The sequence below is a fragment of the Flavobacterium sp. 3HN19-14 genome (assembly GCF_051373205.1).
Taxonomy (GTDB): domain Bacteria; phylum Bacteroidota; class Bacteroidia; order Flavobacteriales; family Flavobacteriaceae; genus Flavobacterium.
In genome coordinates this window covers 749,731-807,401 of record NZ_JBPPZT010000001.1, presented here as the reverse complement: position 1 = coordinate 807,401, position 57,671 = coordinate 749,731, and the positions used below count along the sequence as shown (strand labels likewise).

Here is a 57,671-nt window from a genome sequence, read left to right as displayed (position 1 = left end):
AATAGCATTCGAAACCGACGAACTCGCCATAGAAAAAACCCAACTAATAGAACAAAGAAAAACCCTAATCTACATCACTTTAGGAATAATTTTATTAGGTGTCCTAATCTTCGTTATTCGCTTTCAGGCCGCTAAAAACCGCGAACTCAAACTCGTTCAGGAACAGCAAAAAGCCAATGAGGAAATTTACCAGCTCATGCTCAACCAGCAGAACAAAATCGAAGAAGTGCGCCAGTCAGAAAGAAACGCATCGCACAGGAACTGCACGACGGCGTACTCGGAAAATTATTCGGCACACGCATGAATTTAGGCGTCCTAAACCGCAAGCGAGATGAAGAAGCTGAAGCTGAACGCGATGTTTACATCGACGAACTTAAAACCCTCGAGCAGGAAATTCGTGAAATTTCGCACGATCTGAATTCTGAGAAAACAGCCGTTTTTAATAACTTTCTATTGATGGTCAACAATTTCATTGAAACACAACGCAAAGTGTGTAAGGCAGAAATCAGTTTTTCCGTCGATGAATCGATTGTTTGGAACCAAGTAGAAAATATGGCCAAAATTAATTTGTACCGTATTTTACAAGAGGCTTTCCAAAACATTAACAAACACGCCAATGCCAAACGCGTCAATGTTGCCTTTAAAGAAATCGACGGCCAAATCAAACTAACGGTCGAAGACAATGGCGTCGGATTCATTTACGCCCGCAAGAAAAAAGGCATCGGAATGCTCAATATGAAAGCCAGAATTACCGATTCAAACGGCACCATGCAGGTAGAAACTGAACCTGGCGAAGGCACCATATTGAAATTTGAATTACCTTTATCCAAAACATAACAACAAATTATACTATAAAACAAACCCCAAAACACCCCCAAATGAAAAAAACAATCCAGGTATTGATGGTCGATGACCATCCGTTTATCCTACAAGCGTACCGCAACACCCTTGACCGCTACAAGCCCGAGGAGTATGACATTCCGTCTGTGAATGCCGATTCCGGAAAAACCGGCTACGAGGCAATCGTCAACAGTCCGTATGATTTTGATGTTGCTTTTCTCGACATCAGTATTCCAAATTATCCTGAAAACAACATAGAATCCGGAATCGATCTTGCCTTGCTTTTGCGCGAAAGAATGCCCAATTGCAAAATCGTCCTGTTGACCATGCATACCGAAAAACTGAAATTTAAATATTTTGCAGATGCCATTAACCCGGACGGACTCGTAGTTAAAAACGACCTGACTTTTGAAGAAATGCTGCTCGCTTTCGAAAAAATCATTTCCAACGAAAGGTATTTCAGCGAAACGGTTTTGAAAATGATCAACGAAGAAGCAACATAGCAATTTCATAAATCCCAAAAAAAGAAAATTCCAAATTCCAACTGAAAAGTCACCATGCGTTCAAATTGGAATTTGGAATTTATTTGTTTTTTGGAATTCGATTTTTGGGATTTTATTCCTCCATCGCATCCCAGCCTCTTGCCCTTAGCTGTATCTTAGTATTGGCGCGTGTCACCAAATGAATGCCTTCACTTTCCTGTGTCATGTGTCCGATAACCGTAAAATTCGGATTTCCTTTTATCTTATCGAAATCCTCCATCTTCACAGTGAATAGCAACTCATAATCCTCGCCGCCATTAATAGCAACTGTTGTACTGTCAAGGTTGAATTCCTCACAGGCGCTGATCAGTTGCGGATCAATCGGCAATTTGTCTTCGTATAAATTACAACCGACATTTGACTGCTTGCACAAATGAAGGATTTCTGAAGAAAGTCCGTCAGAAATATCAATCATCGATGTTGGCTTCACTTCAAGCGCATGCAATAAAGTGCGCACATCTTTCCTTGCCTCAGGTTTCAATTGCCTTTCAATCAAATAAGTATAGGCGTCTAAATCTGGTTGCGAATTCGGGTTAACCAAAAAAACCTGCTTTTCACGTTCAAGCACTTGCAATCCCATATATGCTGCGCCGATATCGCCTGTTACAATAAGTAAATCGTTCTCTTTTGCCCCGTCTCTGTAAACAATTTCATTCGCATCGGCCTCACCAATCGCAGTAATGCTGATGATGAGTCCTTTTTGGGAAGAAGTCGTATCGCCGCCAATTACATCAACCTTATATTCATTCGCGGCAAGTGTAATTCCGGCGAATAATTCTTCCAATGCTTCGAGCGGAAAACGATTCGAAACCGCCACAGAAACCGTAATCTGCGTGGCTTTGGCATTCATCGCACAAATGTCAGACACATTTACAACAACTGATTTGTATCCCAAATGTTTCAAAGGCATATAAGCCAAATCGAAATGCACGCCTTCAATCAATAAATCAGTCGAAACGATAACTTTTTTATCTTTAAAATCCAGAATCGCGGCGTCATCGCCAATGCCTTTTAAAGTTGAAGGCTGGATGTTTCCGAAATTTTTGGTCAGGTGATTTATGAGTCCGAATTCGCCTAACTGGGCAATCGACGTGCGTTGCGGTGTTTTGTCTTCGATCATTTTTTTAGTTTCAAAGGGGCAAAGGTACAAAGTTGCAGAGGTTTTTGTGTTAGGATTTTGATAAGTTTGTGCGTGACGTTATTTGCCACAAAGGTGCGAAGACGCAAAGGCATTAAGTTTTTCCGAAGGTTTCAATAAAAAAACTCCGGTAAATTAATACCAGAGTTTGTAATATTTCTTAGCGACTTTATGTCTTAACGCCTTCGTGGTGAAAAACTAACTAGTCGTTAAGCTTCAAAACCGCCATAAAAGCCTCTTGAGGAATCTCAACATTCCCCACCTGACGCATTCTCTTCTTTCCTTTTTTCTGCTTTTCCAAAAGTTTACGCTTACGCGAAATATCACCACCGTAACATTTGGCGGTAACGTCTTTTCTCAACGCTTTCACGGTTTCACGCGCGATGATTTTTGCACCGATCGCCGCCTGAATCGGAATATCAAATTGCTGGCGCGGAATCAGTTCCTTCAGCTTTTCCGTCATTTTCTTGCCAATATGATACGCATTGTCCGCGTGGATCAACGCCGATAACGCATCAACCGGATTCGCATTCAACAACACATCAACTTTCACCAAATTCGATGTCCTCATTCCTATCGGCGAATAATCAAACGATGCATATCCTTTAGAAACAGTCTTCAAACGGTCGTAAAAATCAAAAACGATTTCCGCCAAAGGCATATCAAAATTAAGCTCAACGCGTTCAGTCGTCAGATAAGTCTGGTTCGTAATGATGCCGCGTTTTTCAATACACAATGACATTACATTCCCGACATAATCAGATTTCGTAATAATGGTCGCTTTGATGTAAGGCTCTTCAACACGATCCAGGCGCGAAGGTTCCGGCAAATCTGACGGGTTGTTCACCACAGTCGCCTTATCCGGATCTTTCTTGGTATACGCCATATACGAAACGTTTGGAACGGTCGTAATCACGGTCATATCAAACTCGCGCTCCAGCCTTTCCTGGATGATTTCCATATGCAGCATTCCCAAAAACCCGCAACGGAAACCAAATCCCAAAGCCGCAGAACTTTCTGCCTGGAAAACCAGTGAAGCATCGTTCAACTGCAGTTTTTCCATCGAGTTGCGCAATTCTTCGTAATCTTCGGTATCAACAGGATAAATTCCTGCAAAAACCATCGGCTTCACATCTTCAAAACCCGTAATCATATTGGTAGTCGGCGTTTTCGCATCGGTCAGCGTATCGCCCACTTTTACTTCTTTCGCTTCTTTGATTCCGGAAATTAAGTAACCTACATCTCCGGCAGAAATCACCTGCTTCGGCACTTGGTTCAATTTCAAAGTCCCGATTTCATCTGCAAAATATTCATTGCCGGTCGCCATAAATTTAATCTTCTGGCCTTTCCTGATTTCGCCGTTTTTTACACGAAAAATAACCTCAATCCCGCGAAACGGATTGTAAACCGAATCAAAAATCAATGCCTGCAATGGTTCTTCAGGATCACCTTTCGGGGCAGGAATCTTTTCGATAATCGCCGCCAAAATGTTCTCCACGCCAAAACCGGTTTTCCCCGAAGCGTGAATAATATCTTCCAGTTTGCATCCCAGAAGATCAATAATATCGTCGCTTACTTCCTCCGGATTAGCACTCGGCAAATCGACTTTATTCAAAACCGGAATGATTTCCAGATCATTTTCCAAAGCCAGGTAAAGGTTCGAAATCGTCTGTGCCTGAATGCTCTGCGCCGCATCAACAATCAAAAGCGCACCTTCGCAAGCGGCAATCGAACGCGAAACTTCATACGAAAAATCGACGTGTCCCGGCGTATCAATCAGGTTCAGGATATAATCTTCGCCTTTATATTTATATTCCATCTGGATCGCGTGGCTCTTAATCGTAATCCCGCGCTCCCTTTCAAGATCCATGTTGTCAAGCAGTTGCGCCTTTTCTTCACGCGCCGTAACGGTTTGCGTCGCGCCCAGAAGGCGGTCGGCGAGCGTACTTTTTCCGTGGTCGATGTGGGCGATAATGCAAAAATTCCTGATATGTTTCATCTTTTTCTTATACTTTTTTATGGGGCGTTTCCCTGCGGGCCGGGCTTTCGGCTCAATCTTTTTGCTTGGAACTTCTCTGCTTCACTTCAACTTCCGTAAAAAACAAAAAGCATACCGCCTCACCCGAGGCCGTCAAGGCCGAACTGACCGTAAGGTAATCCCTAACGCTCAGTGCTATAAACCACATTAGGTTCAATCGGCAAATATAGTGGTTTCCATCCGAAGATAAAAGGGAAATCCAAAACGAAAAAAACGCCTCCGGACGAATCCGAAAGCGCTTTCCAGTTGTAATTAAATTGAGTTGTTGTTATTTATGGCGACCGGTTTGATTTTGCTCGGCATCCCAATCGGTTGTGCTGTCTTTGTGGTCGCGGTTATCGGTACTGTTGATTTCGTCCGGATTTCTGGACTCGGTACTCATGATATCGCGTTCGCCGACTTCGTGTTTGCGGTTGTTTTTTTCCTGAAGGTCAATCGTTCCTTCATCGACCTGAGAAATATCGCCTTCGATGTGGTCATCAAACGCGGTGTAAGTGTCGTCATGCTTTGCGATGTTGCGGTTGACAGTATTATTTTCAGCTGCCTTGTCAATTTTTCCGGGATGCTTAAAATCTACCTCGTTCGAATCAATATTACGTGGTTCCGCTTCGTTATTAGCATCTTTTCGATGTTGGTCATTTGCACTCATAGGAAATACATTTTCTATTCAAATTTACTTCATCTGTAACTGGAATTCTTTACAGTTTTTTGGCAATTTGTTGCATTATTCATTGGGGTCATTAGGTTCGGCGGTATTTGGCAGGACAGCAACTTTCCGTTCTTTTTCAAGCTGCTCCACATAGACCGCATAATCTGCCGGTTCGATTCGTGCACCGGTAAATTCTGCGTAAACCCTTGTAAATTCTGCCCCGAAATATAAAATCGCTGCCGTATAATATACCCACACTAAAATAATAATCAACGAACCTGCCGCGCCATAAGCTGTAGCCGTGCCGCCCAATTCGATGTATAATCCAATAAGGTAACGGCCAGCATGAAAAGGCAGGCTGTGAAAAAAGCACCAACCCTTACATCTTTCCATGTAATCTTTGCATCTGGCAATACTTTAAAAATCACGCCAAACAACAATGTTATTACGCTAAATCCGATAATGATGTTCAATGCATGGAAAAGGATAATTGTCACATCTGGAAAATAACCCTTGAGCCAGTCACTAAAAGCTGTGAGCAGTCCGTTTACCATCAACGAGACAATCAATAAAAACCCCAAACCTACAATCAATGATGAGGAAAGCAACCTGTCTTTCAACAATTTTACCCAACCTCTTTTGGTTTGGCTTTTACACGCCAGATAATATTAATTGAATCCTGAATCTCTCCGAAAACCGTTGTTGCACCGATAATTAACGTTACTGCACCGATTATAACCGCCGTATTGGTCTTTCCCGAAAGCTCCATATTTTTAATAATGTCCTGAATTTGCGCAGCAGCGCTGTTTCCGATAAGGCCATTGATTTCGGAAAATACATGTCCCTGAATCGCATCCCTTCCAAAGAAAACACCGGCTAGCGAAATCATCAACAGCAATAATGGCGCTAATGAGAAAATCGTATAATAAGAGAGTGAGGCGCTGAATTTGAGCGCACGGTCTTCGGTAAAACTGGTAAAAGTATCCTTCAGGATTGTCCAGCTGCTATGCAATGTCTTTTTACTGAAAAAAGCTGTCATCTTTTGTTAGTTTAAAACAGAAAACACCGAAACAATGAATGATATCGGTGCTTTCAAATATTTATTATTGGTGCTATGCCTGGTTCCGTTTCTAAAAAAGTTTTCAGGCTATCAATATCTTTTTTCAGCATCTTCTCAAAAACCGGATTGAGTAATTTTGCGGCTGCCTCACCGGCAATTCCAAGTGGTGCATGATAGGAAATCGTAATATCTAAATCTGTGCTGTCTCCGTTATCCGTGAATCGAACTTTTCCGGCATTTTCAACTGTCGCATCCGGAAGTGAATGCCAACTCAAAAGTTCGTTCTTTTCATCCATCAGGATTTGTGCAGTCCACGAAATTCTTCCTATACCGGCCGGGCCTTTGGCTGTCCATTCAGATGTAATGCCATTTGTTTCTTCCACTTTTTCGAGATGGCTCATGAATCTCGGCAGGTTTTCGAGGTTTCTCCAAAAACTATAAACCTCATCAACCGGCCTGTCGATTGTGACAGTAGTATGGATATTTACATTGTTGCCACTTAATTTTTGACTATTTCCAACGGCATCGTAAACCGGACAATACCCGCCAATGCCACGCGCCAATAGTGTACCTCCGGCCAATGTTTTGGCGACGCTTTTATGCTTTCCTGATAACCCACTGTACAATAAATAGGTTCCGGCGGCGACCGTCAGAATTCTTTCGATAGTACTAATGTTGCCTTTTACGCCCGGAATCAGGCTGGCACAACTCGAATCTTCCGGATTGATATATTGCTCCGCTTCATCTTCATTGAAAATACTTCCATATCGGTTCGGGTCGGTTCCTGAAGCGTCAATCTTAGAGAAATGTCTTTTGGCATCCGGTTCTGCTATGTTGGAATTCGTTTTCATATCTTTATGTTTTATACCCATCGCTGGTTTTGTTTGCTGTACTAACAAAGCTACTTCCAAAAAAGGCGAAAAAGATTACAGTATTTTTTCTATATCTTATAAAATTTAAATAATATCTTCCGATGAAAAATCAAAATGCCGTTGAAGCTTTGCTCGACGAATATCAAAAAGTGATTGCTGATTTACAACGGGTGATTTCGATAATTTCGAATGAAGATTTAAAACGGATCGTTGATGCTGAAACTCAGAATTCAGACTGTAAATCAATCCAGACTGTTCTCGCGCATGTCGTGAATGCCTGTTTTGCTTATTGCATTTACATTCGAAAATTACGAAATATGGATTTGGAAAGGCCAGCGAAAACACTTCGGAATACCATTTCAGAATATATCGATGATTTGAATAAAATGATGGTTTTTACAGTCGCAACTTTTGAAAATATTACCGATAACGAACTCGAAGAATACCGCAATTCCCACAAAATGAAAACTTCCTAGGGCCAGAAATACGACATTGAACAAATAACAGAACACGCGATTGTACATATTTTAAGGCATCGCCGTCAGATCGAAAAATTCAAATCGTTATTAGCGGGCAAATAATATAATACTTCCTCAAAATCCTATAAAACATTTTTGCCCCGATTGCCACAATTTTGTAAAACAAAAACAAGCAATCATGGAACAGCCGAAACAATTCCCGCCGCAGCACCAATCGCAGCCCGGCGAGGAAACCGAAATGCATCCGCAACCGGAATATATCCGTGACAATTATAAAGGTAGCGAAAAACTCAAAGGAAAAGTTGCGCTGATTACGGGCGGCGATAGCGGTATTGGCAGAAGCGTAGCCGTTCATTTCGCCCGTGAAGGCGCCGCCGTCGCGATTTCTTATTATAATGAAACCGAAGATGCGGAAATCACGAAAAGTTTAATCGAAGCCGAAGGACAGCAATGTCTTCTGCTAAAAGGCGATTTGAAAGAGGAAAATTTCAGCCGTGAAATCGTCAGCAAAACCATCGAAAAATTTGGAAAACTGAATATTCTGGTGAATAATGCCGCGATGCAATTCCCACAGGATGATTTGTTCGGAATTACTTCAGACCAACTCCGCGTCACTTTTGAAACGAATATTTTTCCGTTTTTCTTCACAACACAAGAAGCTTTGAAAACTTTCAAAAAAGGCGATAATATCATCAACACCGCTTCTATAACAGCTTATCACGGCAGCGGTCATTTAGTTGATTACGCCAGCACGAAAGGCGCTATCGTTTCCTTCACGCGCTCAATGGCAGAACAATTGGTCGAGAAAGGAATTCGTGTTAATGGCGTTGCGCCCGGTCAGAATCTGGACGCCTTTAATTCCCGGAAGTTTTGACGAAGAACATGTTGCAAAATTTGGTGCGACAACGCCGATGAAACGAGCAGGACAACCTTCTGAAGTGGGGCCGGCTTACGTATTTCTGGCTTCGGAAGACAGTTCTTACATCACCGGACAGATGATTCATCCCAACGGTGGTGAAAATGTCGGCGGATAGATCTTTTACCGCAAAGGCGCAAAGATTTTTCGCAAAGTTCACAAGCGTCTCAGGACAAAACTTTGCGAACCTTGCGCCAGCTTAGCGAACTTTGCGGTTAAATTCGTAATTTTGCCAAAAATTCAGATATGGTACGCATTGGCAACATAGAACTACCCGATTTTCCGCTATTGCTGGCGCCTATGGAAGACGTGAGCGATCCGCCATTCCGCAGGTTGTGCAAAGCGCATGGTGCCGACCTGATGTATTCTGAATTTATCTCAAGTGAAGGATTGATTCGCGATGCGATTAAAAGCCGACAAAAGCTCGACATTTTTGATTACGAAAGACCGGTCGGCATCCAGATTTTTGGTGGCGATGAAGAAGCGATGGCGATGAGTGCCAAAATCGTTGAAGCCGTAAATCCCGATTTGATCGACATCAATTTCGGCTGTCCCGTAAAGAAAGTCGTTTGCAAAGGCGCCGGCGCCGGGGTTTTGAAAGATGTCGATTTGATGGTACGTCTTACGAAAGCCGTCATCAGAAGTACGACTTTACCAGTGACCGTAAAAACGCGTTTGGGTTGGGATGAAAACTCCATCAACATCGACGAAGTCGCCGAGAGATTACAAGATATCGGTGTTCAGGCATTATCGATTCACGGACGCACAAGAGCGCAGATGTACAAAGGCCATTCTGATTGGTCGCACATCGCGCGTGTGAAAAACAACCCAAGAATCACAATGCCGATTTTCGGAAATGGCGACATCGATTCGCCCGAAAAAGCATTAGAATATAAAAACAAATACGGTGTCGACGGCATTATGATTGGCCGCGCTGCCATTGGTTATCCATGGATTTTCAACGAAATCAAGCATTACGTCAAAACCAGCGAACATCTGCCTGTTCCTACCATGCAAGACAGGATAGAAGCTGCTGAAAATCATTTAAAATGGGCAATCGAATGGAAAGGCGAACGCGTCGGAATTTGTAGAAACCCGCCGCCATTACACCAATTACTTCAAAAATATTCACAACTTTAAAGACTACAGGCAGAAATTAGTGACTACAGATTCTGCTTCCGAACTGGCTTTGGTTTTTGAGGAAATCAAAAGTGCTTTTGCCGATTATCAATTCGTTTAGAGAGGAAAGAATCAAGAGGCAAGAACCAAGATTTTATGGATAATACGAAGAAGTCTTGATTCTTGTCTCTTGACTCTGTTCTCCGACTTATACCAAATAAAAAAGGTGAAATTGCTTTCACCCTTTTTGCCCCAAATCTACCATAAACTTAACCTACTAATTCCATGGTTCAGCTAAAGTACTGTGACCTTAGAAAGTGAGCAAATGTTTTAGACGAAATGCCATTATAATCGTTAATGTGCGATTTTTGCGAAATTAATAAGCTCTTGCATCCTTACCTTCATAGAAATTCATGAAGGCGCGGTTCACAACGCGATTGCCTCCCGGCGTCGGATAATCGCCTGTGAAATACCAATCGCCGAGATTTTTAGGACAGGCTTTGTGCAAATCTTCGACCGTCTGGAAGATGATTTTTACTTCGGCATTGATTTCCGGAGAACTCAGCATTTCTGCAATTTTATCGGAGATTTCCTGCGGATGAAAAGGCGCGTAAATTTCGTTTACATAATTCACAACCTCAGCATCTTTAAGGTTTTGCTGCGATTTACATTTTTGGTAAACCTCGTCAACGATATGGTATAAATTTCTTTCTTTTAATAGCTCTAAAGCCGCTCGGAAAGCTACCAAACCTTCCAGTTTCGCCATGTCGATTCCGTAACAATCCGGATAACGGATTTGCGGTGCAGACGACACGATTACGATGCGTTTCGGTTTCAGCCTGTCCATCATTTTGATGATGCTCATTTTTAAAGTCGTGCCGCGAACGATACTGTCATCGATGATTACAAGGTTGTCAGTCGGCTGAATTACGCCATAGGTCACGTCGTAAACGTGTGCGACCAAATCATCGCGGCTGCTGTCTTCGGTGATAAACGTGCGGAGTTTGGCATCTTTTATCGCGATTTTTTCGGTGCGGATTTTTACGGAAAGCAATTCCTTTAAAGTCTGTTCCGTAAGTGTCTTTTGGTTTTCAAGAATGTGCTTGTTCTTGCGGTCATTTAAAAAATCCTGTGCCGCCTCAACCATTCCGTAAAATGAAGTTTCCGCCGTATTCGGAATGTAGGAGAAAACCGTGTTGTCTGTGTCCTGATCAATCGCATTGAGCACCGCCGGAAGCACTAATTTCCCGAGGTCTTTTCTTTCTTTATAAATCTCGGCGTCGCTTCCTCTTGAAAAATAAATCCGCTCAAACGAACAGGCTTTTTTTACGGTTGGAACGATGATTTGCTCTTCGGAAACTTTGCCATTTTTCTTGATGATTAAAGCGTTCCCCGGTTGTAATTCCTGCACTTTTTCGAAAGCAACATTGAAAACTGTCTGAATTACCGGGCGCTCTGAAGCAACAACGACAATTTCATCATCCTCATAAAAATAAGCCGGACGAATGCCTGCCGGATCACGGAAAACGAATGCATCGCCATGCCCGAAAAGTCCTGCCATTGCATAACCGCCGTCCCAGCCTTTTGAAGCACGGCGAAGGATTTTGGCGATTTCGAGTTTTTCTGCGATTACCGGAGAAGCTTCGCGTTTTGACAATCCGGCGTTTTTGCATTCCTGGTATAAATCGGTTACTTCATCGTCGAGGAAATGCCCGATTTTTTCCATTACGGTAACGGTATCAGCCATTTCTTTCGGATGCTGCCCTAGCTCAACCAGACTATTGAAAAGCTCGGTTACATTGGTCATATTGAAATTTCCGGCAACAATCAGGTTCCTGTGCATCCAGTTGTTCTGACGAAGAAATGGATGGACACTTTCAATGCTGTTCTTACCGAAAGTGCCGTAACGCACGTGCCCCAAAAATAATTCTCCTATATAAGGGATGTTTTTTTTCTGAAGGGCTACATTTTCGGCATATTCAGGATTTGCAGCCATTTCTTCATTGATGCGCTCGTTGATTTGCGCAAAAACGTGCTGGATTGGCTGCGCATCGTTGGAACGTACACGGCTGATGTATCTTTCGCCGGGTTCTACATCCAGTTTGATAGATGCAAAACCGGCGCCGTCCTGACCGCGGTTGTGTTGTTTTTCCATCAGCAAATACATTTTCTGTATGCCGTAGAATGCCGAACCGTATTTCTGTTTGTAGAAATCGAGTGGCTTTTTAAGTCTTAAGAGGGCAATTCCACATTCGTGTTTGATGGCGTCGCTCATTGTGTTTAGTTTGTAGTTGTGTAATTTTAATCTGAAAATTAAGATTTTAAACCATTAAGAGATTAAGGTCATTAAGGCTTAATGTAGTTAAATCTCTTTACGGTTTAAACTAAATCTTTTAATTTAATCTATAAAAAATGCCCCGGAATTTCGGGGCACACTTTGTTTATTCTATTTCGATGTCGAACTGCGTTAACGCTTTGAATTGTTTCAGGCGGTTTTGAACTTCCTGTCTGTCAAGCTGCTGCATCCTTTCGGTTCCGAATCTTTCTACGCAGAAAGAAGCGAGGTTCGAGCCGTGGATGATGGCTTTTTTCATATTCTCAAAAGAAATATTTTCGCTTTGCGTAATGAATCCCGAAAATCCGCCTGCGAAAGTGTCGCCTGCACCTGTCGGATCAAAAACTTCTTCAAGCGGCAATGCCGGTGCGAAGAAAACTTCTTTATTATGGAACAAAGCGCACCATGTTCTCCTTTTTTAATGACGACATATTTAGGTCCCATTGTGTGGATTTTGGCTGCAGCCTTTACCAAAGAATATTCACCTGAAAGCTGGCGTGCTTCTTCGTCATTGATGGTAATCACATCGACGCGTTTGATAACGTCGAGTAGTTCCGGAAGCGCACAATCCATCCAGAAATTCATCGTATCAAGAACGACTAGTTTCGGTTGTTTGTCCATTTGGTTCAGAACGCTGCTTTGAACGATTGGGTGTAGATTCCCTAACATTACAACATCAGCATCTTTGAAATTCTGCGGAACGACCGGGTTGAAATCGGCAAGCGTATTGAGTTCAGTTACAAGCGTGTCACGCGAATTCAAATCGTTGTGGTAACGGCCGCTCCAGAAGAAAGTCTTGCCGCCTTTTACGACTTCGAGTCCGGTCACATCGATGTTTCTGCTGGTCAGCAAGTCGATGTATTCTTGTGGAAAATCGTCTCCTACTACTGAGACAATAGCCGATTTCAGGTTGAAATGCGAAGCTGACAATCCGATGAAAGTGGCGGCGCCGCCCAGGATTTTATCTGTTTTCCCGAAAGGGGTTTCAATGGCATCGAAAGCAACTGTTCCGACTATCAATAATTTGTTCATTTCCTGAATTTGGAATTAAAGGTGCAAAGATAGTTGATAAGTTTGGATGTTGCAAGGGAGTGTTCGGTGTTCGGTGTTCGGTGTTCGGTGTTCGGTGTTCGGTATTCAGGCTGCAGTCGGCAGGTTTCAGACTGCAGCCTGCTATCTGCGGTCTGAAGACTGCCACTATAAAAGCTTCGCTTCTTCCTTTTCATAAAAAGCATCAACAGACAATTTTTCCTGCATCGACGCCATTACCGCTAATTGGTCACAGCGTTCGTTTTGCGGATGGTTATTATGGCCTCTTACCCATTTGAAATCGACTTTGTGCTGGCGGTAGATTTTGAGGAAACGCATCCAAAGGTCGGAATTCTTTTTCCCTGTGAAGTTCTTTTTTCCCAGCCGAAAACCCAGCGTTTTACGACAGAATCGATTACGTATTTAGAATCCGAAACCACCAAAACCGTCATGTTCGGGTTTTTGAGTTTTTCGAGGCCGATGATGACCGCGAGAAGCTCCATGCGGTTGTTGGTCGTAAGCCGGAAACCTTCGTAGAATTCTTTTTTATAAGGTGTGCCAACGAGCTCCATTACTACGCCATAACCGCCGTTTCCGGGATTTCCTTTAGCAGCGCCGTCGGTGTAGATGTGGACTTGGTGTGACATTGAATTAGATAATGAGAAAATTAGCGAATTAGCGAATGGTCAGTTTGAACTTAATAATTGTTCTATAACTTTCGGAAAATATTCCTTTTCTAACTGATGGATTTTATTTGCAATCGCCTCCGCGGAAACGCAATCATCAATCACAATCTTGTGCTGCGCAATAATCCTGCCTTCATCATAATGTTCGTTGACATAATGAATGGAAATACCGGTTTCGATATCTTTATTTTCTAAAACAGCGTTATGAACGTTCATGCCATACATACCTTTTCCGCCGTATTTTGGTAGTAACGCCGGATGGATGTTGATGATTTTATTCGGATAAACTTCGATGATGTTATCCGGGAATTTGAGTAAAAATCCGGCCAATACAATCAAATCCGGGCGGAATGCTTCTAATTTGTGCAAAACTATTTTTTCTGACAATTCAGGTTTAGAAAATAAAACGACAGGAACTCCGAGATTTTCTGCCTTTTGGATGACGCCCGCATTCGGATTGTTGCAGAAAACTGCCGTTACGCGCACCGAATCATTGCCACGAAAGTGCAAAATAATGTTTTCGGCATTGCTGCCCGAACCCGAAGCGAACAGGACGATATTTTTCATTTTGGCGGAAAATTAGCGTTACAAAAAAAGAATAATAAATGATTTTATGCCGATTTTTGGAGTGTTTGTTAAATTAATTTTCTAATTTAGTAGTCATATTTATTAACTAAAGCGTTGTATTAAAATAAAGTTTTTTATTTTTGCCAACAAATTAAATTTTAAAAATTAAGATTATGTCAGACATTGCATCAAGAGTAAAAGCGATTATCGTAGACAAATTAGGCGTTGACGAAAACGAAGTGGTAACAGAAGCAAGCTTCACCAATGATTTAGGAGCTGATTCATTAGATACGGTAGAGCTTATTATGGAGTTCGAAAAAGAATTTGACATCCAGATTCCGGACGATCAGGCAGAAAACATTGCTACCGTAGGTCAGGCAATTTCTTACATCGAAGAAGCAAAAAAATAATACATTTTATCACCCGCTTGCCCACAAAGTAGCGGGTGTTATTATTTTTATTCAACTACTGATTGCGAACCAATCACTTAGATATTTAATACCTATGTCTTTTTATGATTATACATAGAAGCAAGCATAGGTATTGTTATTTACACACAAAACTATAAAATTGCACGCATGGAATTAAAACGGGTTGTTGTAACAGGTTTAGGTGCCCTGACTCCCATCGGGAATAATATAGAGGAATACTGGAATGCTTTGATCAACGGCGTTAGCGGAGCTGCTCCGATTACGTACTACGATACCGAAAAGCACAAAACCAAATTCGCCTGCGAGGTCAAAAACTTCAATATTGAAGATTATATGCAACGGCAAAGAATCGCGCAGGCTTGATAAATTTGCCCAATATGCAATTGCTGCGAGTGACGAAGCCATCAAAGATGCCGGAATCACACACGACAATTCAGACAAATACCGCATTGGCGTAATTTGGGGCGCTGGGATTGGCGGACTGGAGACTTTCCAGGAAGAAGTGATGTATTACGCCAAAGGCGATGGTACTCCGAAATTCAATCCTTTCTTCATACCGAAAATGATTGCCGATATCGCTCCTGCGCATATTTCTATGCGTAATGGCTATATGGGTCCGAATTATACCACTGTTTCTGCCTGTGCTTCTTCAGCGAATGCGCTGATCGATGCGTTCAACTATATCCGTCTGGGTATGTGCGATGTCATCATTTCGGGCGGTTCTGAAGCGGCAGTTACGATTGCCGGAATGGGCGGCTTCAACTCGATGCACGCACTTTCTACGAGAAATGACAGCCCCGAAACGGCCTCAAGACCATTCGATGCCACGCGCGACGGATTCGTCTTGGGCGAAGGTGCCGGCGCTTTGGTTTTAGAAGAATATGAACACGCGAAAGCAAGAGGCGCGAAAATTTACTGTGAAGTCGGCGGTGGCGGAATGTCATCTGACGCTTATCACCTGACCGCTCCGCATCCGGAAGGCATTGGTGTAATTGCCGTAATGAAAAACACGTTGCGCGACGCCGGAATGAATCCTGAAGAGGTCGATCACATCAATACACACGGAACTTCAACACCGCTTGGCGATGTTGCAGAACTAAAGGCAATCAGCAATGTTTTTGGAGAACATGCGAAAAACATCAATATCAATTCGACCAAATCGATGACCGGGCATTTGCTTGGCGCGGCTGGTGCAATTGAAGCGATCGCGTCGATTTTGGCGATGGAACACAGCTTGATTCCACCAACAATTAACCATACCGTTGTTGACGAAAACATCGATCCGTCGTTGAACCTTACTTTGAACAAACCGCAAAAACGTGAAGTGAACGTAGCGATGAGCAACACTTTCGGTTTTGGCGGACACAACGCCTGCGTTTTGTTTAAAAAATTAGTACCATAATAGTTAATGCGCATACTAAAAAAAATATTTTCGAAATCCCGTGCTCCTGAAGGCGGGATTTTTTTTGGCGAAATCGAGAAAATCCTTGGTTTTCCGCCGCAAAAATTAGATTGCTATAAACTCGCTTTTACGCATCGTTCTTCCAACAAAACTGATGATAAGGGAAATCCGTTGAGTTATGAAAGACTGGAATTTCTTGGGGATTCTATCTTAAGTTCTGTCATCGCTGCGCATTTGTTTAACGAAGTTCCCGGCGGCGACGAAGGGTATCTGACGAAAATGCGCTCTAAAATCGTGAGCCGGGAACACCTGAATGAACTCGGAAGAGATTTAAATCTTATTCGTTTTGTTGAAAGCAAAGTACCGCCGCAGCATTTCGGAGAAAATATCCACGGCAATATTTTTGAAGCTTTAATTGGTGCCATCTACCTCGATTTGGGTTATCCGAGTTGTGAGAAATTCATCAAAAAAGCCGTCATCGAACCTTACGTCGACATTCCGAGACTCGAAGGCAAAGTCATCAGCTATAAAAGCCTTGTGATCGAATGGTGCCAGAAAGAAAAAAAATCCTTCCACTTTGACGTTTTTGAAGACAACGGGATTGGCGGCGAAAGATTATTCGGAGTGAAATTAAGCATCGACGACAAGGTCATTGCAAAAGCGCGCGCCGTTTCCAAAAAGAAAGCAGAGGAAAAAGCTGCTCAACGGGCTTATTTCGCTTTTCAGGAAAAAATGAACAATAAATAATCAACGCATAGGCTTTTAAACTTTGCGCCTTTGTGACTTTGTGTCTTCGCGACAAAAACAAATATTTTGCATTTCAGGAAAAAATTAACACAAAATAAAAGCAATTCCTTAAAACTATAACGTTTTCGTAAATAATTTAACGTTAACTTCAAAATCTCACGCTTTTTTGTAGGATAGAAATGGTATATTTACAGCCTATTTTGGATTGATATGGCCATTCATAAATTGCAACTTGATGAATTTGACGAAGTCGATTACGAACTCATCGCCATTCACACTGCTTTAGAGGATTTCCGCCTGGCGTATTACATCAACCAAAAGCTTCCTGTGCGGCTTCAGAAAAGCAAAGATGAAATCCAAATTGCCATTAAAGAAGGCGAAACGCGGTTTTCAAGATTTATTTTCGAAGATACAGAAAAGGAAATTTCATGGAATTTAATCCAGAATAAAAACGAAGTAACACTTCAGAAAAAACAAAATTCGCAAAGCCTTTTCGCCGACACGTCGATGGAAGTTTCAACCAAAGTTTACCTGTTGCCCGAATTCAAAAAAGTCGATTACTTTTTGAAAGTTGAAAATGCCCAATCTTCAACCGCAGCGATAACAAAGAATATCAACACGATTGACAGGATTTCAGCCGTTTACAGCGTTGACATCCAACATATAAAATCAAAAAACAATTTAATTTTTTAGCACCAATGCCGACGAACAAAAAAACGAAAATCGTAGCCACACTTCGGCCAGCCTGTAGTACACGCGAAGTCCTGAAAGACATGATTGAAGCCGGAGTGAATGTTTTCCGTGTGAATTTTTCCCATGCCGATTACGATGACGTGAAATCAAAAATAGACTTAATTCGCGGTCTTAGCGATGAATTCGGTTACACCACAGCCATTCTTGCCGATTTGCAAGTGACCTAAATTACGCGTTGGCGTGATGAAAGAAGATGTGGTTGTAAATCCGGGCGACATCATCACTTTCCAGACCGCAGAAGACATTCCGGGAACTGCCGAAAGGGTTTATATGAATTACAAGGAATTTCCACGTGATGTGAATCCCGGCGAAAAAATCCTTCTCGATGACGGAAAATTGATGTTCGAAGCTTTGGAAACCAACGGAACGACAGAAGTTGTTTGTAAAGTTATTCAGGGCGAACCGTTGAAATCTAAAAAAGGGGTTAACCTTCCGAATACAAAAGTTTCTTTGCCGGCTTTGACCGAAAAAGACATCCGCGACGCCATTTTTGCCATTGAGCAGAAAGTTGACTGGATTGCGCTTTCATTCGTAAGAACCGCTGAAGATTTGATTGAATTGCAGGAATTAATCGCGAAACATTCCGACCATAAAATTCCAATCGTAGCCAAAATCGAAAAACCGGAAGGTGTTGAAAATATCGACAAAATCGTTGCTTACTGCGACGGTCTGATGGTTGCCCGTGGTGATTTGGGCGTTGAAGTGCCTGCGCATGAAGTACCATTAATCCAGAAAAAATTAGTGAACCGCGCCAAAACGGCAAGAATTCCGGTGATTATCGCTACACAAATGATGGAAACGATGATTACGAGTTTAACACCAACACGTGCCGAAGTGAACGACGTTGCGAATTCTGTAATGGATGGCGCAGACGCCGTGATGCTTTCCGGAGAAACTTCTGTAGGAAATTATCCGGTTCAGGTAATCGAAAAAATGACGCAGATTATTGAAGCTGTTGAAGATTCTCCGCTAATCCAGGTGCCGCAAAACACGCCACAAGTAAGAACCAAACGCTTCATTACCAAGTCAATATGCCACCACGCAGCGATGATGGCGAACGTAATCAGGGCGAAAGCGATTTGTACTTTAACCAACAGCGGTTATACCGCTTTCCAGATTTCGGCATGGCGCCCATCGGCTCATATTCTGGTATTTACGTCGAATAAAAGAATTTTAACACAATTAAATTTACTTTGGGGCGTAAAATCGTTTTATTATGATAAATTTGTCAGCACCGATGACACCGTTACCGATGTCAACGAAATTGCAAGATCGAAAGGTTTTGTAGACAAAGGCGATTTCCTGATCAACCTGGCGGCAATGCCGGTAACCGACAAGGGAATGGTCAACACCTTAAGAGTTTCTGAAATAGAATAACGATAGATTTAGATTTTTAAACCCCCGAAAAAGCCGTGTTGTTAATTACAGTACGGCTTTTTTATTTGTTGCCGTTCCATTCGGCGTAGAATTGCGAAAGGAAATCTTCCATGAACTCGTGGCGCTGCAAGGCGATTTTCTTGCCGGTTTCGGTATTCATTTTGTCTTTCAGCAAAAGCAGTTTTTCGTAGAAATGATTGAGCGTCGGACTTCCACTTTTCTTGTATTCGTCTTTCGACATATTTAAGGAAGGTTGGATTTCCGGATCATATAGTGCTCTGTTTTTAAATCCGCCATAGTTGAAAGTGCGTGCAATTCCGATGGCTCCGAGCGCATCTAAACGGTCGGCGTCCTGAACAATATCCAATTCTTTTGAAGTGAATTTCTTTTGAAAATTGCCGCCTTTGTAGGAGATATTTTCGATGATATTGACGACGTGGGCAATTACTTCTTCTGGAATATTTTGCATTTCGAGAAATTTTCGTGCTGTCATCGGCCGTACAGATTCGTCTCCGCCATGAAATTTACTGTCGGCGATGTCGTGCAGTAACGCGCCTAACTGAAGCACAAGCAAATCGCAATCTTCCTCTTTTGCAATCAGCAATGCATTTTTATAAACGCGCTCGATGTGAAACCAGTCGTGGCCGCCTTCTGCGCCTTTTAGTTGTTGCTTTACGAATGAGATTGTGGTGTTTATTAAATCAGGATTCATGAGAATTAGAAAATTAGTCAATGAGAAAATTAGGTAATTAGCAAACGGCTATTTATTGATTAATCAAATCATTATCTAATTCGCTAATTATCTAATTGACTAATTAAAGTCTCGCCGGTTCTACCCATTTAAAAATCTGCGATTCTGCAGGAATGACAAGCCTTTCCGAAACACGCGCCATTCTCGCCGGTAATTTCATCAGATAATCACGTGCTTTTTCGGCTTCATCCGTAAGGTTGCTGATTTTGTCAATCTGCCACATCGAATTGAGTTTTTGCAAAATGTCTACGTAATCATTGGCGGTATAAACGCCGATTCTTTGTGCCGAATCAGAAAATTGCTCGAAAGCCGAACTGATTTTCGCTCCCGATTCCCTTAAAAATCCTGCAGGCATGACGATTTTATGTTTCATCATGTGCTGAAAAGCCAGCATCATTTCGCTCGGATCAACGGCAAAAATCTGGTTCACGAATTCGCTGTAAGCATGGTGGTGGCGCATTTCGTCTCCTGCAATCATCTTGCACATTTTAGACAATTTCTTGTCGCCGTAAGATTTGGCCAGTTGCGAAACGCGGTTGTGGGAAATATAAGTCGCCAGTTCCTGAAAACTTGTATAAATGAAATTTTTGTAAGGATCTCTTCCGGTTCCGATATCGAAACCGTCTGTAATGAGGTGTTGCGTGGTCATTTCGACTTCGCGCATGTTCACACGCCCTGACAAATAAAGGTATTTGTTGAGCAAATCGCCGTGGCGGTTTTCCTCGCCTGTCCATTGGCGCACCCAGTTTGACCAGGCGTTGCGCTCGACATTGTCGATACCCTCAACGTCCATCAACCACGATTCGTAGGTTGGAAGTGCTTCTTCGGTGATGGTATCGCCAACGAGTACAACCCAGAAATCATACGGCAATTCTTTTGCGATTTCACGCAATTCTTTTACTTCCTCGAAAAAATTATCGCCTTCAGAATTGGGCAAAAAATCCGACGGCTGCCAGATTTTCTCAATCGGAATCAGGTATTCCTGCACAAAACCGTCGACTTTGGCTTCCAGGAACTGCATTACTTCCAGGCGGATGTTTTTTATTGACATATATTTTAGATTGCAGATTGCAGATTTCAGAAAAATGCAATCAATGTTTAGTTTCTTATTCCTCCAACAACGGCTTTTTCGGCTTTTTCGAGAATTTCCTCAACCGGAAAATCTTTCACTGCTATCGGCTCATGAACGGTAAAGGTAAGGCGATTTCCGAGACCAAGCGGGAAAAAACCGAATTTTACCATTTTCCATGAATTGTTAATCGTAATTGGCACAACATAAGCTGATGGCGCGTATTTGCAGAGAATTTTGAGTCCGCTTTGCGCGAATTCCTTCGGCTGCCCGTCTTTGCTGCGCGTTCCTTCCGGAAAAATCACTGCAGAGCGTTTGTATTTTTCGATATATTCAGACATTCCCTTGATGACCGGAATGGCTTGTTTCGGGTCTTTTCGGTCGATTAAAACCGAGCCGCCGTGACGCAAATTATACGAGACACTCGGAATTCCTTTTCCCAATTCTTTCTTGCTGACGAATTTTGGATGTGACTTTCTCATGTACCAGATGATGGCGATGATATCGTATAAACTCTGGTGGTTTGCTACAAATATCACAGGCACATTTTCCGGAATCAGATTTCTGTTCCTGATCGTGTATCGCGTTCCGAGCAGATTGGTGCATTTTAACAAACAAAAATTCAGGTAATCGACGCTTTTCTTATGTGCCTGATAGCCGAAAACGTTGAAACAAATCCATTGAATCGGATGAAAAATCAGCAGGCAAAGGCTAAAGCAGAAATAATAAATTACCGAAACCGGATACGAAATAAGCTTTTCCATTCTTTGTAAAAAATTGCACACAAAAGTACGGAATATATATTTATTGACGAAAAACCGATCAAACACAGAACAATTTACTTAATAATTGTGTGATTTACGTCCAAAAAATTGTTAATATCTGCTTTTGAAACCCATGTTGACTACTCGAAAAAGAAGTATTTTTACGCAGAGTATAAGCGAGTAGCAATTTTATAAGCAAATTAAAATGAAAGAAAAAATGAGTGCAGAGAAGGATTCGAAAAATTCTGAAAGGGAATCAAAATTAAAAGCATTACAGTTAACCCTTGACAAGTTAGACAAAACCTACGGAAAAGGAACCGTGATGAAAATGGGCGACAAAGCCGTTGAAGAAGTAGAAACCATTTCATCCGGATCGTTAGGATTGGATTTGGCATTGGGCGTAAACGGTTACCCGAAAGGCCGCGTTATTGAAATATACTGGACCTGAATCTTCAGGAAAGACGACTTTAACTTTACACGCTATTGCAGAATGCCAGAAAGCCGGTGGTATCGCAGCATTTATTGATGCTGAGCACGCGTTCGACAGGAATTATGCTGAAAAATTAAATGTTGATATTGAAAACCTCATTATTTCACAACCTGATAATGGCGAACAGGCTTTGGAAATCGCCGAAAATCTGATCCGATCAGGGGCGATTGACATTGTCGTGATCGACTCGGTGGCAGCTTTGACGCCGAAAAGTGAAATTGAAGGCGAAATGGGCGATTCTAAAATGGGGTTGCATGCAAGATTGATGTCACAGGCTTTGAGAAAATTAACCGGGACTATCAGCAAAACGAACTGTACCGTATTTTTCATCAACCAGTTGCGTGAAAAAATCGGTGTAATGTTCGGAAATCCGGAGACGACGACGGGAGGAAATGCATTGAAATTTTACGCTTCCGTGCGTTTAGACATCCGTCGTTCTTCACAAATTAAAGATGGCGAGAACGTAATTGGTAACCGCACGAAAGTAAAAGTCGTGAAAAACAAAGTCGCGCCGCCTTTCAAAACGGCAGAATTCGATATCATGTATGGCGAAGGCGTTTCTAAAACTGGAGAAATCCTTGATTTGGCTGTAGAATTTGAAATCATCAAAAAATCAGGGTCATGGTTCAGTTATGGCGAAACCAGATTAGGACAGGGCCGTGATGCGGTGAAATCCTTGATTAAAGATAATCCGGAACTGGCAGATGAGCTTGAAGTAAAAATCAAGGCTGATATAAAAGAGAAAGCCAATGCATAAATTATGAAACCCGATTATTTCGGGTTTTTTTTGCCGTAAACGCAACCATTTCTGACAATTCTCATCTATGGAATGTAGATGAATTATCAAATAATAAATTAAATTGAATGCCGTTTTTGAATTTTGAATACATTTTATCATAAAATTTTACGTAATCAATTAAATATCAAAGACTTAAATTAACAGAAATGAAAAAATTCCTTTTGCTTCTATTGTGTGTTTCTTTCCTGAATGCCTGCAGCTTAGGTAATGAAAGTGAGCCTGAAATCCATCTTGAAGTGCTTCCTGTTGAAGGTTATACCGTTTCGGAAAGCTTTGAAACAGGTCACAAATATGAAATTAAAGTAACCTATCTGCGACCAACGGATTGCTATTTTTTAGACGGATTGTATTTTCAGGCTAACGGCGACACAAGAACAATCGGGTTTCAATGCCGGGTTCAGGACAACAGAGAATGCCTGCCAATTCCCTACAATGAGCCATATGAAGTAAAATTTGATTTTACAGCCAATAATGCCGCCGGAATTCCATATACTTTTAAATTTTACAAAGGAACAGATGCCACAGGGAACGACATTTTTGAAGATGTTGTCATTCCGGTATATTAATAATTATAAAAGGATTGAACGCCCGTGGGGTTAGAACAACTCATAGCTGATTGCAAGAAAAATGACAGTAAGGCGCAAGGACAATTGTATCAATTATTTGCTGCAAAGTTCTTTGGTGTCTGCTTGAAATATTCGGGCAATTACGCAGAGGCGGAAGACAATCTTCAGGATGGTTTCCTGATCATTTTTAAAAAAATCGACCAGTTTAATTTCAAAGGTTCGTTTGAAGGCTGGGCGAAAAGAATCATGATCAACAACGCGCTGCAGCGTTACAGAAGCGGCGTAAGGTTTCTCGAAGTCGTAAACGAAGATGTTGCCGACGAAGAAACGCTGGAACTCGACGACGAAAATATCTCGCTCGATTTCCTGATGAGCATCATACAGGAATTGCCCGAAAGGTATCGATTGGTTTTCAACCTTTACGTACTCGACGATTATTCGCACAAGGAAATATCAGAAATGCTTGATATTACAACAGGAACAACAAAATCGAATACTGGCCCGCGCAAGGCAGATTCTGAAAGAAAAAATAGATATTTATACCGGTAAAAAAGTACCTTCAGCAAAATGAACGATAAAAAAAGTTTAGACAGGCTGTTTCAGGAAAAATTCAAGGATTTTGAATCCGAACCTAATCCACAGGTTTGGAAGAACATTGAAGCAGCTTTAAAAGAAAAAGACGACAGGAAAGTCATTCCGTTCTGGTGGAAGCTTTCTGGTGTTGCGGCAGTTTTACTCATCGGATTGTTCGCCTGGAATCTTATTTCGGATAAAAATTCGACGGAAAATGGTGTGGTTTTGGAGCAAAACAAAGTAACTCCGGAAAATCCGACGGAAAATGATGCAGTTGTAAATGAAGATAGTCCAAAGTCCAAAGTCCAAAGTCCAAAGTCTGAAACTGTGGTAAATCAGAATTCGCCAATTAAATCTGTAAATCCAGATAATTCTGTTACTTCTTCTGATAATAACGCTGTCGCGGATGAGTCAAATGTCATCCAAAACAAAAAATCGAAAAACAACACGAAAATTGCTACTGCGAATTCAGAAAATGTTGTAGCCAATTCGGCGAAAGCCAATAATAAAAAATTGAAAAATGCCGCTTTCAAAAACAATGAAAGCAATACTGCCGTTGCGGGAATCAACAAATCTTCTATAAAGGAACAACATCATAAAGGCATCAAAAAAGTTCCTTCTCAAAACGAAGAAAATAATACTTCTGTTGCATCAACAAACACGTCTTCAATCAAGGAACAACAACGCAAAGACCTCAAAAATGCAGAAAAACCTGCAGCTATAGTCACGCCAAAAAACAATACTCAAATCGCCGGAGTTTCATCAGGACAATCAAAAAACAATCAATCGACAAAAGCAACAACTTCAGGTCAGGTAAAATTCGACGAAAGTCAGCCTGAAAAAGCTGTTGCCGCAACTGATGTAACGAACAAAGGCAAAAACGAAAACAACACAACTTCCGGAAACCTGAAAACTGCAAACGAAAAAATCGCAGTAAAAGAGACACCGGAAAACAATAAATTAGACACGGTTCCTGCTATGACCGAGCCTAATCCGCTGGAAGAATTGCTCAAACAGAAAAATGAAAAAGAAACCAGAGTTGCTGTAACTAAATTGAACAGGTGGCAAATTACCTCTAATGTTGCCCCTGTTTATTTTAGTTCAACTTCCGAAGGTTCCCCGATTGACAAGCAATTCGCCAATAACGATAAAACTTACGAAAACAACCTGACTTATGGTGTCGGCGTTAATTATGCCGTCAATAAAAACTCAGTGTTCGCGCCGGAGTGCAGAAACTGAATTTCAATTACAACACCAACGACGTGGTTTTTTATGCCGGTTTGGGCGCTCAGGCGTTTAATAACATTTCTCCTGCGGGTAATGCGGCTTTCCTTGAAGTAATGAGCAAGAACGCGGCCCTGAGCATGGGTCTCGTGCCTGACCAGGCCGACGCTTTGCAGGAAGTTTCAACCGGTGTGATGACACAAAGAATGGGTTATATCGAAGTACCGTTGGAATTGTCTTACAAACTGATCGACCGCAAATTCGGGGTTTCATTAATCGGAGGCGTGAGCACGCTTTTCCTGAATGAAAATCAGGTGACGGTTGAATCGTCGACTGCGTCTGCGGTTTTGGGTAAAGCGAATAATTTGAATGATGTGCATTTCAGTTCGAACCTCGGACTCGGATTCAAATACAGTTTCTGGAAGGCGTTCCAGTTCAATTTTGAGCCTACGTTTAAATACCAGATCAATACTTTCAATAAAAATGCAGGAAACTTTAAGCCTTACTTTATCGGATTGTATTCGGGCGTAAGCTTTAGCTTTTAAGATATTATACGCTTTATTTTGTTTTATTACTTCGGGAGTAATAAATATGAAAGTCTGCTTCGGCGGGCTTTTTTATTTCTGAAAAGCCACAAGCTGGTCGTGAATTACTTTCCAGGATTGGTCGCGAACCGTCTTTTTCTGGTCGGAAGACAATCCGGCTGTCGGAATAAAACAATGCGTTTTGGCACGCATCAATCCCGGACTTCCACTCATAAAAGTATAGGAGAAACGCTCTTTGTTGTCTGCGAAAGTAATCGGTACAATCGGAATCTGGTGTTCCAGCGCCAGGCGAAAAGCGCCATCTTTGAATTCGTCGAGCAGAACAGATTCATCATCGGGAACGCCGCCTTCGGGAAAAATACAGATGCTTAAACCTTGCGCCAATCGTTTCTGGGCACGTTCGAAAACCTCCATGCGGCTTTTGGAGCTTTTGCGGTCGACTAAAATACACGTCTTTTTATAGAAAAATCCAAACAGCGGAATATTCACGAGTTCTTTCTTTCCAACAAAAACAAACGGATTTCGGATGATAGAAAGCATGAGCATGATGTCTGTCATCGAAGTGTGATTGGCGATGAACATATAGCTCTTGTGTGGTTCGATTTCCTGTTCGTATTCGACTTTGTAGCGGAAACCCATTCCGAAAAGAATGAATTTTGCCCAGATCCTCGCCATCACAAAGAAATACGGATACCATTCTTCCTTCAATATCGAAATGAGCAGGAACGGGAGCATTACCAGAATCGGAATCGCCATCAATATGTAAAACCAGATGCGCCAAAGCACCCAGAAGGTCATTTTTAAAATTTTCATTCCCAAATGTAAGGATTTATTTTGCTCGCAAAGGCGCGAAGTCGCAAAGCAGATTTTAAATATTTACTCCTTGAAAACTTTGCGCCTTTGCACCTTTGCGAGAATTTTTAATTTAAATTTGCACCAAATCACAAAAAATGTCAAAAATCCTAACCGGCATACAAAGCACAGGAACCCCACATTTGGGCAACCTTCTGGGCGCCATCATACCAGCCATCGAACTATCGAATAAGCCAGAAAACGAATCGTTCCTGTTCATAGCCGATTTACATTCAGTCACGCAGATAAAAGATGGCGATCTGTTGCGTCAAAACACTTATAGCACAGCTGCGACCTGGTTGGCATTCGGATTAAATATTGACAAAGTTATTTTTTACCGCCAGTCGGATGTACCGCAGACAGCAGAATTGTCATGGTATCTGAGTTGCTTTTTTCCGTTTCAGCGATTGACTTTGGCACATTCGTTCAAGGATAAATCTGATCGTCTGGAAGATGTCAATGCCGGATTATTCTCGTATCCGATGTTAATGGCTGCGGATATTTTGTTGTATGACGCACAGTTCGTTCCGGTTGGGAAAGACCAGTTGCAGCACATCGAGATCACACGCGACGTCGCTTCAAGATTCAACCACCAAATGGGCGAAACTTTCGTGCTTCCGGAGCCTTTTACGCACGAAGAAACCAAACTCGTTCCCGGAACCAATGGCGGAAAAATGAGCAAATCAGCCAACAATATCATCAATATTTTTCTCGATGACAAAGCGCTTCGCAAGCAGGTAATGTCAATCGAAACCGACAGTACGCCGCTCGAAGAACCTAAAAATACAGAAACCTGCAAGATTTTCGCCATCTATAAATTATTGGCGAACGAGCGTCAGGTGGCTGAAATGGAAATCAAATATAAAAATGCGAACCGCGATTTCGGTTACGGTCACGCCAAGCAGGCTTTATTCGAACTGATTACAGAAAAATTCAGCGCCGAACGAGAAAAATACAATTACTATATCAACAACCTTCCTGAAATTGACAAAGCTTTGGAATTGGGTGCGGAAAAAGCAAAAGTAATTGCCAATGGCGTTTTGGATAAAGTGCGTAAGAAATTAGGATTTCAGTAAACCATTTATTCCAACAAGTACTCGGCTATAGTTGCAGGCCCAGGTTTGCATTTCATTCCATTTGATCGCAGTAAAATCGATGTGCCTTTGTCGGTTATGGTCATTTCGTTTGCGATAATAAATGTCTTTCCTAACTTTTCCCTTGCATTTTCCGGAAGTTTGACAAACCTCGGTGCACCGTACCATTTTATCGTCCTGCTGCCGAAAAGCGTCAAATCATTTCCAAAATAAAAATTATAGGAAAGCTGGCCTGCATTGCTTTTAGAGGCGATTTTAATTGATTTTTTCGATTTTACGAAATAAGCATAAACAGGAAACGAAACGCCTCCCGATTCCTGATTTTTCATTACGATCAAATCATATTTTGAATTATTCTTCAGCAAAATTTCTTTCGAATTGCCTTCGTCTGTTCCGTAAAAATACGAGAACGGATTTTCGCTGTCAGCAAATGTATGATCGCCTTGATTATCTGTCTTCAATTCTGATTTGTCGTAATTGGTCAGGTAATTGTAAAAATATCCCACATTATCAGGCGATAATTGCCTGTCATTCCGCAGCTTAACGCGATTGGCATCAATTTGCTGCTGAACAGAACTGATACTGTCAGAAAACTTTTCATTTGCCGTTGGGGTATAGGTGGGTGATGAACCATATTTGGATTCATATTTATGAAACCAAAAGAAAATACGGACTAAAAGGATAAGAATCACCGGAATCCGGATCCAGTTAATGTTTGTTTTTTTCTTTATTCCGGAACGATTTCTCTCGAGCACCGAAGAAAATTCTCCGTCAAAAGGAATATAAGCTGACATCGCAACAAAAACCTCGCTTATAAATTGTTTTTTAACACCTGAGTTTTTCAGTCGCGTAAGCAAATTCAACAGACCCATCACTTTTTGGTCTGTTTCGACGGAACTGAAACGATTCAGCAAATTATAAAAATCTGTGTATCTAAGGTATGGGATTTCGTATTCGGTTATGAACTTTTTATTAAGGATTGCAATGGCAAATTCAACTTTTGCGAAAAGCCTTTGCTGCAATTTATACAGCGCTTCTTCCGGAATGTATTCCTTGAATTTTAATATTTCCGCAAGATTACCGAAACTGTTCGCTGCGATATCACGATCTGCCTGCACCAGGAAATCTTCTTCTAAAAACCGCGAAAAGAACAAACGCACAAACCCGGCTTCAACGGAAACAACTTCTTCGTTAAAACTGCTTTGAATATAATCCTTCCCCGAAAAAAATTGATATAATGCGCGATTTCCCGCAACAATCGCAAACGCTTTTTGGAAATGCGTTAACGCCTCGATAAGATTATGTGCCGAATTGGAGATCGATTTCAGGATCTGCCCGAAGTGTTGCATTCAGTTTCTTTTCGACGCGGATAATATCTTCCGCAGTGAAATTTCCGACCGCAGACTTGTCGAGTTCAAGCTTTTCGAATAATGCAATGACGTTCATAGAATTGAAAATGGTACCGACAAAAATAGCTTTTTAAGTTCAGCTTCATTTCTGCCCAAATAAAAAAATTAAATCGCTTCGAATAATTTCCCGGGTAAAGGACGGATTACGCCTTTCAATTCCATATTCAATAAAGTAGACGCCATTTTGAAAACCGGTAAATCGCAGCGAAGTGCAATAATATCAAGCAATTCCTTTCCGTTTTTCAGAAGGAAATCGTAAATCTTCTGTTCTTCATCCTCCAAAACCACAAACAATTGCTTTTGAACAGGTTTCGCGGCAGTTTCGAAATCCCAATTGAGCATATAAATCAAGTCTGCAGCGCTTGTCAGCAGATGCGCTTTTTGTTGTTTGATCAGGTTGTTGCAACCCTGGCTGTATATGTCATTCGACCTTCCGGGAACGGCAAAAACATCGCGGTTGTAATCGTTGGCGATGTTGGCTGTAATCAGCGAGCCGCCTTTATCGGCGCTTTCAATGACAATTGTCGCTTCTGAAATGCCGGCGACGATGCGGTTTCGCCGCACAAAATTTTCCTTTTCGGGATTGGAGGAACTCCAGAATTCCGTCAAAAAACCACCATTGTTTTCCATTTTGGCGACAAATTTCTTGTGCTGTTTCGGATAAACCTGATTAAGTCCGTGTGCAACAACGCCAATCGTTTGCAAGTTATTTTCGATGGCGGAAAGATGTGCAACGATGTCTACTCCATAAGCAAATCCGCTGACGATTATTGGGTTTAAAGGCGCCAGGTCGGCAATGAATTCCTTGCAGAAAGCCGTTCCGTATGAAGTGATCTGCCGCGTTCCGACAATGCTGATGATTTTCCGGTTCTTAAAATCGATATTTCCCGATGCGAAAAGCAAAACCGGCCCATCGACGCAATGCCGCAATCTTTCGGGATAATCTTCATCCTGAAAATATAGAATGTCGATGTTGTTGTTTTCGAGGTAAGAAAGTTCTTTTTCCGCTTTAATAAAAACCGATTTGTCGCGAAGTTTTCTGAGTAAAACCGTCCCGACACCGTCAACCGACATCAGTTTTGATGATTTTGTCTTAAAGATTTCTTCCGCAGTCCCGAATTGCGAAAGCAGCTTTTTGGCAACAATGTCGCCCACTCCCTCCACTTTCTGGAGGGCTAAAAGGTAAAATAAATCTGAATGGCGCATACTAAGTATTTGAGGCTCAATTTATATAAAATTTCCCAAAATTGTTAATAAAATTTGTTGATAAAATTTTGACGGCGCAGCTTAATATCTAACTTTGTTTTAATGAAGATCGAACAATACATAGCGCCGCTTTTGTACCGTTATCAATGTGTGACGATTCCGGGATTCGGAGCGTTTTTGACTGAAATCCAGTCGGCGCAGCTTAACGAAGAATCGAACGGATTTGCGCCGCCGCGAAAGCTGGTTTCGTTTAATTCGTACCTGAAAAACAACGACGGATTGCTCGCGAACCACATTTCTCAAATCGAAAAAATCTCATATGAAAGTGCCGTTCAGCAAATCCAGAAAGAAGTAAATCTTTGGAAAAATGCACTGCAGAACTTCCAGCAGATTTCTTTGAATAACATCGGGGATTTTTCTGTGAATGCAGAAGGAAACGTTGTTTTCGATGCGGCGAATACTGTCAATTATTTCACTTCTTCATTCGGATTGACGTCATTCGTTTCTCCATTTATTAAAAGAGAAATTGAAAAGCAATTTCAAATCGAAACTCTTGAAACTACCGAAGAAGAAATTCCGGTTGTACAATTTGTTCCTGAAAAAAGAAGTTATTCTTACCTGAAATACGCTGCTATTTTTGTGATCGGATTGGGCACCGCAGGTTTCTTCGCCAATAATTATTACCAACATCAAATTGCTGTAGAAACACAATTAGTGCAGACCGAAGTGCAAAAGATGTTCAGCATAAAATCCAGGAAGCAACTTTTTTCATTGAAAACCCACTGCCGAATGTGACGCTTTCGGTGAAAGAACAAAAATTGCCTTACCATATTGTTGCCGGCGCTTTCCGCGATGAAAGAAACGCGCAACGCATTTTTGAAAAACTCAGCAATGCCGGTTTCAAATCGAGAAGATTGCAGAAAAACCGTTACGGATTATTCCCTGTTTTATACGGAAGTTACGCCAGTTACGGCGAAGCACAGGCTGCGATGCGGGAAATCCACAAAACGCAAAGCAGTGAAGCCTGGCTTTTGATAGACGAACTGTAGCTTCAAGAAAATAGAATCAAGAGCCAAGAATCAAGACTTCTTGGTTTACGCATAAAGCAGAAAGAAATATCTCTTTACTGCTTTTTTTATTTTACACCGGCACTATCTTGATTCTTGTCTCTTGATTCTTCCATCTCCCCAAAAACTAACTATCTTTGCAAAAAAATAACTATGCTTCCCAAACATCCATCAGAATCCATGACCGTTTTGACCGATTTGGTCACTGCCGAGTGAAACCAATCCGCTGAATAATCTCTTTGGAGGTGAATTGTTGGCCAGAATCGGCAGGTGCCGCAAGTATTGCTGCCAGAAGACATTCTCGCCGGATTACGGTAACGGCTTCCGTGAACCACGTCGCATTTAACCGCGCCATTCCTTTGGGAAGTGTTGTCACTGTTGAAGCAAAAGTTTCAAGAAGCTTCAAAAGCTCGATGGAAATTTTTATCGATGTGTGGATTGAAGATCGTGAATCGGGCAACAAAACCAAAGCCAACGAAGCTATTTATACTTTCGTAGCCGTTGACGATACAGGCCGTCCAGTAGAAGTGGCGCCAATCATTCCGGAAACGGAACTCGAAAAGGAGCGCTATGACGCAGCATTAAGGAGAAAACAACTCAGTTTAGTACTTGCCGGAAAAATGAAACCTGCCGAAGCGACCGAGTTAAAAGCATTATTTGTATAAAAAATCCCTGAACGTTCAGGGATTTTTTGTTATTTTCCGGGAAATACCGGTTTTCTTTTTTCAAGAAATGCCGTCGTTCCTTCCTTAAAATCTTCAGTTCCGAAACAATACCCAAAAGCTTTGATTTCAGTTTTGAAACCGTCTTCGCCTTCTTTGAAATTGGCATTCACAGCTTTGATTGCTTTTCCGATAGCGATAGGCGAATTCTTCATGATTTTTTCAGCGATTCCATAGCAGAATGACAATAATTCCGGTTGTGGCACTACATAATTTACAAGAGAAAACTGCAAAGCCTGTTCCGCATTGATCATTCCGGCGGTCATGATCATTTCCATTGCGCGGCCTTTTCCGATGAGTTGCGGCAAACGCTGCGTTCCGCCATAACCCGGAATAACGCCGAGTGAAGTTTCGGGAAGTCCCATTTTTGCATTTTCGGAGGCAACCCTGAAATGACAGGCCATCGCTAGTTCCAATCCGCCGCCGAGCGCAAATCCGTTAACGGCTGCAATGACCGGTGTTTTTAAATTTTCGACATAATCAAAAAGTGATTCCTGACCTTGTGCGGCAAGTTGTGCGCCTTCTTCGATAGAAAAATTGGCGAATTCTGAAATATCTGCGCCGGCAACAAATGCTTTTTCACCGCTTCCGGTGACAACAATTACGCGGATTTCAGGGTTGTGCTGCAAAGTTTTGAACGCCTCGTGCAATTCTGAAATCGTGTTCTTATTTAGCGCATTTAATTTATCCGGACGATTGATTGTAACGGTTGCAATGCCGTTTTGGTCAGCAACGAGTATGTTTTCGTAGTTCATTATGGTTGAGTTAAAGGCAGCGAAACAGTAAAAACAGTGCCGCGGCCGTATTCGGTTTCAAATGTAATTGTTCCTTTGTAATTTTCAATGATGTTTTTGATAATTCCGAGGCCGAGGCCCATGCCGCTGGTTTTGGTGGTGAATTTCGGTTCGAAAATATATTGTGTATTCGACGGTTCGATGCCGACGCCATTGTCTTCTACTGTAATAAGGACATTGTTTTCTTCGCGCCTGACCCAAACAATAATTGATTTGTATTCCTGGCTTTTCGGGAATCGCCTGAATGGCGTTTTTGACAAGGTTGGTGATGACGCGGATCAGTTGCGTACGGTCTAACCGGGTGATGATTTTTTCTTCTTCAGCATTAAAATCGATGTATTCTTCGTTGAAAATTTCGAGTGCCAACTCAACAATTTCGACTACGTTTAATGTTTCATTCTGCTGTGCCGGCATCGAAGCGAAATTCGAAAATGCCGACGCGACCGAAGTCATCGTATCAATCTGCTGGATTAAAATCTTTGAATAATCATCCATTTTCTGGCGCACATCAGGATCATTCGGATCGAATTTTCGCTGGAAACTCTGTACCGTCAATCGCATCGGCGTCAGCGGATTTTTGATCTCATGTGCCACTTGACGTGCCATTTCACGCCAAGCCTGTTCCCTTTCGCTTTGCGCGAGCATCACGGCGCTTTGTTCGAGTTTGTCGACCATTCCGTTGTAAGCGTTAATCAGAAGGGAAATTTCACGGCTGCTGTCCTGCAATTCGATTTTCTCGTTTTTCTGGTTGAGGCTGGTCTCGGTGAGTTTATCGGAAATTGCCTTCAATGATTTTGTGATGTAGCTTGAAAGAAAATACGCCAATGCAAAAGCGATGATGAGCATAAATCCGTAAACCTGCCCAATCGAATAAGGAAATTCTGCAATTCCTTATCATAAAAACCATCGTCTTCTATGTAGGGAAGACTGACAATTCCAAGCGGCTTGAACTTCAAATCTTTAATCTGGCTGAAAGAAGAACGGTATTTTTTACCGTCGATGACTTTGATATCAACATATCTTTTGTCCATCGAAGACTGCACCAAACGCAAAATATAATCCGGAATTGGCGGCGCAGATTTGTCTATTGAAAAAGATGCTTTCGACGATTTGAGCAATTTCCCTTTAAGGCTATAAATGTTGATTTGCAAACTATGAATATCGGCCAGTTCGTGTATTTTATCCTTAAAAATCAGCGGGAGATTTTCCGTCGTAAGCGGATAAGTCGTGTTGGAAAGTATGAAGTTGATGTGTTCCTTAATCGCATTTTCCTTTCGCTCTAGCCTTTCCTGATGGTAAACCAGCGCTTCTTTCTTAAACTGGAAAATCGAAATCGAAGCCATCAAAATCGATGCAATCAGCGTCAATACGATCATCGACAGGAAAATCCTGATTCGCAGAGAAACGCGTTTTATTTTGACGGCTTTGAGCATTTAAGATTGGTTTCTTTCGCGGATTTTCTTGTAAAATTTGAAGCCCAGCATCAAAATCACCGAGAATAAAATGATGCCGATGACGCCGTAAATCCAGTTGAGCGCGTCTTTTACGATGATGATGAAAACCACGGCGAAAAGGATGATGGTTGCGCCTTCATTCCACAATCTCATAAATCCTGACGTATATTTTATGTTGTCGTTTTGCAATTGCGAATAGATTTGCTGGCATTTTCCGTGGTATAAAAACAGCAGGAATACGAAGCCGAATTTCACCTGCATATAATCTGCATAAATCAGACCAGAATTGAGGCATAACAACGAAATGGCAAAAATTGTCGCCAAGACCGCAGACGGCCAGGTGATGATATACCAAAGCCGATACGTCATTATTTTATATTGCTTTTGCAGAATTTCCTTTTCCGGAGAAGGCATTTTCGCCGCTTCAATCTGGTAAACAAAAAGCCGAACAATGTAAAACAAGCCCGCAAACCAGGTGATGACAAAAATCAGGTGGAGTGATTTTAAGTAATTGTAATATTCCATCATGACGGCTTCAGTTTTGTTTTGAGTTCTTTGGTAAGGAAAATCGCCGTGACAATCGTCGCCAGAATATCGGCAATCGGAAAGGCAATCCATACTCCAAAAATACCAAATTTATCGGGTAAAATAAGAATTAGCGGAATCAGAAAAAATCCCTGTTTGGTCAATGTCAATAGTAACGCCTTTATTGCTTTTCCGGCCGCCTGGAAATAGGCTGCGCCGATAAGTTGAATGGCAATAATCGGAGAGGCGGCAAAAACCCATCGCAACGCATTAGGCGTATCGGCGACAATTTTCGCATCGTTGCTGAAAATGGTTGCAATAGGGTTGGCAAAAATTAAAATCACCGCGTAAATTAAAATGGCAATAATTCCTGCAAATTTTATCGAAGTAAAAATCGATTCGCGAACGCGGGTGAATTTTTTGGCTCCGTAATTGAATCCGGCAACAGGAAGAAATCCTTCAGTAATACCGTTAACCGGAAACAACGCAAACATGAGCATTTTGCTGATGATGCCGTAAATCGTGACTGCATTTTCACCGCCGTGGTTGAAAAGAACGTGGTTTAAAAGTACCGATAAAATACTGATAACGCCTTGTCGTGAGAAAGTCGTTGCGCTTAAAGAGGATATTTCACCGATCAATTTCGGCTGCGGAATAAAATGTTTCGGGCGGATTTTGAGTTCACTTTTATATAGGAAAAACCAAACCACATACAAAAATGCCATTAAGAACGAAAGTGCCGTTGCCATTGCCGCGCCAAAAATGCCCCAGTTAAAAATTTTGATGAAAAGTATATCGAGCAAAACATTTCCGAAAGCCGGGACAATCATCCCGATCATGGCGAATTTCGATTTGTCTTCGGCACGGATAACGCTGTTGCCAACTGAACACAACGCCTGAAGCGGAGCCGCGAGTAAAATCGGATATAAAAATTCTTTTGCAGGCGCGAGGATTTTCCCTTTTGCACCAAAAAGCACCAGCATGTCTTCGCTGAAAAACAAACCCAAAATGACTAAAACCGAAGAAAGCAAGAATGTCATTGCGATTTGATGCCCGAACGCCGCATAAGCTTTCTGTTTGTCGCCTTCGCCCAATGCGCGCGATAAAACGGATGTTCCGCCAACGCCAATCGAAAGTCCAATTGAGGCAATCAGAAATGCAACCGGCGTAACGACGGTCAAAGCCGCAATCGCAATCGGGCCAATCCATTTTCCGACGAAAATTGTGTCTACAAGTATATTAACCGTCATGAACAAAATCCCGACAGAGGCCGGAATCGCTTGCTTCATCAGCAGTTTTTTAATATCCTGCGTACCTAATCCTTCGGAAGCGGACGCCATTTATACGCTTATTTTTTCAGCCGCAACCCATTCGTTGATCCAGTTGCTGACGGTTTGCGACCATTCGTCACCGTCGTTGAGGCATGGAATCGCGAGGAAATTTTCGCCGCCGTGTTCTTTAAACTGGTGATTGGCTTCCATCGCGATTTCCTCTAAAGTTTCGAGGCAATCGGCTACGAAAGCTGGTGTTACAACGGCTAAATTCCTGATGCCTTTTTCTGGCATTTTATTGATTTCGATATCAGTGTAAGGTTCGAGCCATTTATCGCCCGCCAATCTCGACTGGAACGTCTGGCTGTATTTTCCTTCTGGGATTCCGAGTAATTTTACGACCTGGCGCGTTGTTTCATAACATTGGTGGCGGTAGCAGAATTCATGCGCCGGTGAAGGCGTATTGCAGCAGGAACCATCGATTTTGCAATGCGATTTTGTAATGTCGGTTTTGCGAATGTGGCGTTGCGAAATGCCATGATAGGAAAATAACAAATGGTCATATTCGAAATCCTTCAGGTGTTTCTGCATCGAATTTGCCAAATCTTTGATATAATCGGGCTTGTTGTAAAAAGCAGGAACAATCGTGAATTTCATCTGCGGAAAATGCTTCTTCCGCAATTCTTCCGCTAAAACCAAAATCGTTTCTGTCGACGCCATCGCGTGCTGCGGATATAGTGGAAACAGCAAAACTTCATCAACGCCTTTGTCATGCAATTCCTGCAATCCTGATAAAATGGATGGTTTTCCGTAGCGCATCGCGAGTGAAACCGGCACTTCGGCCAATTTTTCAACCTTTGCGTGCATCCTTTGCGAAATGACAATCAGCGGCGAACCTTCTTCCCACCAGATTTTTTTATACGCGGCAGCGGAACGTTCCGGGCGTTTTCTTAAAATGATGCCGCGAACCAAAAGCGCACGCAGTAAATACGGCACATCGATGACGCGGGCGTCCATTAAAAATTCGTCTAAATATGGTTTTACGTGTTTTGGTTCCGGACTTTCAGGCGAGCCTAAATTGACTAATAATACTCCTTTCATGGATTTGATTTGCAGTGAAAATTTGAATAAATTATGTATTTGGATTGAGCGACATCAGGTATTTTTTAGGTGTAGTCGCGAATTTTTTCTTAAATGCCGAAATGAAGTGGCTCGCCGTACTGTAGCCGATTTTGAGGCCGACTTCATTGACATTGTGCGAACCATCTTCAAGCAATTTGCGGGCGTATTCCATTTTATAATCGAACAGGAAGCTGTAAACGCTGTCGCCGTAAATCTGCTTGAAACCCATTTTGAGCTTTTTGAGATTGAGGCCGACCTGGTCTGCGAGTTCCTGTAATCCGGGCGGTTCAGCCATATTGGCGATGACGATTTCCTTTGCTTTTCGGATTTTGAGAACATTGTCTTCGTCAATTAAAAACGGACATTGTTCGGCATCGGGATCTTCACTTCGATTGAAATATAAGCTCAGCAATTCATACCCTTTTCCTTTATAATAAAGGTTTTTAATCGACGGATGCAGGTTGAAATGGAACAACTGGCTCAAAACAATGGCCATCGACGGACTGATATTTCCCTCGTCATAATATTTCTTATCCTTATTCTCTTCGCTTAAAAACGGAATATAATCGGCTTCAGATGAAAACAGCGCATGGAACTTTTTTATCGAAATTATGACGGAAATTACCCATGAGTTTGGCGCCAACTCGAGGTTCAATGGCAGTTCTTTTTGAGGATTATAAAGGAATAATGACTTCTCTTCCTTCAAATCCAACGCATAATTGCCCTGATTAAAGATAAATTTTGCCTTGCCTTTAATGCCGAAGTGAAATTGTATAAGTCCTTGCTGTATCTGCCTTTCCGCGCGAAAAATCTCACTTTCATCGTTCTGAAAACGAATCAGCGTAAAATCATCTTCAATTTTTATTACTTCCTGAGAACCCATAGCGGTATTTTTTCGTAATTATATTTGAAACCAACCAATATATTTATTTAGAATTGTTCTACATAAGGCAATTGCCATGGCTTGATTTCAGTACAAATTTACAAGAATTTACGTTGTTTCAGGCATTTTGGTTTAAAAAATCCCATAGCGATACAAATAGTCCTTCCAGCGTTATTTTTATAAAGTGTATAATGATAATTTTGTCTCACCTAAATCAGGGAACGCACGTATGGAGCAAATTACTTTGACAAAGCATCAATATTTTTACGCGGTCGGATTGAGCTATAAAAAAGCCGATGCCGAAACCCGCGGAAGATTCAGTCTTGATGCCGCCATGAAAACGAGATTGCTTGAACAGGCAAAACGCGAAGGCATTGAAAGCCTTATCGTGACTTCGACCTGCAACCGTACTGAGATTTACGGTTTTGCAGAACATCCTTTCCAGCTTATAAAACTGATTTGCGAGAACAGCAATGGCAGCATCGAAGCTTTCCAGAAAGTAGGTTTTGTGTATAAAACCAGGAAGCCGTTTCGCACATGTTCCGCGTTGGAACAGGTCTGGATTCCCAAATCTTAGGCGATTTTGAAATCATCAGCCAGTTGAAAACCAGTTTTGCGGAATCGCGTTCTTTTGGTTTGATCAATGCTTATCTAGACCGATTGATTAACGCCGTAATTCAGGCGAGCAAAAGGATTAAGACGGAAACGGAGATCAGTTCAGGCGCGACTTCTGTTTCGTTCGCGTCCGTACAATATATCATCCGAAATATTGAAGACATCCGCAATAAAAATATCCTGTTGTTCGGCACTGGGAAAATCGGCAGGAATACCTGCGAGAATTTAGTAAAACACACTAAAAACGAGCACATTACGCTCATCAACAGAACAAAAGACAAAGCCGAAAAACTTGCCGGAAAACTCAATCTGATCGTAAAAGATTATTCAGAATTGCATCTGGAATTACAAAAAGCAGATGTCGTCGTTGTAGCAACAGGCGCACAAAATCCGACAATAGACAAGGCCATTCTGAATTTGAAAAAACCACTTTTGATTTTAGATTTGTCGATTCCGAAAAACGTGCATGAAAATGTAACCGATTTGGAAAACGTGACATTAATCCACATGGACAATCTGTCGCAAATGACTGACGAGACTTTGGAAAAAAGAAAACTCCACATTCCGGCTGCAGAAGCAATCATCGAAGAAATCAAGGAAGAGTTTGTCAATTGGACAAAAGCGCGAAAATTCGCCCGACGATAAACGCTTTGAAAGAAAAACTCAACGCTATCAAGGCTTCGGAACTCGATTTCCAAAGTAAAAAAATACAGAATTTCAACGAAGAGCAGGCTGAAATCATCAGCAACCGCATCATCCAGAAAATCACGACACATTTCGCCAACCACCTCAAAGACGACAATACTTTAGTCGATGAAAGCATCGAATGGATTGAAAAGGTATTCCAGATCGAAGCGAAACAAAACATTTAAAACCATTAAGAAATTAAGAAAAATAAGCAATTCTATGACAAAAATTTCTTTCTTAATGAACCTTAATTCCTTAATGGTTTAACAAAAATCGATGGTAAACCAAAAAACAATCCGAATCGGCACGCGCGACAGCGAACTCGCACTCTGGCAGGCGCATACCGTCGAAAAAAAACTCAATGATTTAGGCTATTCTACTGAAATTGTTGCGGTAAAATCTACCCGGCGACCTCATTCTCGACAAACCTTTATACGAACTCGGCATCACCGGGATTTTCACCAAAACGCTCGACGTTGCGATGATCAGCGGGCAAGTCGATATTGCTGTGCATTCGATGAAAGATGTCCCGACGGCTTTGCCAATCGGAATTGTTCAGGCCGCGGTTTTGGAACGAGCCAGTGAAAAAGACATCCTCGTCTTCAAAAATAATTTAGATTTTTTACATGATTCAGGAACGATTGCAACCGGAAGCCTTCGCCGTCAGGCACGATGGCTGAACCGTTTTCCGCACCACAATGTTGTTGATTTGCGCGGAAACGTCAATACAAGATTGCAAAAACTTCAGGATAACGACTGGAATGGCGCTGTTTTCGCGGCTGCCGGACTCGAACGACTCAACCTGAAACCCGAAAACCATCTTGATTTGGAATGGATGATTCCGGCACCGGCGCAAGGCGCGATGGTTGTCGTGGCGATGCAAAAAGACGATTTTTGTCGTGAAGCTTTATCAAAACTGAATCACTTTCATACAGAAATTTGTACACAAATCGAACGCGATTTCCTCAAAACCCTTGAAGGCGGCTGTACCGCACCAATTGGGGCTTTGGCTTCAATCATCGATGATAAAATCAGGTTCGAAGGTGCGTTATTTCGCTTGACGGAAAAGACAAAGTGCAAATTGAAAAAACGGCGAATTTAGACCATTACAAATCTTTCGGGAAAGAATGTGCACTTGAAATCCTTGAAAATGGAGGCGAACGCGTGATGGACAAAATCCGAAAAGATTTGAACAAATGATGCGCGTACTGTCGACAAAAAAGCTGCAGCCGAACCAAAGGCAATATTTGCTGAATGCGGGAATTGCAGTTGTTGAAGCCGATTATATTGCAATTCAAAATACAGATTTTACGTTCTCAAACATCAATGACAATCTGATTTTTACGAGCCAAAATGCTGTAAAAGCTGTTGCGGATCATCCGAACGTTCAGGAAATACGGCGCAATCCGGTTTTTTGTGTAGGTGAAAAAACTGCAGATTTGCTCGATACTTTCGGATTTACGGTTCAGGAAATTGCAAATGATGCCGCTTCTTTGGCGAAAATCATTACAACTCATTATGTTTCTGAAAGTTTTACTTTTTTCTGTGGAAATTTACGACGTGAAGAACTCCGGAATTGCTGACATCTGCAAAAGTAAATTTCAATGAAACCGAAGTTTATGAGACGATTTTAATTCAGAATAAAATCAATGCAAATATTGACGGCATTTTGTTTTTCAGTCCGTCCGGCGTTGAAAGTTATTTACAAGACAACAAAATCGAAAACCAAACCTGCTTCTGCATCGGAAAAACCACCGCAAAAGCACTCGAAAATATCACCAAAAATATCATAATCGCCAACCAGCCCAGCGTTGAAAACGTGATTATCCAAACCATAAACCATTACAAAAATTAGCGCCTTTGCGTCTTAGTGCCTTCATGGTAAAAAACAAAACAAAAATGATCAAAAACGACTTATTTCTAAAAGCATTAAGAGGAGAAACCGTAGAACGCCCGCCAGTCTGGATGATGCGCCAGGCGGGAAGATATTTGCCTGAATTCATCGCCCTGCGCGACAAATACGATTTTTTCACGCGTTGCCAGACGCCTGAATTGGCGTCAGAAATCACCGTCCAGCCAATCCGCAGGATTGCGCCGGATGCCGCCATTTTATTTTCTGATATCCTTGTGGTTCCGCAGGCGATGGGCATTGAGGTTTTGATGAAAGAAAGCGTCGGTCCGTTTTTACCAAACCCGATCCGCACGCCGCAAGATGTCGAAAAAGTGATTGTTCCGAATATCGACGAGACTTTGGGCTATGTCATGGACGCGATAAAACTGACCAAAGAAATGCTCAACGACGAAGTCCCGTTGATTGGTTTCGCCGGTTCGCCATGGACAATCTTTTGTTATGCCGTAGAAGGAAAAGGCTCAAAAAGCTTCGATACCGCGAAAGGATTTTGCTTTACACATCCCGAAGCCGCACACGTTTTGTTGCAGAAAATCACCGACACTACGATTGCTTATCTGAAGAAAAAAGTTGAAAATGGCGTGAATGCCGTTCAGGTTTTTGATTCCTGGGCGGGATGCTGTCACCGGTCGATTATCAGGAATTTTCATGGAAATATATCAACCAGATTGTTGAAGCACTTGCTTCGGAAACGCATGTGATTGTATTCGGAAAAGGCTGTTGGTTCGCGCTGAATGAAATGGGAAAAAGCAAAGCTTCGGCGCTTGGTGTTGACTGGACTTGCTCGCCAAGAAATGCGCGTTACTTATCAGGAGGAAATATCACATTGCAAGGAAATTTCGATCCATCGCGTTTGTTATCTCCAATTCCGACCATCAAAAAAATGGTGCACCAGATGATTGACGAATTCGGAAAAGACAAATATATCGTGAATTTAGGGCATGGCATTTTGCCAAATATTCCGGTTGACCATGCGAAGGCCTTTATTGACGCCGTGAAAGAATACAAATAGTGAAAAATATTGTTTTCATATTACTATTGTGCGCCTCAATCGCCGGTTGTGAAGGCTCGCGCGTGGGCGAAGGCCATATTTATGAAAGCGAAACCAACATCGTTTTAGACAGCGTTGCCTACAAAGCTATTAATGACGAAACTTTGCAATATACTGACTCTACCGGTCATTATTATGTTACAGGGCCTTCGGCGGATGCATTCACGAATGTCCAGGGTTCAAGGCTGAATTTTCAAAGCCCGGCTATATCACAAGAATCATAGAAAATCCTGACGGGGATATTTTTCTAAAAAAAGAATAAAAGATGCCACTGACCAAAGGACTTCGCGACGAAGAGAACGAACGCATCAACAACATCCTGAAAAGGCTGGTTGGTCTCGATTATATTCCCGAAAACGGGAATTCCGAGTTGGATGAAATCCTGAAAAGTCTGGCATTAAACACTGAATCACTCTCGCAATTTTCAACTGAAGCAATAATTAAACATCTTGAAAAACTGCATTTTGATTTCGCCAATGCGGAAAAATTTGCGGATTTTTTGGTGCTTCTATCCGAAAAACTGCCTGAGAATAAAGTTGATTTAAGCGAAAAAGCAGTCGCGATTTACAATTACATTCAATCTGAAAGCAAGACTTTTTCGTTTGATATTTTCAATAAAATCGCTGCAGTAAAACGATAAATTATGGCATTCGAAAACTGGAAAACCGAACGATTAACCGACATTCTGCCTGAAGAATTTTACAATTTGATCCGGAAGAACAAAAGGCATATCGAAAAGACATTTCCGGTTACGGTAGACAATTGTGCGTCATTTGAAAAAACACTCCAATTTTTAGGAGAAAATATCGAAAAGGAAGAAAGCGGTGAAGGTTATTATTTTTACCTGAGAAATACCGAAACCGGAAATTTAATCGGTTACGTCTGCATCAAAAACATCAACAAATCGATTTTTAAATGCGAATTGGCTTATTTCATCGATAGTGAATTCGAAGGAAAAGGGATTATTTCGAAAGCCGTCTCACAAACACTTGACTTTTGTTTCGGCGAATTGAACATGAATAAAGTTTTCATCTGCACTTCGCTCATCAACAAAGGAAGCCAGCGCATCGCAACCAAACACGGCTTTCAGCAGGAAGGTATTTTACGCGAGGAATTCAAAAGCGGATATGGTGTTTTAGAGGACATCGTGTATTTCGGATTGCTTAAAAAAGATTACAATGAAAGATAAATTCTACCAATACATACAGACATTACAAGATATAATTGTCGCCGGGCTAGAAAATCCGACGGAAGTGCAAAATTCCGCGAAGACATTTGGACACGACCAGAAGGTGGCGGCGGAAGGACACGCGTCATCGAAAACGGAGCCGTGATTGAAAAAGGCGGTGTAAATATCTCTGCCGTTCACGGAAAATTACCCGAAGCGATGCAGAAAATGTTCAATGTTGGCGAATCTGATTTTTTTGCCTGCGGATTGAGTCTCGTCATTCACCCCAAAAACCCAATGGCACCGACTGTTCATGCGAATTGGCGCTATTTTGAAATGTATGACGAAACCAGAGCAATCATCCAGCAATGGTTCGGCGGCGGTCAGGATTTAACGCCTTATTATTTGTTTGAAGAAGACGCAACACATTTTCATCAAACCTGTAAAACCGCCTGCGACAAACACAATCCGGAATTCTATCCGAAATATAAAAAACAATGCGATGCCTATTTCTGGAATGCACACCGCAATGAAGCCCGCGGCATTGGCGGGTTATTCTTCGATTACTGCAAAGCCACGCCCGAAATGACAATGGAAAACTGGTATGATTTCGTTACTGAAATCGGCAATAGTTTTCTTCAAGCTTACATTCCGATTTTAGACCGAAGAAAAGATTTGCCTTACACTTCAGAAAATAAAAACTGGCAGGAAATCCGTCGCGGCCGTTATGTCGAATTCAATCTCGTACATGACAAAGGAACATTATTCGGCCTCAAAACCAACGGACGAATAGAAAGTATTCTGATGAGTTTACCGCCGCATGTGCAATGGGTTTACGACCATCATCCGGAACCGGGAAGCGAAGAAGAAAAATTAATACAGATATTAGAAAATCCGATTGACTGGGTTTAGTTTGAAATCAAACCATTAAGAGATTAAGATTCATTAAGCCTTAATTTTCTTAATCTCTTAATGGTTAAAAAAATAAAAAATATGTTCAACAGAAACAGAAGATTACGCACCAACGAATCCATCAGAAGTTTAGTCCGCGAAACGTCGTTAAGTCCGCAGGATTTCATGCTGCCGATGTTCGTCGCAGAAGGAAAAGACGTCAGAATCCCAATTCCATCCATGACCGGAATTTACCGCCATTCGCTCGACAACACGATAAAAGAAGTCAAAGAAGCCTGGGATTTGGGCATCCGCGCCGTTAATATTTATGTAAAAGTCAGCGAAAACCTCAAAGACAACACCGGAAAAGAAGCCTGGAACAAAACGGACTGATGCAGCAAACCATCCGTGCCATCAAAGACGCCGTTCCGGAAATGATTGTGATGCCTGACGTAGCGCTCGACCCATATTCGGTCTACGGCCACGACGGCATTATCGAAAAAGGACAAATCATCAACGACGCAACCGTCGACGCATTGACATTAATGAGCTTGAGCCATGCAGAAGCCGGCGCTGATTTTGTTGCACCATCCGACATGATGGACGGTCGCGTTTACGCCATTCGCAAGGCACTGGAAGAAAACGGACATCACAACGTTGGGATCATGAGTTACAGCGCCAAATATGCGTCGGCATTTTACGGGCCTTTCCGCGATGCTTTGGATTCTGCGCCAGTTGATGCGACCAATATTCCGAAAGACAAAAAAACCTACCAAATGGATTACGCCAACCGCATCGAAGCCATTCGCGAGACGCTCGACGACGTTGCCGAAGGTGCTGATATCGTAATGGTGAAACCCGGAATTGCTTACCTGGACATCGTTCGCGAGGTCAAAAATGCGGTTCATGTTCCGGTGGCAGTCTATCATGTTTCGGGCGAATATGCAATGATCAAAGCCGCTGCAGAAAAAGGCTGGCTGGACCACGACAAGATCATGATTGAGCAGTTGTATTGCATAAAACGGGCGGGCGCGAACATCATTTCGACTTATTTTGCCAAGGAAGCGGCGGCACTTTTGAACAAATAAAAATTTAAAAACCATTAAAGCTTAATTTTTCTTAATTCCTTAATGGTTTAAAAAATATTACAGTGAAAAAAATCTATCTCCTTGTGATCATTTTGTCTTGCTTTGCCTGTAAGAAAGAAGCCAAAAAAGACGATTTGTATCCAACTACCGAAACAGCTCAAACGCCCGAACAACTCGGACAGGAAATCTTCGACGGAAAAGGCAATTGCTACTCCTGTCACCAAACCAACAAGAAAATCATCGGGCAGGGTATTCAGGAAATTGCGAAGATGTATAAAGGCAAGAACGGTCAAATCGTGTCTTTCCTGAAAGAAGAATCATATCCAATCGTCGACCCGGCGATGTATGCCACGATGAAAACCAATTTTGCCGTTACCAAAAATTTCACTGATGAAGAACTGAAAGCACTTGAAGCTTATATTTTGAGTAATTCGAAGTAAATCCCAAATCATAATTTCCAAAAAACAAATAAGCCACAATTTTTTAAATTCCAATTTTGAAAACGCAAAGGATTGAAATTTAAAAAATTGTCATTTATTTGGAATTTATAATTTGGGATTTGTAATTTTCTTATGTTATCTTTAAAACATGGAAACCGCTTTTATCAATTCGCCTTTGGGCATCACCAAAATTTCAGGTGATGAGAATGGTATTTCGGTTATTTCAATCACAAGCGATGCGATGGAAATTTCTTCGGAAATCCCGGAAACACTAACAGAAGCCGTTTCCCAACTCAACGAATATTTCGACGGAAAAAGACAGGATTTCACTTTCGCAACGAATCCGTCAGGAACTGAATTCCAACAAAAAGTCTGGAAAAGCCTGCTCGAAATTCCGTTTGGAAAAACCATGTCTTATCTCGATTTGTCTAAAAAATTAGGCGATGTGAAAGCCATTCGCGCCGTCGCTTCCGCCAATGGAAAAAACCCGCTCTGGATTGTTGTTCCGTGTCACCGCGTCATCGGAACTGACGGTTCGCTGACCGGTTATGCCGGCGGTTTGTGGCGCAAGAAATGGCTTTTGGAACACGAAACACCGTCCAATCAGCAAAGCTTATTTTAGTTATGAGGCATTTCCTGTTCATTGTTGTTTGTTTTATCAGTCTTAATGCGGCAGCACAAAGCAATTCGAAATTAATTCTCGGCACCTGGACTTACGCTGATATCTATGAAAAAGAAAAGGCAGATGAAGAAACCTTAAGAAAAGCACAGGTCGTCTTATCGAATTTAACGTTTATGTTCACGTCGACCGATTTGACCATTACAATCATGGGGAAATCGGAAACGACAAAGTGGAATTTTTCTAAAGCAAATCCGAAAATCATCCTGGCTACTTCGCGCGAGGGAAAACCCATTCAGTTTGAAATCATCAGCCTGACTAAAGACAAATTGGTCATTAAAATGAACGCGATGGGTTCGTTAGTGATGAAGAAAAAACTTAAATCTTAAAATATGAAGTTCCTGAAAAGATTGTTATTTCGGTTTGTTGTAACGTTGAGTTTTCTGATCCTATTGCTATATGTTTTCAACGTAGATTACCTCATCACCGCCGTCAGGACAATTTATTTCAACGGACATGTAACAGCTTTTTCTTGACGATTATAAATATTTCGAAAACCGCGAAATCCCTAAAAGCACTAATCCGCAGCCATGGGCAATTGCGAAAGATTACAATGCTGTAAAACCAACTGAAAAACTCGAGGCTTTGCACAAAGAAATCGGCTCGATTGCTTTCGTTATCATTAAAAATGACAGCATCTGGAACGAAAGTTATTATGATGGTTATGGAAAAGATTCCAAATCAAATTCGTTTTCAATGGCGAAAAGCGTCGTTTCGGCAGCTTTGGGAAAAGCAATCATGGAAGGCAAAATCAAAAATCTTGACCAACTCGTAAGTGATTTTTACCCGGAATTTAAAGAAGGAAAAACGGCAACAATGACTGTTGGTGATTTGTCTTCGATGGCGTCTGGAATTGACTGGGATGAGTCGTATTATAGTCCGTTTTCGGTTACGACGCGCGCTTATTTCGATACCAATCTCGAAAAAATTATCCTTAATCTAAAAGGCATTTCCAATCCCGGCGAAAAATACGAATACAAAAGCGGCAATACGCAACTCTTAGCAATGGTCATCCAGAAAGCGACCGGCGAAAATCTTGCTGCTTACGTGGCAAAAGAATTCTGGCAGCCAATGGGATTTGAAAATGGCGCGCTTTGGCAAACCGACCACAAAGACGGCCTCGTAAAAGCTTACTGCTGTATCGCCAGCAACGCAAGAGATTTTGCACGTTTCGGAAAATTGTATTTACAGAGCGGGAAATGGAACGGGCAACAACTGCTCGACAGCACATTCATCGCCAAATCAACCAGGCCGAGATTTGCCGAATCGCCACAATATGGTTACGGCTGGTGGCTTTGCAATTATAAAGGCAAAAAAATATTTTATATGCGCGGCCATTTGGGCCAGTATGTAATTGTGGTTCCCGAAGATAAATTGATTATTGTAAGACTCGGAAATATGGTGAAGAGAAGCACAACCGGAAACCCGCACAGCGATGATTTTTATATTTATCTCGACGAAACTTACAAAATGCTGAACCAGCAAAAAAAGCCGGATTAGACGAGAATACGCCAAAACAGTAACTTTTAAATACACGCCATGATAGAAAAATTAAACCTCGGAAACATCCTGTTTCTGGACATTGAAACCGTTCCGGAAACAGAAAATTACAACCAGCTCGACGAAGAGACCCGACAACTTTGGGAGCTTAAAACGCAGTACCAGCGCCGCGATGAATATTCGCCTGAAGATTTTTATGAACGTGCGGGAATTTGGGCAGAATTCGGAAAAATCGTCTGCATTTCTGCCGGATATTTTGTGATAAAAGGCGACATCCGTAATTTTCGCGTGACTTCCTTTTTTGGTGAGGAAAAGAAAATCCTTACTGATTTCAATTCTTTATTGAACAACCATTTCAACCATCCGCAACACATTTTGTGCGGACATAATGCAAAGGAATTTGACATCCCGTTTATGGCCCGACGAATGATTATCAATCAGGTGAAATTACCCGAAAAACTCAATCTTTTTGGAAAAAAACCTTGGGAAATTCCGCATTTGGATACTTTGGAATTATGGAAATTTGGCGATTACAAACACTTTACTTCATTGAAATTACTGACGAAAATCCTCGGGATTCCATCCTCAAAAGGCGATATCGACGGCAGTCAGGTGGGTTATGTCTATTATGTAGAAAAAGACATCGACCGCATCATCACTTACTGCGAAAAAGATGTTATTGCAGTTGCTCAGGTTTTCTTGCGATTGCGACGCGAAGATTTACTGATTGAAGAAGAAATACTACATGTTTAAAAATAACCAGGAATCAAGACTTTCGAAATAGCCTTGATTTCCTGGTTAAATTTTATCTTCTGATGATAACTTTTTTGGTGGTTTTATACTGTCCGTTATCAATCGCCAACAGGTAAAGTCCTTCCTGAAGGTTTTCAACTGCAAGTGTCTCATTGCTGTTGTTGGTTGTTTTTATCAAAATGCTTCTTCCCTGAATATCGAAAAGTTGCAAAACTGTACCTCCTGTATTTTCAGGCAGGCTTACATTGATAACGCTATTTGCCGGATTCGGATATACTGAAACTTTCGCAATCATATCATCTGCTACACCCAGATTCAGATTGGCCGAAACCACATTGCAAAAATTCAGGCTGACCGCGTTAATGAATCCGCCATCGCCATTGTAAGCATCAAAAACACGCAAAGTCCATGTCCCGTTGGCTGGCAAGTTGTTGAAATTGCTGAGCGGCTCATCCGGTAAAACAATGCCTGAAATTCCGGGTTCAGACCCACAGGTGTATGGATTTCCGCTATCACTTACCGTGCAAATAATATCATCATTATCGCCACAAGGTTGTTGGAAAAGGATCACTTTCGGACTGCCGATAGCCGCCTGGGCCTTCGAGATAAACTGTAAAATCTTCAATATATGTGTGGGAAATATCCAAATCGACTGTCAGGCTGCCGACATTCATATTTCCTGTAACGACAATCGGCACTGAAGCTGAGGCGCCTTCTGTATCTCCAATTAGTGCATCTGAGAAATCTGTCGCCGTGAATACATTCTGGCAGGTTTGGTTACCGGTATCAAATTGAAAAATGGTGTTCGAAGTCGCTTCACCACACAAATTTTTAGGCAAAACCCTCCAGTAATAATGTGTCGCGGCAAGCAAGTTCGACGCTATAAATTTACTGTCCTGGATAACCTGGTCAGTAATGATATTAGTGAATGAAAAATCAGTCGCTATCTGAATGCGGTATTGTTGCGCATTCACATACGCATCCCAATCGAGAAGTGTTGTTGTCGACAAACCTTCCTGATGATTGGCAGGGGCGGTCAGTGTTAAATCAGCGTAGGTGTTGTTAAAAACCTGCAGGTTGACGTTTTCGATTTCACTTTCGGTAGAATTTGTGCCTTTGAATCCGATAGTGTATGAACCCGGCGCCACATTCTGTAAACCTGAAAGCGTCATGGTAATCGTACCTTGTGAAGTTGCCGAATTCGCGCTGAAAGTAACTGTTGCGCCCGCAGGTGCTCCAATGGCTGTAAAATTTGTAACTTCTGAAGTCGTCGTCACATAATTAAATACATACGCCGGTGTCTCATTACTGCATACAATTTTATCAGCAGACTGCGAGGTTATGGCAAAATTAGACTGCGCTCCGGTTACAATCAATGAAAATGGCTGGGCACCGTTTACCAAAGTGCCTTTGTGCGTTACAGTAATTGTATAATTACCCGAAGCATTGTTTACGGCGACTTTTTCAATATTATCGACGTTATCGTCTCCATTTGCAACTGCGTTGAAAGCAGCATTTGCTCTTAATCGCCAAGGGTAATAAGTATTGGCGCCTTTTGTGATGCGCAAATCGAGGTCGTTGACGAGTGCGGGTGTATTGGCATTCAATGTTCCGTTTGACAACGCACCGGGAACATCTGTCCATGCAATTGTTGCCTGCAAAGGTTCAGTCCCGCTTGCCTGAACGTTGATTGTATAAGTCTGTCCCTGGGCAAGCGATTCTTCGGAAATTATCGAGCTCAATCCGTTTTGTGTGATTGTTTCGGCAGCTTTCTTACCATTGAGCAATCCCCAGCCAAAAATCGCATCCGGAACGAACATTTCCGGCATCATCGGCTGTATGACAAGCCAGTGCTTTTAAAGTCGCCGCTTTCATAAAATGTTGGGTTTTATTTTTGAAATGTTGTTGTAAAAGCAGTAAAGTTCCCATTACATTCGGAGAAGCCATTGAAGTTCCGGTCAAATTACCGTAAGCGCTGTCGCTGGATTCTAAAGAAGAATATAAATTGGTTCCGTTGCCGGTAATATCCGGCTTAATTCTCATATCGTCAGCAGGCCCTGGCTGCTTGTGGTATTTATGGCTACAGAAATCAGGTTGCCCGAAGCGTCGATATTGGCATCCTGGGCATTGGCCACGACAAGATTGTTCTTTGAGACTTTATTTCCGGTTAATTTATCATATCCTTGTGTTGTCGGGCTCGGGTTGGCATCTTGTCCGTTGTTTCCGGCTGAAGCCACCATCAGGTAATATGGCGATGCATACGCGATTTCATCCCAATCTCTTGCTTCATCGGTATAAGCGCCCATATACCAATCGGGAGCACTGGTTGACGGAACACCATAAGAATGATTAGACAGCAACATACCGCCCTGTACTTCTGATAAAGCTTCGGATGTATCGTTAGTCCAGTTGAAAGTTCTTGCGGTTGCCATTGGCGCCATGCCTTTTGCTTCCGGATCAGCTCCGCCTGCAACAACAGTTCCGGTAACGTGCGTTGAATGGAAATTATTATCTGTAGGCCCAGGCGACATCGTCGATGACACTTACCCTGTTCGTAGTAAATTCTTGGTGAGAAGCCCTTACTTTTCCGCCATCCCAGATCCTGGCAACCATTCCTTCGCCAAGCAGTCCATAAATGCTTTGCAGGATGTTGGCTCTGGTTGAAATCGCCGCATTGACATTACTGACCGAATAATACAACGGAAAACCATCTGGCGTTAATTTCATCAGCTCATCTACAGAACCGTCGGCATTGGTTTTGAAAACCGGCCAGTTGTTCTTTTTTGCTGCAGCAATTGCTTTTGCCTTTTCGGTTTGTGCTTTTTTCGCATAGAATTTTTCCATGCGCTGTAAAGCCGCCATGTCGTAATCTTTAGTGATTATTGCAACATCCTTTGCATTTTGGGCATAAATTCCTGAAACCGTTACGATGAACAGGGCTGAAATGGCCAACTTTATTCTTATATTATTTTTCAATTGAGAGATGGATTTAAAATTCGCCAAATATAACCATTTGATTGCCATTCGTGTTATTGATACGAATAAAAACGAAGCATGGTTTTTATTTTTAACAGCTTTAACTTCTGCGAATTAGCTTAATTTGGGTTCGGGAAATGACCGACATCAAAAAGACGCCGATTTTTTTTCGCCTGAAAACTATAAATGCTACATTTACCAAAAACAACTTTTATGGTATTAAGCAGATTCTGGCTCGTGATTTTTATCTCTTCGATTGCGTTTATTGTCATCGGATTATTTACGGCAGACCGCTATTCTGTTGATTATATTCTGAATGGAAAGAAAGACGACCCAATGCTCGTCTGTGAAAAATACCTGAACCAATTGCCGTTATTTGTAAAAGACAGCATCGACAAAACACCGGAAAAAATCGTTGACAAAGTCGCTGAAAAAACCGTTGTGATCAATAATGTAAAAGCCGATCCGGATACGACTTATGTCTACAAAAACAAAACCGTAAAAGTTTACAGCGGCGTGCAGAAATCGGATGGGTTGTTGCCGACTTGTAAAAGCACGCTTTTTGATATCATTTTACCCTTAATCGCCTATCTTGCTTTCTTTTGCGGATTGATGCAACTGCTTATCGATTCCGGCGCTTCAGAAAAACTGGCAAAGAAATTGAGTCCGGTTTTTGTAAAAGTATTTCCGAGCATCCCGAAAAATCATGAGTCGATTTCGTATATGACGCTGAATTTTGCTGCGAATTTCCTTGGGCTCGATTCTGCCGCAACGCCATTCGGACTCAAAGCGATGGAAAGTTTACAGGAATTAAATCCCGATAAAGACCGCGCCAGCGATGCACAAATCATGTTCCTGTGCCTGCACGCTGCGGGATTAACGCTCATTCCAACCTCTATCATTGGCTACCGCGCAGCCGAAAACGCCGCCAATCCAGCCGATGTGATGCTGCCTTGTATCATCACTTCGTTTATTGGAACGATTGCGGCATTTTTAGTCGTGGGAATAAGACAACGGATTAATTTCAAAAGTGCATCATTGGTACTTTCATTGATGGTTTTAATTGGCGCTATTACCGGATTGATGCTGTATATCAATCATCTTGATATCATTGGAAAAAACATTTTTACCTCTAATCTTTCCGGATTGATGCTGATTGCGATTATTGCTTTTACACTCATTTACGCTTTTATTCAGGAGAAGAAATTTACGGAAAAACAAACGACGATTTTCGATGCATTCGTAACCGGAGCACAAAATGGCTTGAATACCGGCGTCAAGATATTTCCTTATGTTTTGGGAATGCTTGTCGCGATTTCTTCTTCCGCAACAGCGGATTATTTGAAATCATCAGCAACTGGATTTCATTTGGATTTTCACAGATTGGCGTCAGTAAGGAAATCACCGATTCATTGCCGGTAGCGATGCTGCGCCCTTTCAGTTCAAGCGGATCGCGTGGATTTATGATTGATGCGATGCGTAATTTCGGGCCGAATTCGCTCACCGGAAGGCTCGTTTGCATCTTCCAGTGCAGTGCCGAAACGACTTTTTATGTGATTGCGGTTTATTTCGGATCAATCAATGTGAAGAACACGCGTTATACACTTGGCGCCATGCTATTGGTCGATTTGATTTGCGTGATTGCGGCGATTATGGTTGCAAGCTGGTTTTTTTAAGTGATAAAAGTTCGTTTGCGAGTGACTGAAAATCAAGACATTATTTAACACCAAATACCTTATGAAATACATAACATTGGTATTTACGATACTAATTTCACTACAGTCCTATTGCCAAAAAGATAAAGGCACAATTACGTTGAACAACGGAAAAATTTTATCCGGCCTCTTAAAGGTGACGGCAACTTCTTTCAAATTTAAAGAAAACGAAAATTCAGAGACAATAAAATATGATTATAATACTGCCACTTCAGCAATTGTCATAAACAGCAAAAATGAAGCGCTGAAGTACGGATATGTTTATGTTGATTACCAGGAAAAGCCTTTACTGCTCACTGTTATAAATGATGGTTTTTTAAAACTATATGCCGAATATATTTCAAGCTATAACGGAATGGGATTCAGGTCTACATCGACATTTCACATCAAAAGGACTACGGATAAAATCGGTCAGTATTTTGTTGCCTACGGATATATTCCAAAAATTGGATTCAAAAAAGTTGTCGAAAGTTATTTCTCCGACTGTCCTCAAATACAGGAAAAAGTAGAAAATGGTGAATTTAAAAAAGGGGATTTTGAAAATATTGTAAATTTTTATAATCAGCACTGCGCTTCAAAATAAATATTTAAAAACATGAAATCAATTTTTGACACACAATACAACAGCGAATTGCTCGCGAGATTAGAAAAATTAACGCCACAATCGCAGCCCTCATGGGGAAAATGAACGTTTCACAAATGTTATGGCATTGCCAGCAGCCGCACAATGTTGCTACAGGCGCACTTCCATTGAAGAAGGGATTACTCGGGTTTTTATTTGGGAAAATGGCGAAAAACGGCTTCCTTAAAAATCTGGGCTTTTCGAAGAATTCTCCAACACATCCGAAATTTAAGATTGAAGCGACGCCTGAATTTGAAACCGAGAGAAAAGTTTTAGCAGACCAAATCGAAACCTTTGGCAAAAAAGCCCGGATGCAGTCGCCAATAAAAAACATCCGTTTTTTGGATTGATGACTGACGCGGAATGGGGAAGTTTACTCGGCATTCACCTGGATCATCACTTGACGCAATTCGGGGTTTAAGGTTAGATCCCAAAATGAAAAATCCCAAATTCCAATTCTAGAACGAGTGGAATTTGGGATTTCTTTTATTGGAATTTCCCTCAGATTGTCATTTCAGGAATATTGCCTTCTATAATTAATTCGGCTTCTGTTGATGCAATAATATGTTCAACAGAAACACCCGGTGCGCGTTCGAGCAGTTTGAAACCCTTTGGCGTGATTTCCATCACAGCAAGTTCGGTAACTACTTTTTTGACGCAGCCAACGCCTGTTAATGGCAGCGTACATCTTTTTAATATTTTAGATTCTCCGGCTTTGTTGACGTGCATCATAGCGACGATGATATTTTCCGCGGAAGCGACCAGATCCATCGCGCCGCCCATTCCTTTTACCATTTTGCCCGGAATTTTCCAGTTGGCGATGTCGCCGTTTTCAGCGACTTCCATAGCGCCGAGTATCGTTAAATCTACGTGCTGGCCACGGATCATTCCGAAACTGAAGGCAGAATCGAAAAATGATGCGCCCGGTAATGTCGTAATGGTTTGCTTTCCTGCATTGATGATGTCGGCATCTTCTTCGCCTTCAAACGGAAACGGGCACCATGCCGAGTACGCCATTTTCACTTTGAAAATCAACATCGATACCTTCAGGAATATAATTGGCGACCAAAGTCGGAATCCCGATGCCGAGGTTCACGAAATAACCATTTTTTACTTCTTTTGCAATGCGTTGTGCAATTTCTTCTTTTGCTAATGCCATAAGATTTATGATTTACAGGTCAACCAATTTCCTTGTCCATGCCGTACGGCTTCCGTCCTGACAAATGTTGCGTACGCAAAAATCGTAATCACTATATCTGTAAACTGTAGGGTAAGTTGGAGTTCCTGTTCCTGCAGCAATGGTATGGATTGTTGCTGTTGTGGGCGTTTCATTATGACCGACCAACGCATATTCAGAGGTGTTTTCACCATTAGAATCCCATTGAAAATTTATGGTAGCATAACTTCCTGAAATGGATTGAACCTCATAATTTACACTCGTTGGCGGAAGGCATAAATTCTGGTTACCTACAGAGAGATGCGTGATTGGGCAAACCCATGAGCTCCAGCCTAAAGAACTGTTGCAGTATGACCTTACATAAAAATCATAGATTTGACCGGCTTGGAGCGACATGCCGCTGTAATAATTATTATTAAGATTCGTTCTTGTGCCGTTGCCTAACGAAAATCCCTCCAGACCATACTCGACCTGGTAATAAGAAGTGTTGCTTTCAAAAACATTAAGGTCCCATTTGAATTCTGTCTGCACACCACTAAATCCAAATTGCGGATCTTTAGGAAGATTACAAAAGTCATTTATCAGTAAAGTTTTTGCAGCAGACCATTTCCCGGTATGACTGGCGTCGCAGACCGGCCTCACAAAAAAAACATAGGATTGTCCGGAACCAGAAAATCTGTAAATGCGATTGATTCAGACAATGAATTTAATGTAATTCTTTGACCGTTGTCCGGATTATCGCCAATGCCTGATTGTTGGTAAGACAATTCATAATACAATGGCTCAGAAGTGCCGTCTGATGTAAGTGTAATGTTTAGTTTTTCGTTTTCCTGGGTGATGTTAAAACCCAAAAGCTTCCCGCAGGAATTGCCGTCATCGTTACCGCTGCACGAAAATAAAAATGATGAAACTGCCAATAATAGTATTATTTTTTTCATACGATAGTTTTAAGTCTGAGATTAAAATGCCGCCAAATATATAGTTATTTTTTTAATCTCACGGTGCGTTGCTCGATGCGTTTTTCATATTTCTCGCCTTGGAAAATCCTGTTGACGAGGATGCCCGGAATGTGCACCTGATTCGGGTCTAAAGTACCGGCTTCAACCAATTCTTCTACTTCGGCGACGGTGATTTTTGCTGCGCCACACATGCATGGATTGAAATTACGAGCCGTTCCTTTAAATATTAGATTTCCTGCTGTATCGCCTTTCCAAGCTTTTACGATGGCAAAATCGGCTTTGAAAGCGTGCTCCATGACGTGCATTTTACCGTTGAATTCGCGTGCTTCTTTGCCTTCTGCGACTTCTGTCCCGTAACCTGCCGGTGTGAAGAATGCAGGGATTCCTGCTTGTGCGGCGCGGCATCTTTCTGCTAATGTGCCTTGCGGGATGAGCTCAACGTCGAGTTCTCCGGAAAGCATCTGGCGTTCAAATTCTGCATTTTCACCTACGTAGGAAGAAACCATTTTCTTGATTTGTTTTTGCTGTAAAAGCAATCCGAGGCCAAAATCGTCAACGCCGGCATTGTTGGAAATGCAGGTGAGGTTTTTATTGCCTTTTTTTACCAATTCGTTGATGCTGTTCTCGGGAATGCCGCAAAGGCCGAAACCGCCGAGCATGATGGTAAAGTTGTCTTCGATGCCGTTGAGCGCTTCTTTGACGTTGTTTACTTTTTTGTTGATCATAAATTCGTTATTTGGGAATCAGGATTTAAAAGAAATTCTCGGCCCTAGCCCCGATCGCAACGGTTATCCTTTTGCCGCCTGCTGCCAGGCGGCAAAAGATAGAAGTGGAAAGCGGGAAATAGCTTCTAAAACTCAAAATCGTCTGTACTTTGTTCGTTTTGGAGTGAATCTGTCGAAGTCGTATCGCGGATGCGCTGGTAACAATCGACTTTTATTGCGAGATTTGCCGGTCGCTTGAAGTCTTCCATCGATACATTCAGCGAGCTGTCGCCGTAGCATTTTTCATGAACATCGCCCAGATTGGCAAGGCAGCGGTCGCGCCCTGGCCGTAGGTAATACCCTTGAAATGCGCCGAGCGGTCTTCATTGCCGACCCAGACACCAGTCGCCAGATTCGGCACCATGCCTACAAACCAACCATCTGACTGGTTCTGCGTAGTTCCGGTTTTTCCGGCAATAGGATTTTTGAAGACGTATGGATAACCGGTCACGCGGTTGTAGCCGTTGCCGCCGCCTTGTGTGCGCAAGCGGCTGCGGAACCGGATTCTGTAACGCCT

At 41.9% G+C, this 57,671-nt stretch carries 49 protein-coding genes and 21 pseudogenes (2 of these 70 only partly in view); 37 read left to right on the top strand and 33 right to left on the bottom strand.

Features of this window, described 5'->3' with window-relative positions:
* The 3 genes in view from ACSLFW_RS04210 to ACSLFW_RS04200 are tightly spaced (at most 41 nt apart) and all read left to right on the top strand, a layout consistent with a single transcriptional unit that may run on beyond the window.
* Positions 1 to 304 carry the 3' portion of a tetratricopeptide repeat protein gene (locus ACSLFW_RS04210; protein ID WP_436554767.1) on the top strand. The gene continues 1,244 nt to the left of window position 1, outside the view, so only the last 304 of its 1,548 coding nucleotides appear in the window; its start codon lies beyond the left edge, outside the window; the stop codon is at positions 302 to 304.
* Positions 301 to 837: a sensor histidine kinase gene (locus ACSLFW_RS04205; RefSeq protein ID WP_436554766.1), complete on the top strand. Its 537-nt coding sequence runs from the start codon at positions 301 to 303 to the stop codon at positions 835 to 837. The genes ACSLFW_RS04210 and ACSLFW_RS04205 overlap by 4 nt, the downstream gene beginning before the upstream one ends.
* A 41-nt stretch (positions 838 to 878) precedes the next feature.
* The gene (locus ACSLFW_RS04200) at positions 879 to 1,343 is read left to right on the top strand and encodes a response regulator (RefSeq protein WP_436554765.1); all 465 of its coding nucleotides are present in this window, start codon (positions 879 to 881) and stop codon (positions 1,341 to 1,343) included.
* Between the two features lie 112 nt (positions 1,344 to 1,455).
* Here ACSLFW_RS04200 and thiL read toward each other — a convergent pair whose 3' ends face one another.
* The 6 genes and pseudogenes from thiL to ACSLFW_RS04170 all read right to left on the bottom strand — a co-directional run bounded on the left by thiL (position 1,456) and on the right by ACSLFW_RS04170 (position 7,118).
* On the bottom strand, positions 1,456 to 2,502 hold the full coding sequence (gene thiL / locus ACSLFW_RS04195; RefSeq protein WP_436554764.1) for a thiamine-phosphate kinase: 1,047 nt from the start codon (positions 2,500 to 2,502) through the stop codon (positions 1,456 to 1,458).
* A gap of 220 nt (positions 2,503 to 2,722) precedes the next feature.
* Positions 2,723 to 4,519: a translation elongation factor 4 gene (gene lepA / locus ACSLFW_RS04190; RefSeq protein ID WP_436554763.1), complete on the bottom strand. Its 1,797-nt coding sequence runs from the start codon at positions 4,517 to 4,519 to the stop codon at positions 2,723 to 2,725.
* A 307-nt stretch (positions 4,520 to 4,826) separates the two neighbouring features.
* On the bottom strand, positions 4,827 to 5,207 hold the full coding sequence (locus ACSLFW_RS04185) for a hypothetical protein (RefSeq protein ID WP_436554762.1): 381 nt from the start codon (positions 5,205 to 5,207) through the stop codon (positions 4,827 to 4,829).
* Between the two features lie 75 nt (positions 5,208 to 5,282).
* Positions 5,283 to 5,776 (bottom strand): annotated as a pseudogene (locus ACSLFW_RS04180) (YihY/virulence factor BrkB family protein).
* A gap of 56 nt (positions 5,777 to 5,832) precedes the next feature.
* A complete protein-coding gene (locus tag ACSLFW_RS04175) occupies positions 5,833 to 6,246 on the bottom strand; it encodes a YihY/virulence factor BrkB family protein (RefSeq protein WP_436554761.1) in 414 nt (137 codons plus the stop codon).
* A 53-nt stretch (positions 6,247 to 6,299) separates the two neighbouring features.
* Positions 6,300 to 7,118 (bottom strand): SRPBCC family protein, encoded by an 819-nt coding sequence (locus tag ACSLFW_RS04170; RefSeq protein ID WP_436554760.1) that lies wholly within the window; start codon positions 7,116 to 7,118, stop codon positions 6,300 to 6,302.
* Between the two features lie 122 nt (positions 7,119 to 7,240).
* Here ACSLFW_RS04170 and ACSLFW_RS04165 point away from each other — a divergent pair, with 122 nt between their 5' ends.
* The 3 genes and pseudogenes from ACSLFW_RS04165 to dusB all read left to right on the top strand — a co-directional run bounded on the left by ACSLFW_RS04165 (position 7,241) and on the right by dusB (position 9,774).
* Positions 7,241 to 7,615, top strand: coding sequence for a DinB family protein (locus ACSLFW_RS04165; protein ID WP_436554759.1), 375 nt, complete (start codon positions 7,241 to 7,243; stop codon positions 7,613 to 7,615).
* A gap of 181 nt (positions 7,616 to 7,796) precedes the next feature.
* Positions 7,797 to 8,652, top strand: a pseudogene (locus ACSLFW_RS04160) (SDR family oxidoreductase).
* Positions 8,653 to 8,780: 128 nt separating this feature from the next.
* A pseudogene (gene dusB / locus ACSLFW_RS04155) lies at positions 8,781 to 9,774 on the top strand (tRNA dihydrouridine synthase DusB).
* 255 nt (positions 9,775 to 10,029) lie between these two features.
* Here dusB and ACSLFW_RS04150 read toward each other — a convergent pair.
* The 4 genes and pseudogenes from ACSLFW_RS04150 to ACSLFW_RS04135 all read right to left on the bottom strand — a co-directional run bounded on the left by ACSLFW_RS04150 (position 10,030) and on the right by ACSLFW_RS04135 (position 14,270).
* On the bottom strand, positions 10,030 to 11,928 hold the full coding sequence (locus ACSLFW_RS04150; protein WP_436554758.1) for an amidophosphoribosyltransferase: 1,899 nt from the start codon (positions 11,926 to 11,928) through the stop codon (positions 10,030 to 10,032).
* Between the two features lie 166 nt (positions 11,929 to 12,094).
* Positions 12,095 to 13,020 (bottom strand): annotated as a pseudogene (locus tag ACSLFW_RS04145) (PfkB family carbohydrate kinase).
* 165 nt (positions 13,021 to 13,185) lie between these two features.
* Positions 13,186 to 13,664, bottom strand: a pseudogene (gene rnhA / locus ACSLFW_RS04140) (ribonuclease HI).
* Between the two features lie 39 nt (positions 13,665 to 13,703).
* Positions 13,704 to 14,270 (bottom strand): phosphoribosylglycinamide formyltransferase, encoded by a 567-nt coding sequence (locus ACSLFW_RS04135; protein ID WP_436554757.1) that lies wholly within the window; start codon positions 14,268 to 14,270, stop codon positions 13,704 to 13,706.
* Between the two features lie 173 nt (positions 14,271 to 14,443).
* On the opposite strand from ACSLFW_RS04135, the gene ACSLFW_RS04130 reads away from it, so the two are divergent.
* The 5 genes and pseudogenes from ACSLFW_RS04130 (at position 14,444) to pyk (ending at position 18,980) form a co-directional block, all read left to right on the top strand.
* Positions 14,444 to 14,680 (top strand): acyl carrier protein, encoded by a 237-nt coding sequence (locus ACSLFW_RS04130; RefSeq protein WP_007137004.1) that lies wholly within the window; start codon positions 14,444 to 14,446, stop codon positions 14,678 to 14,680.
* A 168-nt stretch (positions 14,681 to 14,848) separates the two neighbouring features.
* Positions 14,849 to 16,103: pseudogene (gene fabF, locus ACSLFW_RS04125) on the top strand (beta-ketoacyl-ACP synthase II).
* A gap of 6 nt (positions 16,104 to 16,109) precedes the next feature.
* Positions 16,110 to 16,850, top strand: coding sequence for a ribonuclease III (rnc, locus tag ACSLFW_RS04120; protein ID WP_436554756.1), 741 nt, complete (start codon positions 16,110 to 16,112; stop codon positions 16,848 to 16,850).
* A 210-nt stretch (positions 16,851 to 17,060) separates the two neighbouring features.
* Entirely contained in the window at positions 17,061 to 17,543 is a 483-nt protein-coding gene (locus tag ACSLFW_RS04115; protein WP_436554755.1) for an IPExxxVDY family protein, read from the top strand.
* A 5-nt stretch (positions 17,544 to 17,548) separates the two neighbouring features.
* Positions 17,549 to 18,980, top strand: a pseudogene (gene pyk, locus ACSLFW_RS04110) (pyruvate kinase).
* Positions 18,981 to 19,041: 61 nt separating this feature from the next.
* Here pyk and ACSLFW_RS04105 read toward each other — a convergent pair.
* The 3 genes from ACSLFW_RS04105 to ACSLFW_RS04095 form a co-directional block, all read right to left on the bottom strand.
* Entirely contained in the window at positions 19,042 to 19,692 is a 651-nt protein-coding gene (locus ACSLFW_RS04105; protein ID WP_436554754.1) for an HD domain-containing protein, read from the bottom strand.
* 103 nt (positions 19,693 to 19,795) lie between these two features.
* Positions 19,796 to 20,782: an acyl-ACP desaturase gene (locus ACSLFW_RS04100; RefSeq protein WP_436554753.1), complete on the bottom strand. Its 987-nt coding sequence runs from the start codon at positions 20,780 to 20,782 to the stop codon at positions 19,796 to 19,798.
* A 47-nt stretch (positions 20,783 to 20,829) separates the two neighbouring features.
* Entirely contained in the window at positions 20,830 to 21,564 is a 735-nt protein-coding gene (locus ACSLFW_RS04095) for a lysophospholipid acyltransferase family protein (protein WP_436554752.1), read from the bottom strand.
* Between the two features lie 205 nt (positions 21,565 to 21,769).
* Between ACSLFW_RS04095 and recA the strand changes: the two are divergent.
* From recA to ACSLFW_RS04070, 5 genes and pseudogenes are all read left to right on the top strand, one after another.
* Positions 21,770 to 22,811, top strand: a pseudogene (gene recA, locus ACSLFW_RS04090) (recombinase RecA).
* 188 nt (positions 22,812 to 22,999) lie between these two features.
* Positions 23,000 to 23,419: a hypothetical protein gene (locus ACSLFW_RS04085; protein WP_436554751.1), complete on the top strand. Its 420-nt coding sequence runs from the start codon at positions 23,000 to 23,002 to the stop codon at positions 23,417 to 23,419.
* Positions 23,420 to 23,443: 24 nt separating this feature from the next.
* Positions 23,444 to 23,990: pseudogene (locus ACSLFW_RS04080) on the top strand (RNA polymerase sigma factor).
* Positions 23,987 to 25,231: a hypothetical protein gene (locus tag ACSLFW_RS04075; protein WP_436554750.1), complete on the top strand. Its 1,245-nt coding sequence runs from the start codon at positions 23,987 to 23,989 to the stop codon at positions 25,229 to 25,231. Before ACSLFW_RS04080 ends, ACSLFW_RS04075 begins: the two are co-directional and overlap by 4 nt.
* Entirely contained in the window at positions 25,219 to 25,761 is a 543-nt protein-coding gene (locus tag ACSLFW_RS04070) for a hypothetical protein (RefSeq protein WP_436554749.1), read from the top strand. The genes ACSLFW_RS04075 and ACSLFW_RS04070 overlap by 13 nt, the downstream gene beginning before the upstream one ends.
* A 72-nt stretch (positions 25,762 to 25,833) precedes the next feature.
* Here the strand turns inward: ACSLFW_RS04070 and ACSLFW_RS04065 are convergent, their stop codons facing one another.
* On the bottom strand, positions 25,834 to 26,574 hold the full coding sequence (locus ACSLFW_RS04065; RefSeq protein WP_436554748.1) for a lysophospholipid acyltransferase family protein: 741 nt from the start codon (positions 26,572 to 26,574) through the stop codon (positions 25,834 to 25,836).
* A gap of 137 nt (positions 26,575 to 26,711) precedes the next feature.
* On the opposite strand from ACSLFW_RS04065, the gene trpS reads away from it, so the two are divergent.
* Entirely contained in the window at positions 26,712 to 27,689 is a 978-nt protein-coding gene (gene trpS / locus ACSLFW_RS04060) for a tryptophan--tRNA ligase (protein WP_436554747.1), read from the top strand.
* Positions 27,690 to 27,694: 5 nt separating this feature from the next.
* Here the strand turns inward: trpS and ACSLFW_RS04055 are convergent, their stop codons facing one another.
* From ACSLFW_RS04055 to dprA, 3 genes are all read right to left on the bottom strand, one after another.
* A complete protein-coding gene (locus ACSLFW_RS04055) occupies positions 27,695 to 29,056 on the bottom strand; it encodes a hypothetical protein (RefSeq protein ID WP_436554746.1) in 1,362 nt (453 codons plus the stop codon).
* Complete coding sequence (locus tag ACSLFW_RS04050; protein WP_436554745.1) at positions 29,007 to 29,153, bottom strand: hypothetical protein; 147 nt, start codon at positions 29,151 to 29,153, stop codon at positions 29,007 to 29,009. Before ACSLFW_RS04050 ends, ACSLFW_RS04055 begins: the two co-directional genes overlap by 50 nt.
* Before the next feature lie 68 nt (positions 29,154 to 29,221).
* Positions 29,222 to 30,322 carry a DNA-processing protein DprA gene (dprA, locus tag ACSLFW_RS04045; protein ID WP_436554744.1) on the bottom strand — a complete coding sequence of 367 codons (1,101 nt, stop codon included), beginning with the start codon at positions 30,320 to 30,322 and terminating at the stop codon, positions 29,222 to 29,224.
* A gap of 102 nt (positions 30,323 to 30,424) precedes the next feature.
* Here dprA and ACSLFW_RS04040 point away from each other — a divergent pair, with 102 nt between their 5' ends.
* The 3 genes and pseudogenes from ACSLFW_RS04040 (at position 30,425) to ACSLFW_RS04030 (ending at position 32,054) form a co-directional block, all read left to right on the top strand.
* The gene (locus ACSLFW_RS04040; RefSeq protein ID WP_436554743.1) at positions 30,425 to 31,117 is read left to right on the top strand and encodes an SPOR domain-containing protein; all 693 of its coding nucleotides are present in this window, start codon (positions 30,425 to 30,427) and stop codon (positions 31,115 to 31,117) included.
* 8 nt (positions 31,118 to 31,125) lie between these two features.
* A complete protein-coding gene (locus tag ACSLFW_RS04035; RefSeq protein ID WP_436554742.1) occupies positions 31,126 to 31,371 on the top strand; it encodes an SPOR domain-containing protein in 246 nt (81 codons plus the stop codon).
* 171 nt (positions 31,372 to 31,542) lie between these two features.
* Positions 31,543 to 32,054, top strand: a pseudogene (locus tag ACSLFW_RS04030) (acyl-CoA thioesterase).
* Between the two features lie 29 nt (positions 32,055 to 32,083).
* Here the strand turns inward: ACSLFW_RS04030 and ACSLFW_RS04025 are convergent.
* The 6 genes and pseudogenes from ACSLFW_RS04025 to ACSLFW_RS04000 all read right to left on the bottom strand — a co-directional run bounded on the left by ACSLFW_RS04025 (position 32,084) and on the right by ACSLFW_RS04000 (position 38,160).
* Positions 32,084 to 32,866, bottom strand: a complete 783-nt coding sequence (locus ACSLFW_RS04025) for an enoyl-CoA hydratase/isomerase family protein (protein WP_436554741.1) — start codon at positions 32,864 to 32,866, stop codon at positions 32,084 to 32,086.
* Positions 32,866 to 34,281: pseudogene (locus ACSLFW_RS04020) on the bottom strand (sensor histidine kinase). The gene ACSLFW_RS04025 and the pseudogene ACSLFW_RS04020 overlap by 1 nt, the downstream one beginning before the upstream one ends.
* A 57-nt stretch (positions 34,282 to 34,338) precedes the next feature.
* Positions 34,339 to 34,884: a CopD family protein gene (locus ACSLFW_RS04015; protein ID WP_436557368.1), complete on the bottom strand. Its 546-nt coding sequence runs from the start codon at positions 34,882 to 34,884 to the stop codon at positions 34,339 to 34,341.
* Positions 34,884 to 36,224: an MATE family efflux transporter gene (locus ACSLFW_RS04010; protein ID WP_436554740.1), complete on the bottom strand. Its 1,341-nt coding sequence runs from the start codon at positions 36,222 to 36,224 to the stop codon at positions 34,884 to 34,886. The genes ACSLFW_RS04015 and ACSLFW_RS04010 overlap by 1 nt, the downstream gene beginning before the upstream one ends.
* Positions 36,225 to 37,256, bottom strand: coding sequence for a ferrochelatase (gene hemH / locus ACSLFW_RS04005; RefSeq protein ID WP_436554739.1), 1,032 nt, complete (start codon positions 37,254 to 37,256; stop codon positions 36,225 to 36,227). It abuts the gene before it with no gap.
* A gap of 31 nt (positions 37,257 to 37,287) precedes the next feature.
* The gene (locus tag ACSLFW_RS04000) at positions 37,288 to 38,160 is read right to left on the bottom strand and encodes a helix-turn-helix transcriptional regulator (RefSeq protein ID WP_436554738.1); all 873 of its coding nucleotides are present in this window, start codon (positions 38,158 to 38,160) and stop codon (positions 37,288 to 37,290) included.
* 229 nt (positions 38,161 to 38,389) lie between these two features.
* On the opposite strand from ACSLFW_RS04000, the pseudogene hemA reads away from it, so the two are divergent.
* The 14 genes and pseudogenes from hemA to ACSLFW_RS03930 all read left to right on the top strand — a co-directional run bounded on the left by hemA (position 38,390) and on the right by ACSLFW_RS03930 (position 48,941).
* Positions 38,390 to 39,647 (top strand): annotated as a pseudogene (gene hemA, locus ACSLFW_RS03995) (glutamyl-tRNA reductase).
* A gap of 91 nt (positions 39,648 to 39,738) precedes the next feature.
* Positions 39,739 to 40,662: pseudogene (gene hemC, locus ACSLFW_RS03990) on the top strand (hydroxymethylbilane synthase).
* Positions 40,659 to 41,317 (top strand): annotated as a pseudogene (locus ACSLFW_RS03985) (uroporphyrinogen-III synthase). Before hemC ends, ACSLFW_RS03985 begins: the two co-directional pseudogenes overlap by 4 nt.
* 23 nt (positions 41,318 to 41,340) lie before the next feature.
* A pseudogene (gene hemE, locus ACSLFW_RS03980) lies at positions 41,341 to 42,383 on the top strand (uroporphyrinogen decarboxylase).
* Complete coding sequence (locus tag ACSLFW_RS03975) at positions 42,383 to 42,646, top strand: hypothetical protein (protein WP_436554737.1); 264 nt, start codon at positions 42,383 to 42,385, stop codon at positions 42,644 to 42,646. The pseudogene hemE and the gene ACSLFW_RS03975 overlap by 1 nt, the downstream one beginning before the upstream one ends.
* 41 nt (positions 42,647 to 42,687) lie before the next feature.
* Positions 42,688 to 43,062, top strand: a complete 375-nt coding sequence (locus ACSLFW_RS03970; protein ID WP_436554736.1) for a hypothetical protein — start codon at positions 42,688 to 42,690, stop codon at positions 43,060 to 43,062.
* A gap of 3 nt (positions 43,063 to 43,065) precedes the next feature.
* A complete protein-coding gene (locus ACSLFW_RS03965; RefSeq protein WP_436554735.1) occupies positions 43,066 to 43,611 on the top strand; it encodes a GNAT family N-acetyltransferase in 546 nt (181 codons plus the stop codon).
* A pseudogene (gene hemF / locus ACSLFW_RS03960) lies at positions 43,601 to 44,502 on the top strand (oxygen-dependent coproporphyrinogen oxidase). The gene ACSLFW_RS03965 and the pseudogene hemF overlap by 11 nt, the downstream one beginning before the upstream one ends.
* A gap of 81 nt (positions 44,503 to 44,583) precedes the next feature.
* Positions 44,584 to 45,569, top strand: a pseudogene (gene hemB / locus ACSLFW_RS03955) (porphobilinogen synthase).
* A gap of 62 nt (positions 45,570 to 45,631) precedes the next feature.
* Entirely contained in the window at positions 45,632 to 46,009 is a 378-nt protein-coding gene (locus ACSLFW_RS03950) for a c-type cytochrome (protein WP_436554734.1), read from the top strand.
* Between the two features lie 148 nt (positions 46,010 to 46,157).
* Complete coding sequence (locus tag ACSLFW_RS03945) at positions 46,158 to 46,631, top strand: methylated-DNA--[protein]-cysteine S-methyltransferase (RefSeq protein ID WP_436554733.1); 474 nt, start codon at positions 46,158 to 46,160, stop codon at positions 46,629 to 46,631.
* Between the two features lie 2 nt (positions 46,632 to 46,633).
* On the top strand, positions 46,634 to 47,017 hold the full coding sequence (locus tag ACSLFW_RS03940) for a hypothetical protein (protein ID WP_436554732.1): 384 nt from the start codon (positions 46,634 to 46,636) through the stop codon (positions 47,015 to 47,017).
* A 3-nt stretch (positions 47,018 to 47,020) separates the two neighbouring features.
* Positions 47,021 to 48,188 (top strand): annotated as a pseudogene (locus ACSLFW_RS03935) (serine hydrolase domain-containing protein).
* Between the two features lie 39 nt (positions 48,189 to 48,227).
* Positions 48,228 to 48,941, top strand: a complete 714-nt coding sequence (locus ACSLFW_RS03930; protein ID WP_436554731.1) for a 3'-5' exonuclease — start codon at positions 48,228 to 48,230, stop codon at positions 48,939 to 48,941.
* A 52-nt stretch (positions 48,942 to 48,993) separates the two neighbouring features.
* Here the strand turns inward: ACSLFW_RS03930 and ACSLFW_RS03925 are convergent, their stop codons facing one another.
* The 5 genes from ACSLFW_RS03925 to ACSLFW_RS03905 are packed head-to-tail and all read right to left on the bottom strand — an operon-like array spanning position 48,994 to position 51,917.
* A complete protein-coding gene (locus ACSLFW_RS03925) occupies positions 48,994 to 49,512 on the bottom strand; it encodes a T9SS type A sorting domain-containing protein (protein ID WP_436554730.1) in 519 nt (172 codons plus the stop codon).
* The gene (locus ACSLFW_RS03920; protein WP_436554729.1) at positions 49,481 to 50,761 is read right to left on the bottom strand and encodes a hypothetical protein; all 1,281 of its coding nucleotides are present in this window, start codon (positions 50,759 to 50,761) and stop codon (positions 49,481 to 49,483) included. Before ACSLFW_RS03920 ends, ACSLFW_RS03925 begins: the two co-directional genes overlap by 32 nt.
* Positions 50,715 to 50,984, bottom strand: a complete 270-nt coding sequence (locus ACSLFW_RS03915; protein WP_436554728.1) for a S8 family serine peptidase — start codon at positions 50,982 to 50,984, stop codon at positions 50,715 to 50,717. Before ACSLFW_RS03915 ends, ACSLFW_RS03920 begins: the two co-directional genes overlap by 47 nt.
* Entirely contained in the window at positions 50,981 to 51,484 is a 504-nt protein-coding gene (locus ACSLFW_RS03910) for a S8 family serine peptidase (protein WP_436554727.1), read from the bottom strand. Before ACSLFW_RS03910 ends, ACSLFW_RS03915 begins: the two co-directional genes overlap by 4 nt.
* Positions 51,450 to 51,917: a hypothetical protein gene (locus ACSLFW_RS03905; protein ID WP_436554726.1), complete on the bottom strand. Its 468-nt coding sequence runs from the start codon at positions 51,915 to 51,917 to the stop codon at positions 51,450 to 51,452. Before ACSLFW_RS03905 ends, ACSLFW_RS03910 begins: the two co-directional genes overlap by 35 nt.
* A 213-nt stretch (positions 51,918 to 52,130) precedes the next feature.
* Between ACSLFW_RS03905 and ACSLFW_RS03900 the strand changes: the two are divergent.
* From ACSLFW_RS03900 to ACSLFW_RS03890, 3 genes and pseudogenes are all read left to right on the top strand, one after another.
* A pseudogene (locus ACSLFW_RS03900) lies at positions 52,131 to 53,593 on the top strand (nucleoside recognition domain-containing protein).
* 61 nt (positions 53,594 to 53,654) lie between these two features.
* Positions 53,655 to 54,215 carry a hypothetical protein gene (locus tag ACSLFW_RS03895; protein WP_436554725.1) on the top strand — a complete coding sequence of 187 codons (561 nt, stop codon included), beginning with the start codon at positions 53,655 to 53,657 and terminating at the stop codon, positions 54,213 to 54,215.
* Between the two features lie 101 nt (positions 54,216 to 54,316).
* Positions 54,317 to 54,604 carry a hypothetical protein gene (locus tag ACSLFW_RS03890; protein WP_436554724.1) on the top strand — a complete coding sequence of 96 codons (288 nt, stop codon included), beginning with the start codon at positions 54,317 to 54,319 and terminating at the stop codon, positions 54,602 to 54,604.
* A gap of 151 nt (positions 54,605 to 54,755) precedes the next feature.
* Here the strand turns inward: ACSLFW_RS03890 and ACSLFW_RS03885 are convergent.
* The 5 genes and pseudogenes from ACSLFW_RS03885 to ACSLFW_RS03865 all read right to left on the bottom strand — a co-directional run.
* Positions 54,756 to 55,413 (bottom strand): annotated as a pseudogene (locus ACSLFW_RS03885) (CoA transferase subunit B).
* Between the two features lie 12 nt (positions 55,414 to 55,425).
* Entirely contained in the window at positions 55,426 to 56,073 is a 648-nt protein-coding gene (locus tag ACSLFW_RS03880) for a hypothetical protein (RefSeq protein WP_436554723.1), read from the bottom strand.
* Positions 56,070 to 56,369: a hypothetical protein gene (locus ACSLFW_RS03875; protein WP_436554722.1), complete on the bottom strand. Its 300-nt coding sequence runs from the start codon at positions 56,367 to 56,369 to the stop codon at positions 56,070 to 56,072. The genes ACSLFW_RS03880 and ACSLFW_RS03875 overlap by 4 nt, the downstream gene beginning before the upstream one ends.
* A 44-nt stretch (positions 56,370 to 56,413) precedes the next feature.
* Positions 56,414 to 57,115 (bottom strand): CoA transferase subunit A, encoded by a 702-nt coding sequence (locus ACSLFW_RS03870; RefSeq protein ID WP_436554721.1) that lies wholly within the window; start codon positions 57,113 to 57,115, stop codon positions 56,414 to 56,416.
* Positions 57,116 to 57,240: 125 nt separating this feature from the next.
* Positions 57,241 to 57,671: pseudogene (locus ACSLFW_RS03865) on the bottom strand (penicillin-binding protein 1A) (it continues 1,835 nt past the right edge of the window).

Coding starts and splice junctions, on each gene's coding strand:
- ACSLFW_RS04205 (WP_436554766.1), top strand. CDS start 301: ATGAATTTAGGCGTCCTAAACCGCAAGCGAGATGAAGAAGCTGAAGCT.
- ACSLFW_RS04200 (WP_436554765.1), top strand. CDS start 879: ATGAAAAAAACAATCCAGGTATTGATGGTCGATGACCATCCGTTTATC.
- thiL (WP_436554764.1), bottom strand. CDS start 2,502: ATGATCGAAGACAAAACACCGCAACGCACGTCGATTGCCCAGTTAGGC.
- lepA (WP_436554763.1), bottom strand. CDS start 4,519: ATGAAACATATCAGGAATTTTTGCATTATCGCCCACATCGACCACGGA.
- ACSLFW_RS04185 (WP_436554762.1), bottom strand. CDS start 5,207: ATGAGTGCAAATGACCAACATCGAAAAGATGCTAATAACGAAGCGGAA.
- ACSLFW_RS04175 (WP_436554761.1), bottom strand. CDS start 6,246: ATGACAGCTTTTTTCAGTAAAAAGACATTGCATAGCAGCTGGACAATC.
- ACSLFW_RS04170 (WP_436554760.1), bottom strand. CDS start 7,118: ATGAAAACGAATTCCAACATAGCAGAACCGGATGCCAAAAGACATTTC.
- ACSLFW_RS04165 (WP_436554759.1), top strand. CDS start 7,241: ATGAAAAATCAAAATGCCGTTGAAGCTTTGCTCGACGAATATCAAAAA.
- ACSLFW_RS04150 (WP_436554758.1), bottom strand. CDS start 11,928: ATGAGCGACGCCATCAAACACGAATGTGGAATTGCCCTCTTAAGACTT.
- ACSLFW_RS04135 (WP_436554757.1), bottom strand. CDS start 14,270: ATGAAAAATATCGTCCTGTTCGCTTCGGGTTCGGGCAGCAATGCCGAA.
- ACSLFW_RS04130 (WP_007137004.1), top strand. CDS start 14,444: ATGTCAGACATTGCATCAAGAGTAAAAGCGATTATCGTAGACAAATTA.
- rnc (WP_436554756.1), top strand. CDS start 16,110: ATGCGCATACTAAAAAAAATATTTTCGAAATCCCGTGCTCCTGAAGGC.
- ACSLFW_RS04115 (WP_436554755.1), top strand. CDS start 17,061: ATGGCCATTCATAAATTGCAACTTGATGAATTTGACGAAGTCGATTAC.
- ACSLFW_RS04105 (WP_436554754.1), bottom strand. CDS start 19,692: ATGAATCCTGATTTAATAAACACCACAATCTCATTCGTAAAGCAACAA.
- ACSLFW_RS04100 (WP_436554753.1), bottom strand. CDS start 20,782: ATGTCAATAAAAAACATCCGCCTGGAAGTAATGCAGTTCCTGGAAGCC.
- ACSLFW_RS04095 (WP_436554752.1), bottom strand. CDS start 21,564: ATGGAAAAGCTTATTTCGTATCCGGTTTCGGTAATTTATTATTTCTGC.
- ACSLFW_RS04085 (WP_436554751.1), top strand. CDS start 23,000: ATGAAAAAATTCCTTTTGCTTCTATTGTGTGTTTCTTTCCTGAATGCC.
- ACSLFW_RS04075 (WP_436554750.1), top strand. CDS start 23,987: ATGAACGATAAAAAAAGTTTAGACAGGCTGTTTCAGGAAAAATTCAAG.
- ACSLFW_RS04065 (WP_436554748.1), bottom strand. CDS start 26,574: ATGAAAATTTTAAAAATGACCTTCTGGGTGCTTTGGCGCATCTGGTTT.
- trpS (WP_436554747.1), top strand. CDS start 26,712: ATGTCAAAAATCCTAACCGGCATACAAAGCACAGGAACCCCACATTTG.
- ACSLFW_RS04055 (WP_436554746.1), bottom strand. CDS start 29,056: ATGCAACACTTCGGGCAGATCCTGAAATCGATCTCCAATTCGGCACAT.
- ACSLFW_RS04050 (WP_436554745.1), bottom strand. CDS start 29,153: ATGAACGTCATTGCATTATTCGAAAAGCTTGAACTCGACAAGTCTGCG.
- dprA (WP_436554744.1), bottom strand. CDS start 30,322: ATGCGCCATTCAGATTTATTTTACCTTTTAGCCCTCCAGAAAGTGGAG.
- ACSLFW_RS04040 (WP_436554743.1), top strand. CDS start 30,425: ATGAAGATCGAACAATACATAGCGCCGCTTTTGTACCGTTATCAATGT.
- ACSLFW_RS04025 (WP_436554741.1), bottom strand. CDS start 32,866: ATGAACTACGAAAACATACTCGTTGCTGACCAAAACGGCATTGCAACC.
- ACSLFW_RS04015 (WP_436557368.1), bottom strand. CDS start 34,884: ATGGAATATTACAATTACTTAAAATCACTCCACCTGATTTTTGTCATC.
- ACSLFW_RS04010 (WP_436554740.1), bottom strand. CDS start 36,224: ATGGCGTCCGCTTCCGAAGGATTAGGTACGCAGGATATTAAAAAACTG.
- hemH (WP_436554739.1), bottom strand. CDS start 37,256: ATGAAAGGAGTATTATTAGTCAATTTAGGCTCGCCTGAAAGTCCGGAA.
- ACSLFW_RS04000 (WP_436554738.1), bottom strand. CDS start 38,160: ATGGGTTCTCAGGAAGTAATAAAAATTGAAGATGATTTTACGCTGATT.
- ACSLFW_RS03970 (WP_436554736.1), top strand. CDS start 42,688: ATGCCACTGACCAAAGGACTTCGCGACGAAGAGAACGAACGCATCAAC.
- ACSLFW_RS03965 (WP_436554735.1), top strand. CDS start 43,066: ATGGCATTCGAAAACTGGAAAACCGAACGATTAACCGACATTCTGCCT.
- ACSLFW_RS03945 (WP_436554733.1), top strand. CDS start 46,158: ATGGAAACCGCTTTTATCAATTCGCCTTTGGGCATCACCAAAATTTCA.
- ACSLFW_RS03940 (WP_436554732.1), top strand. CDS start 46,634: ATGAGGCATTTCCTGTTCATTGTTGTTTGTTTTATCAGTCTTAATGCG.
- ACSLFW_RS03930 (WP_436554731.1), top strand. CDS start 48,228: ATGATAGAAAAATTAAACCTCGGAAACATCCTGTTTCTGGACATTGAA.
- ACSLFW_RS03920 (WP_436554729.1), bottom strand. CDS start 50,761: ATGTTCGTTCCGGATGCGATTTTTGGCTGGGGATTGCTCAATGGTAAG.
- ACSLFW_RS03915 (WP_436554728.1), bottom strand. CDS start 50,984: ATGAGAATTAAGCCGGATATTACCGGCAACGGAACCAATTTATATTCT.
- ACSLFW_RS03895 (WP_436554725.1), top strand. CDS start 53,655: ATGAAATACATAACATTGGTATTTACGATACTAATTTCACTACAGTCC.
- ACSLFW_RS03890 (WP_436554724.1), top strand. CDS start 54,317: ATGAACGTTTCACAAATGTTATGGCATTGCCAGCAGCCGCACAATGTT.
- ACSLFW_RS03875 (WP_436554722.1), bottom strand. CDS start 56,369: ATGAAAAAAATAATACTATTATTGGCAGTTTCATCATTTTTATTTTCG.
- ACSLFW_RS03870 (WP_436554721.1), bottom strand. CDS start 57,115: ATGATCAACAAAAAAGTAAACAACGTCAAAGAAGCGCTCAACGGCATC.